Source organism: Wenzhouxiangella sp. 15190 (assembly GCF_003417465.1).
GTDB lineage: Bacteria > Pseudomonadota > Gammaproteobacteria > Xanthomonadales > Wenzhouxiangellaceae > Wenzhouxiangella.
The window spans coordinates 57,468-115,138 of the sequence record NZ_QVMV01000028.1 but is presented as its reverse complement, the minus strand read 5'-3'; the positions used below and the strand labels follow the sequence as shown (position 1 = coordinate 115,138).

General features: G+C 63.8%; 44 protein-coding genes and 1 pseudogene (2 of these 45 cut by a window edge). 29 read left to right on the top strand and 16 right to left on the bottom strand.

Annotation, left to right across the window (positions count from 1 at the left end):
* The 11 genes from fabD to DZK26_RS07530 all read left to right on the top strand — a co-directional run.
* Positions 1–503: the 3' portion of an ACP S-malonyltransferase gene (gene fabD, locus DZK26_RS07580; protein WP_116897576.1), read on the top strand. 442 nt of this gene lie to the left of the window's left edge; the window shows 503 of its 945 coding nt (coding positions 443–945); the start codon falls outside the window, past its left edge; it ends in the stop codon at positions 501–503.
* Positions 503–1,252 carry a 3-oxoacyl-ACP reductase FabG gene (gene fabG / locus DZK26_RS07575; protein ID WP_116897575.1) on the top strand — a complete coding sequence of 250 codons (750 nt, stop codon included), beginning with the start codon at positions 503–505 and terminating at the stop codon, positions 1,250–1,252. Before fabD ends, fabG begins: the two co-directional genes overlap by 1 nt.
* 163 nt (positions 1,253–1,415) lie before the next feature.
* Positions 1,416–1,655, top strand: a complete 240-nt coding sequence (acpP, locus tag DZK26_RS07570; RefSeq protein WP_116649382.1) for an acyl carrier protein — start codon at positions 1,416–1,418, stop codon at positions 1,653–1,655.
* A 56-nt stretch (positions 1,656–1,711) separates the two neighbouring features.
* Positions 1,712–2,959, top strand: a complete 1,248-nt coding sequence (fabF, locus tag DZK26_RS07565; RefSeq protein WP_116897574.1) for a beta-ketoacyl-ACP synthase II — start codon at positions 1,712–1,714, stop codon at positions 2,957–2,959.
* The gene (locus tag DZK26_RS07560; RefSeq protein WP_116897573.1) at positions 2,956–4,293 is read left to right on the top strand and encodes an aminodeoxychorismate synthase component I; all 1,338 of its coding nucleotides are present in this window, start codon (positions 2,956–2,958) and stop codon (positions 4,291–4,293) included. Before fabF ends, DZK26_RS07560 begins: the two co-directional genes overlap by 4 nt.
* Positions 4,286–5,104 (top strand): aminodeoxychorismate lyase, encoded by an 819-nt coding sequence (gene pabC, locus DZK26_RS07555; RefSeq protein WP_116897572.1) that lies wholly within the window; start codon positions 4,286–4,288, stop codon positions 5,102–5,104. Before DZK26_RS07560 ends, pabC begins: the two co-directional genes overlap by 8 nt.
* Positions 5,092–6,087, top strand: a complete 996-nt coding sequence (mltG, locus tag DZK26_RS07550; protein WP_116897571.1) for an endolytic transglycosylase MltG — start codon at positions 5,092–5,094, stop codon at positions 6,085–6,087. Before pabC ends, mltG begins: the two co-directional genes overlap by 13 nt.
* Positions 6,084–6,713, top strand: coding sequence for a dTMP kinase (gene tmk, locus DZK26_RS07545; protein ID WP_309545069.1), 630 nt, complete (start codon positions 6,084–6,086; stop codon positions 6,711–6,713). The genes mltG and tmk overlap by 4 nt, the downstream gene beginning before the upstream one ends.
* Positions 6,713–7,663 (top strand): DNA polymerase III subunit delta', encoded by a 951-nt coding sequence (holB, locus tag DZK26_RS07540; RefSeq protein WP_116897570.1) that lies wholly within the window; start codon positions 6,713–6,715, stop codon positions 7,661–7,663. Before tmk ends, holB begins: the two co-directional genes overlap by 1 nt.
* A gap of 4 nt (positions 7,664–7,667) precedes the next feature.
* Positions 7,668–8,006: a PilZ domain-containing protein gene (locus DZK26_RS07535; RefSeq protein ID WP_116897569.1), complete on the top strand. Its 339-nt coding sequence runs from the start codon at positions 7,668–7,670 to the stop codon at positions 8,004–8,006.
* A 140-nt stretch (positions 8,007–8,146) separates the two neighbouring features.
* On the top strand, positions 8,147–9,214 hold the full coding sequence (locus DZK26_RS07530) for a DNA polymerase IV (RefSeq protein ID WP_116897568.1): 1,068 nt from the start codon (positions 8,147–8,149) through the stop codon (positions 9,212–9,214).
* A 19-nt stretch (positions 9,215–9,233) separates the two neighbouring features.
* Here the strand turns inward: DZK26_RS07530 and DZK26_RS07525 are convergent, their stop codons facing one another.
* Positions 9,234–10,922, bottom strand: coding sequence for an AMP-binding protein (locus DZK26_RS07525; RefSeq protein WP_116897567.1), 1,689 nt, complete (start codon positions 10,920–10,922; stop codon positions 9,234–9,236).
* A 160-nt stretch (positions 10,923–11,082) separates the two neighbouring features.
* On the opposite strand from DZK26_RS07525, the gene DZK26_RS07520 reads away from it, so the two are divergent.
* The gene (locus DZK26_RS07520; protein ID WP_117238645.1) at positions 11,083–13,005 is read left to right on the top strand and encodes a CBS domain-containing protein; all 1,923 of its coding nucleotides are present in this window, start codon (positions 11,083–11,085) and stop codon (positions 13,003–13,005) included.
* Entirely contained in the window at positions 13,002–13,451 is a 450-nt protein-coding gene (locus tag DZK26_RS07515) for a nuclear transport factor 2 family protein (protein WP_116898749.1), read from the top strand. Before DZK26_RS07520 ends, DZK26_RS07515 begins: the two co-directional genes overlap by 4 nt.
* Positions 13,452–13,783: 332 nt before the next feature.
* Here the strand turns inward: DZK26_RS07515 and DZK26_RS07510 are convergent, their stop codons facing one another.
* The 5 genes from DZK26_RS07510 to DZK26_RS07495 all read right to left on the bottom strand — a co-directional run bounded on the left by DZK26_RS07510 (position 13,784) and on the right by DZK26_RS07495 (position 17,903).
* Positions 13,784–14,641, bottom strand: a complete 858-nt coding sequence (locus DZK26_RS07510; protein ID WP_116898750.1) for a cytochrome c oxidase subunit 3 — start codon at positions 14,639–14,641, stop codon at positions 13,784–13,786.
* 72 nt (positions 14,642–14,713) lie between these two features.
* A complete protein-coding gene (locus DZK26_RS14575) occupies positions 14,714–14,848 on the bottom strand; it encodes a hypothetical protein (RefSeq protein WP_258870883.1) in 135 nt (44 codons plus the stop codon).
* A 16-nt stretch (positions 14,849–14,864) separates the two neighbouring features.
* Positions 14,865–16,478 carry a cytochrome c oxidase subunit I gene (ctaD, locus tag DZK26_RS07505; protein WP_116898751.1) on the bottom strand — a complete coding sequence of 538 codons (1,614 nt, stop codon included), beginning with the start codon at positions 16,476–16,478 and terminating at the stop codon, positions 14,865–14,867.
* Positions 16,479–16,507: 29 nt separating this feature from the next.
* On the bottom strand, positions 16,508–17,389 hold the full coding sequence (gene coxB / locus DZK26_RS07500; protein ID WP_116898752.1) for a cytochrome c oxidase subunit II: 882 nt from the start codon (positions 17,387–17,389) through the stop codon (positions 16,508–16,510).
* Positions 17,390–17,396: 7 nt separating this feature from the next.
* A complete protein-coding gene (locus DZK26_RS07495; RefSeq protein ID WP_116898753.1) occupies positions 17,397–17,903 on the bottom strand; it encodes a DUF2244 domain-containing protein in 507 nt (168 codons plus the stop codon).
* Between the two features lie 168 nt (positions 17,904–18,071).
* Between DZK26_RS07495 and putA the strand changes: the two genes are divergently transcribed.
* The 6 genes from putA (at position 18,072) to DZK26_RS07465 (ending at position 26,645) form a co-directional block, all read left to right on the top strand.
* Positions 18,072–21,227 carry a bifunctional proline dehydrogenase/L-glutamate gamma-semialdehyde dehydrogenase PutA gene (gene putA / locus DZK26_RS07490; protein ID WP_116898754.1) on the top strand — a complete coding sequence of 1,052 codons (3,156 nt, stop codon included), beginning with the start codon at positions 18,072–18,074 and terminating at the stop codon, positions 21,225–21,227.
* 251 nt (positions 21,228–21,478) lie between these two features.
* The gene (locus DZK26_RS07485) at positions 21,479–23,023 is read left to right on the top strand and encodes an ExeA family protein (RefSeq protein WP_116898755.1); all 1,545 of its coding nucleotides are present in this window, start codon (positions 21,479–21,481) and stop codon (positions 23,021–23,023) included.
* Between the two features lie 2 nt (positions 23,024–23,025).
* Positions 23,026–23,940 carry a general secretion pathway protein GspB gene (locus DZK26_RS07480; protein WP_116898756.1) on the top strand — a complete coding sequence of 305 codons (915 nt, stop codon included), beginning with the start codon at positions 23,026–23,028 and terminating at the stop codon, positions 23,938–23,940.
* The gene (locus DZK26_RS07475) at positions 23,937–24,635 is read left to right on the top strand and encodes a rhomboid family intramembrane serine protease (RefSeq protein ID WP_116898757.1); all 699 of its coding nucleotides are present in this window, start codon (positions 23,937–23,939) and stop codon (positions 24,633–24,635) included. The genes DZK26_RS07480 and DZK26_RS07475 overlap by 4 nt, the downstream gene beginning before the upstream one ends.
* Positions 24,636–24,649: 14 nt before the next feature.
* Complete coding sequence (locus tag DZK26_RS07470) at positions 24,650–24,973, top strand: DUF1820 family protein (protein WP_116898758.1); 324 nt, start codon at positions 24,650–24,652, stop codon at positions 24,971–24,973.
* Positions 24,974–25,070: 97 nt separating this feature from the next.
* Complete coding sequence (locus DZK26_RS07465; RefSeq protein WP_116898759.1) at positions 25,071–26,645, top strand: AbgT family transporter; 1,575 nt, start codon at positions 25,071–25,073, stop codon at positions 26,643–26,645.
* A 147-nt stretch (positions 26,646–26,792) separates the two neighbouring features.
* Here the strand turns inward: DZK26_RS07465 and DZK26_RS07460 are convergent, their stop codons facing one another.
* The gene (locus DZK26_RS07460; RefSeq protein WP_116898760.1) at positions 26,793–27,950 is read right to left on the bottom strand and encodes a murein hydrolase activator EnvC; all 1,158 of its coding nucleotides are present in this window, start codon (positions 27,948–27,950) and stop codon (positions 26,793–26,795) included.
* A gap of 5 nt (positions 27,951–27,955) precedes the next feature.
* Positions 27,956–29,485 (bottom strand): 2,3-bisphosphoglycerate-independent phosphoglycerate mutase, encoded by a 1,530-nt coding sequence (gpmI, locus tag DZK26_RS07455; RefSeq protein ID WP_116898761.1) that lies wholly within the window; start codon positions 29,483–29,485, stop codon positions 27,956–27,958.
* Between the two features lie 122 nt (positions 29,486–29,607).
* Between gpmI and DZK26_RS07450 the strand changes: the two genes are divergently transcribed.
* The 7 genes from DZK26_RS07450 to DZK26_RS07420 all read left to right on the top strand — a co-directional run bounded on the left by DZK26_RS07450 (position 29,608) and on the right by DZK26_RS07420 (position 44,639).
* Positions 29,608–30,120, top strand: coding sequence for a rhodanese-like domain-containing protein (locus DZK26_RS07450; RefSeq protein ID WP_116898762.1), 513 nt, complete (start codon positions 29,608–29,610; stop codon positions 30,118–30,120).
* 62 nt (positions 30,121–30,182) lie between these two features.
* On the top strand, positions 30,183–30,692 hold the full coding sequence (gene secB / locus DZK26_RS07445) for a protein-export chaperone SecB (protein ID WP_116898763.1): 510 nt from the start codon (positions 30,183–30,185) through the stop codon (positions 30,690–30,692).
* 13 nt (positions 30,693–30,705) lie between these two features.
* The gene (locus tag DZK26_RS07440) at positions 30,706–31,707 is read left to right on the top strand and encodes an NAD(P)H-dependent glycerol-3-phosphate dehydrogenase (protein WP_116898764.1); all 1,002 of its coding nucleotides are present in this window, start codon (positions 30,706–30,708) and stop codon (positions 31,705–31,707) included.
* 289 nt (positions 31,708–31,996) lie between these two features.
* The gene (locus tag DZK26_RS07435; RefSeq protein ID WP_116898765.1) at positions 31,997–34,141 is read left to right on the top strand and encodes an adenosylcobalamin-dependent ribonucleoside-diphosphate reductase; all 2,145 of its coding nucleotides are present in this window, start codon (positions 31,997–31,999) and stop codon (positions 34,139–34,141) included.
* Between the two features lie 190 nt (positions 34,142–34,331).
* Positions 34,332–35,102 (top strand): NrdJb, encoded by a 771-nt coding sequence (locus DZK26_RS07430; RefSeq protein ID WP_116898766.1) that lies wholly within the window; start codon positions 34,332–34,334, stop codon positions 35,100–35,102.
* 125 nt (positions 35,103–35,227) lie between these two features.
* Positions 35,228–36,163 (top strand): universal stress protein, encoded by a 936-nt coding sequence (locus tag DZK26_RS07425; protein WP_116898767.1) that lies wholly within the window; start codon positions 35,228–35,230, stop codon positions 36,161–36,163.
* Between the two features lie 10 nt (positions 36,164–36,173).
* The gene (locus DZK26_RS07420; RefSeq protein WP_116898768.1) at positions 36,174–44,639 is read left to right on the top strand and encodes a GH36-type glycosyl hydrolase domain-containing protein; all 8,466 of its coding nucleotides are present in this window, start codon (positions 36,174–36,176) and stop codon (positions 44,637–44,639) included.
* 7 nt (positions 44,640–44,646) lie between these two features.
* Here the strand turns inward: DZK26_RS07420 and DZK26_RS07415 are convergent, their stop codons facing one another.
* The 4 genes from DZK26_RS07415 to DZK26_RS07400 form a co-directional block, all read right to left on the bottom strand.
* Positions 44,647–45,084, bottom strand: a complete 438-nt coding sequence (locus tag DZK26_RS07415; protein ID WP_116898769.1) for a universal stress protein — start codon at positions 45,082–45,084, stop codon at positions 44,647–44,649.
* A gap of 284 nt (positions 45,085–45,368) precedes the next feature.
* On the bottom strand, positions 45,369–45,770 hold the full coding sequence (locus DZK26_RS07410) for a PIN domain nuclease (protein ID WP_116898770.1): 402 nt from the start codon (positions 45,768–45,770) through the stop codon (positions 45,369–45,371).
* On the bottom strand, positions 45,767–45,961 hold the full coding sequence (locus DZK26_RS07405) for a type II toxin-antitoxin system VapB family antitoxin (RefSeq protein WP_116898771.1): 195 nt from the start codon (positions 45,959–45,961) through the stop codon (positions 45,767–45,769). The genes DZK26_RS07410 and DZK26_RS07405 overlap by 4 nt, the downstream gene beginning before the upstream one ends.
* 121 nt (positions 45,962–46,082) lie before the next feature.
* On the bottom strand, positions 46,083–47,801 hold the full coding sequence (locus DZK26_RS07400) for an adenosylcobalamin-dependent ribonucleoside-diphosphate reductase (protein ID WP_116898772.1): 1,719 nt from the start codon (positions 47,799–47,801) through the stop codon (positions 46,083–46,085).
* A gap of 172 nt (positions 47,802–47,973) precedes the next feature.
* On the opposite strand from DZK26_RS07400, the pseudogene DZK26_RS14570 reads away from it, so the two are divergent.
* Both DZK26_RS14570 and DZK26_RS07395 read left to right on the top strand, forming a co-directional pair.
* Positions 47,974–48,222, top strand: a pseudogene (locus DZK26_RS14570) (c-type cytochrome); the annotation flags it as partial.
* A gap of 15 nt (positions 48,223–48,237) precedes the next feature.
* The gene (locus tag DZK26_RS07395; RefSeq protein WP_258870888.1) at positions 48,238–49,617 is read left to right on the top strand and encodes a c-type cytochrome; all 1,380 of its coding nucleotides are present in this window, start codon (positions 48,238–48,240) and stop codon (positions 49,615–49,617) included.
* Positions 49,618–49,704: 87 nt separating this feature from the next.
* On the opposite strand, the gene DZK26_RS14320 is transcribed toward DZK26_RS07395, so the two are convergent.
* Entirely contained in the window at positions 49,705–49,869 is a 165-nt protein-coding gene (locus DZK26_RS14320) for a hypothetical protein (protein WP_181918443.1), read from the bottom strand.
* Between the two features lie 429 nt (positions 49,870–50,298).
* Here DZK26_RS14320 and DZK26_RS07385 point away from each other — a divergent pair, with 429 nt between their 5' ends.
* Positions 50,299–52,959, top strand: coding sequence for a bifunctional diguanylate cyclase/phosphodiesterase (locus tag DZK26_RS07385; RefSeq protein WP_181918444.1), 2,661 nt, complete (start codon positions 50,299–50,301; stop codon positions 52,957–52,959).
* A 54-nt stretch (positions 52,960–53,013) separates the two neighbouring features.
* Here the strand turns inward: DZK26_RS07385 and DZK26_RS07380 are convergent, their stop codons facing one another.
* The 3 genes in view from DZK26_RS07380 to DZK26_RS07370 are tightly spaced (at most 4 nt apart) and all read right to left on the bottom strand, a layout consistent with a single transcriptional unit that may run on beyond the window.
* On the bottom strand, positions 53,014–54,069 hold the full coding sequence (locus DZK26_RS07380; protein ID WP_116898774.1) for a 2-oxoacid:ferredoxin oxidoreductase subunit beta: 1,056 nt from the start codon (positions 54,067–54,069) through the stop codon (positions 53,014–53,016).
* Entirely contained in the window at positions 54,066–55,886 is a 1,821-nt protein-coding gene (locus DZK26_RS07375; protein ID WP_116898775.1) for a 2-oxoacid:acceptor oxidoreductase subunit alpha, read from the bottom strand. Before DZK26_RS07375 ends, DZK26_RS07380 begins: the two co-directional genes overlap by 4 nt.
* 4 nt (positions 55,887–55,890) lie before the next feature.
* Positions 55,891–57,671: the 3' portion of an FAD-dependent oxidoreductase gene (locus DZK26_RS07370; RefSeq protein WP_116898825.1), read on the bottom strand. Its footprint extends 28 nt past the window's final position; only the last 1,781 of its 1,809 coding nucleotides appear in the window; its start codon lies off the right edge, out of view; its stop codon occupies positions 55,891–55,893.

Sequence of the window (57,671 nt, the reverse complement as noted above, 5' to 3'; positions counted from 1 at the left end):
GTGAAGTGGCCGAAGACCAGGTGGTGGTGCCGGCGAATCACAATTCGCCCGGCCAGATCGTGATTGCGGGACATGCCGCCGCCGTGGAGCGCGCGCTTCACAAATGCAGCGAGGCGGGCGCGCGGCGGGCCGTCAAACTGCCGGTCAGTGTGCCTTCGCACAGCCCGTTGATGCAGCCGGCGGCCGAGGCCATGCGCAGGATTCTGGCCGACACGGAAATTGGCGCGCCGGCCATCCCGGTCATTCACAATTGCGATGTCGCCGTGCATGGAGATGCCGAGGGCATACGAAACGCGCTCGTACAGCAGCTGACCAGTCCCGTACGCTGGACCGAATCGGTGCGGGCGATCCGTGACGCAGGTATCATGGACCTGGCCGAATGCGGGCCGGGAAAAGTGCTCTGCGGTCTGGGGCGTCGCATCGAGCGTCAGGCTCGCTGGGTTTCGCTGGAGAACCCCGATACCCTCGAGGAAACGATCAGTAATTACAAGGAGTCGCAGTGATGACGCCCGAGACGGCAAATCGTATCGACGGCCGCGTGGTCCTGGTTACCGGCGCCAGTCGCGGCATTGGTCAGGCGACGGCCGACTGGCTCAAGAACATGGGCGGTGACGTGTTCGGTACCGCCACCTCGCCGAACGGGGCCGAGCGAATTTCCGAGCGGCTGGGCGAGGGGCGCGGCCTGGTGCTCGACGTCACCGATTCCGATGCCATCAACGAGACGGTCGCGACCATCAAGGAACGCGCGGGCGCCGTGACGGTGCTGGTCAATAATGCGGCCATCACGCGCGATCAACTGCTGATGCGACTCAAGGACGACGATTGGGATGCGGTGCTCGATACCAACCTCAGGGGCGCGATGCGCATGACGCGCGCCTGTCTGAGGGGCATGCTCAAGGAAAAGTCCGGCCGCATCATTGGTATCTCGTCGGTGGTCGGCTACAGCGGCAACCCGGGTCAGAGCAATTATGCGGCCGCCAAGGCGGGCCTGGCCGGATTCTCGCGCTCGGTTGCCCATGAACTGGGGAGCCGCGGCATCACGGCCAACGTCGTCGCACCCGGCTTTATCGAAACCGACATGACGGCCGAACTCGACGAGAAGCAGCGTGAGCGTCTGACCGACTCGATTCCGCTCAATCGCCTGGGCGCGGTTGAGGACGTTGCGGCGGCCGTCGGCTTCCTCGCCAGCGACGCCGGCGGCTACCTGACGGGCCAGACCCTGCATGTCAACGGCGGCATGTATATGACATAAAGCTTTAACTTAATTTTTCAATTTATTGATTTATTTGTTTTAAACCTTCGTCAGGGCCGGAGCACACTGGGTGTCGTTCCGGCACCTGAAAACTGGCAGTGAGCGAATTTGTTCACTACAATGTGCCCGCTTTGGGCAACCCTTATCAACGAGGAAATCACCAATGAGCAGCATTGAAGAACGCGTCAAGAAAATCGTGATCGAACAGCTCGGCGTCAAGGAAGAAGAAGTCACTCCCAGCGCCTCTTTTGTCGATGACCTGGGTGCCGACTCACTGGATACGGTGGAACTGGTCATGGCTCTGGAAGAAGAATTCGAGTGCGAAATCCCCGATGAAGAGGCCGAGAAGATCACCAGCGTTCAGCAGGCGATCGACTACATCAAGGCCAACGTCGACAAGTGATTGTCGAACGTGGGTCTGCTCGGACAATCACTCGTCATTGAACAACGGAGCCGCACATGAAAGGTGACCGCCGCATCGTGATTACGGGCATGGGCTGTGTTTCGCCCGTGGGTAACGACGTGGTCAGTGCCTGGGATGCCATCTGCAACGGACGCAGTGGTATCGGGCTGCTGGAGGCCTTCGATCCGGAGCGCTTCTCGGCCAAGATTGCCGGTGAAGTTCGCGATTTCGATGTCGGGGATTACCTGTCGCCGAAGGAAGCACGCAAGTGCGATACCTTCATCCACTACGGCATGGCCGCAGCGATACAGGCCATTGCCGATGCCGGACTGAGTGACAGCGAGGATGATGCCGAACGAATCGGGCTGGCCATCGGCTCGGGGATCGGAGGCATCTCGACCATCGAGCAGACCTACAACACCTACCTCGACAGCGGACCCCGCCGCATTTCGCCGTTTTTCATTCCGGGCGTGATCATCAACATGATCGCCGGCAACCTGTCGATCAAGTACGGTTACCAGGGTCCGAATATTTCCATCGTGACCGCCTGTACCACCGCCACCCACAACATCGGCGACGCCGCGCGCATCATTGCCTACGGCGATGCCGACGTGATGGTCGCCGGCGGCGGCGAGTTCGGAACGACACCGACGGCCTATGGCGGCTTCACCTCGGCCAAGGCGCTGTCGACGCGCAACGACGAACCGGAGAAGGCCAGTCGGCCCTGGGATGTCGATCGTGACGGGTTCGTACTCAGCAACGGGGCGGGCATCGTCGTGCTGGAAGAACTCGAGCACGCGAAGAAGCGCGGTGCGACCATCTATGCCGAAGTGGCCGGCTACGGTATGAGCGGCGACGCTTATCACATCACTTCACCAGCGGAAGGTGGCGAGGGCGCGGCCCGCTGCATGAGCCACGCCATGCGCGACGCGGGGGTCGATCCCTCGGAGGTGGATTACATCAACGCCCACGGCACTTCCACCCAGCTTGGTGACCGGGCCGAGTGCGCAGCCGTGCGGACCTGCCTGGGTGACGATGCCGGCAGCGTGATGATGAGTTCGACCAAGTCGATGACCGGCCACCTGCTGGGTGCGGCCGGCGGCGTGGAAGCTATTTTCACCACGCTGGCATTGCGCGACGGTGTGATCCCGCCGACCATCAATCTCGACGAGGTCGATCCGCATTGCCGCGATATGGATCTCGTGCCCCACGAGGCGCGTGAAAAGTCGATCCGCATTGCCATGAGCAATTCCTTCGGTTTCGGCGGCACCAACGGCACGCTGCTGCTGAAACGATTTGAATGACCTGTGCGGCGCGTGAGCTGACGGCGCCCGCGTCGTTGCTCGCCCTTCACCGACAGTTTCCCGATCGGTGGCCTTTCCTGCTTGCCAGTTCGGCTTCGGCCGGCAAGCTCGGACGCTGGTCTATGTTGTTGCGCGCTGCCGACGAAGCGCCCCTGGTGCTCGAGCAGGCCGACGTTGGCGCCGGCCCCGGATTTCTGGCTGAGCTGGCCAACCGCCAGTCCCGGGCCGCAACGGATTCGATCGATCCCCGGTTTCCGTTTTGCGGTGGCTGGTTCGTCTACCTGGGGTATGAGCTGGCCGCGGAAATCGAACCCGGACTCCGTCTTCCGCCCTCCCGTGACGGTTTGCCTGTGGCCCTGGCCCGGCGCTGTCGCTCGGCCCTGTTGTACGACCACATGGAAGAGCGCTACTGGCTGGTGGCCGAGGATCGGGTGGAACTGGAACGGGCGGGGGACGAAGTCGGGCAGTTACGAGACGGCGACGATCTGCAGCTTGCCACGCCGCCTGAATTGGCCTTGAGTGCCGACCCGGGCGAGCGTTTCAAGTCCGGGGTCGAGCGCATTCGCGAGTACATCCGCGCCGGTGATGTCTTCCAGGTGAATCTCTCGCGTGGATGGGAAGCAACGGGCGAGGATACGATCGATCCGGCTTCGCTCTACCGGGCCCTTGCGGGATCCAATCCGGCGCCTTTCGCCGCGTTGGCCCGGCTGCCCGGCGGCACCGTGGTTTCTTCCTCGCCCGAGCGCCTGGTCAGCATCGATGGCGAACGCGTCCAGACCCGCCCCATCGCGGGAACGCGACCACGCGGAAATTCCGACGAAGCTGATACCAGGCTGACCAGCGAATTGGTGTCCCATCCCAAGGAGCGTGCCGAACACATCATGCTGATCGACCTGGAGCGCAACGACCTCGGCCGCGTGTGTCGCGTGGGCAGCGTCGAGGTCGACGAGCTGATGGTGATCGAGTCCTACGCCCACGTACACCATATCGTCTCCAACGTGCGCGGGCTGTTGCACGAGGGGGCCACGGCCGCGGACGTCATCCGGGCGGTCTTCCCGGGCGGCACCATTACCGGCTGCCCCAAGGTGCGCTGCATGGAGATCATCGCCGAACTCGAACGCCACGGGCGCGGCTGTTATACGGGCGCGTTGGGCTACCTCGGGCGGGATGGTCGCATGGACCTCAATATCCTGATCCGTTCCATGGTGGTCGGCGGCAAACGTATTACCTTCCGCACCGGCGCGGGTATCGTGGCCGATTCCGATCCGGCGGCCGAACTGGCCGAAACCGAGGACAAGGCCCGCGGGCTGCTGGCCGCCATCGGTCATGACTGAGGCGCTGGTCAACGGTGAACCCTGCGATGTCGTGCCGCTGGACGACCGCGGGCTGCTCTATGGCGACCACCTCTTCGAGACGGTTGGCTTCGTGTCCGGCCGGGCACCGCTCTGGCACCTGCACATGGCGCGCCTGGTGCGCGATGCCCGGCGCTTGTTGATACCGGAACCCGATCCCGAGTTGCTTGCCTCCGAGTGCGCCCGGCTGGTTGAAGGTCAACGCCGTGCGGTCGTTCGCATCACCCTCACGCGTGGCAGCGGCGGCCGCGCTTATGAACCGCTGGCGCAACCCTCGCCGCGCCGTATCCTGGTGCGCCGATCATGGCCAACGACTATCGCTCAGGATCGGGCCCGGGGCATCGCCGTGCACACCAGCCCCGTCAGTCTTTCGGCAGGGCGGGAGCTGGGCGGCATCAAGCACGGCAACCGCCTGGAGCAGGTTCTGGCCGCCGAACACGCCCGCCGGGCGGGCGTGGACGAGGCGGTACTGTTCGATGTCGACGGCCGCCTGGTCGAGGCGATTGCCGGCAACCTGATACTCTTCATCGATGGCGAGGCGGTCACGCCCCGGCTTGCGGGTGCGGGCGTGGCGGGCGTCGGTCTCGAGTGGTTGCAGGGGCGTGTCGGCCGTGATCTGGCCATCCGCGAACTGAATGCCGAGAGCCTGCAACGGTCAGGGAGTGTCATGGTGATAAACTCGGTCGCCGGTATCCGGCCCGTGCGGACACTCGATGATCGTAGCCTGGCGATCAGCGAAACGTGCCGCCGCTGGCAGCGACTCTGGGACGAACTGTTCGAATGCGAAGACTGATCATCGGGATCCTGCTGATCGCCGTGCTCGTCGCCGGCGTGGCGGCCTGGCTGCTGCAGGACTGGCAGCAGTTTCGCCAGCGCCCGCTGACCCAAGACGGTCCGGTCAACCTGTGGCTCGACAGCGGCACCAGCTTCCGGGGCATGGTGCGACAGCTGGAGCTGCTGGGGGTGAGCCGCTTCGACTGGCGTTGGCGCCTGCTGGGACGCGTGGAATCGCCCGTGCTCAAGGCCGGTGAATACCGCATCGATCCGGGAATGAGCGTTTCGCAATTGCTCGAAAGGATCGTCACGGGTCAAGTGCGCAAGCACCGGTTCACCATCGTCGAGGGTTGGACGGTCAGCGAATTGCGCTCCGAACTGACCGCCGACTCCAGATTGCGCAAGGTTGCGGCCGATCTCACGGAGGCGGAGCTCATGCAGCATCTTGACTGCGGTGGTTGCGAGGCCGAAGGACGATTTCTTCCGGAGACGTATTTCTTCGTCCGGGGATCGAGCGACCTGCAACTGCTCGAACGGGCGTACGCCGACATGTCGCGTGCGCTGGAGGCGGCCTGGAGCAAGCGGGACGATGACCTGCCCCTGGATGATCCTTATGAACTACTCGTTCTCGCCTCGCTGATCGAGCGCGAAACCGGCCGGCCCGACGAGCGTTCGCGTATCGCCGGGGTTTTCGTGCGACGACTCCGGAAAGGCATGCGGTTGCAGACCGATCCCACCGTCGTCTACGGGCTGGGCGAGGATTTCGCGGGTCGACTGCGCCGGGTCCACCTGACCACCGACCATCCATGGAATACCTATACCCGGCACGGCCTGCCGCCCACGCCGATCGCGCTACCCGGACGCGCCTCGCTGGAAGCGGCCGCCCGACCGGCCGAGGGTACGGCCCTGTATTTCGTCGCCCGCGGAGACGGTAGCCACCATTTCTCCAACACCCTGGCGGAGCACAATGCCGCCGTCGACCGCTATATCCGGGGGCGATGATGCGTCGTGGCCGCTTCATCACACTCGAGGGCGGTGAGGGGGCCGGGAAGTCGACGGCCATGCAGACCGTCCGTTCCTGGCTGGCCGCACGCGGCCGCGAGGTCATCATCACGCGCGAGCCCGGCGGCACGGACGCCGCCGAGCGCATTCGAGGGCTGTTGCTCGACCCGGAAAGCGGGCCGCTGACACCCATGACCGAGTTGCTTTTGATGTTCGCCGCCCGTCAGGAGAATCTCGCCGGCGTCATTCGGCCCGCGCTGAAGCAGGGCAGGGATGTCGTCTGCGATCGATTCACCGATGCCAGTCGAGCGTATCAGGGCGCCGGTCGGCAGCTGGGTTCGGATGCGGTCGAAACCCTGGCCGACCTGGTTCATCCGGATCTGCGGCCCGACTTGACGCTTTTGCTGGATGTGCCGGTGGCCGTGGGTATGGAACGCATTCGCGGTCGCGACGGCGGGCCCGATCGCATGGAGCAGAGCCGTCCTGAATTTCTCGAGCGGGTGCGCCAGGCCTATCTCGCCCAGGCGGGGCTGGAGCCGGACAGGTTCGTCGTCATCGATGCCACCCGTTCGCTCGATGACGTCACTGCGGCCATCGAGGAAGCCCTGAAAGAGAGAGTGAACTGATGTTGCCCTGGCTGGAGACAACCTGTCGTGCGCTGTGGGAGCGGGTCGAAAGCGGACGCCTGGGACACGCGCCCCTGATCCATGGTCCGCGCGGTATCGGCAAGCGCGTCCTCGGAGACTGGCTGGCGCAGCTGCTGCTGTGTACCCGGCCGGGCGAGTCCGGCGCTTGCGGTAGCTGCCAGAGCTGCCGTCTGTTCGAAGGCGGCACGCATCCCGACTGGTTCAAGGTCGAGATTCCCGAAGACAAGCAAGGCATTGGCGTCGACCAGGTCCGCGACCTGATCGAACGCCTGCAGTTGACCGCTTCCCTGGGCGGAAACCGGGTCGGGTTGATGCCGCAGGCCGACGCCATGAACCGTAATGCCGCCAACGCCCTCCTCAAGACGCTGGAGGAACCGCCGTCGGGCGCCTGGTTGATCCTGCTCAGTGAGCAACCGGCACGGTTGTCGGCCACGATCCGTTCACGCTGCCAGCAGTTGGCGCTGAGGGCCCCCGCGCGCGAGGTGGCCGAGCCCTGGCTGGCCGAATCGTTTCCGGAAGCGAGCGAGGCGGACCGGGAAGCCGTACTCGAACTCGGGGGCGGGGCGCCGCTGGCGGCGCTTGAAATGCTCGAGTCAGGCGGGCTGGAAACGGGCCTGTCGCTGCTCGACGACCTCCTCGAGGGGCGTCCCCATGCCGAGGTGCTGGAACGCTGGCAGGTCGATCCTGCGGCGAGCTGGACCTGGATTGCGCGATGGCTGGCGGTCATCATGGCGCGCGCCAGCGGAGCCGGTGGCTGGCAGCCGCCCGACAGACACCTGCCCGAGCGAATCGATCGCCGTGAACTGGCCCGACTCTGGCAGATGGCCCTGGACGGTCATCGGGAAGCGGAAAGAGGCGTGGTCCGCCAGGACCTGCTTCTGGGTCGTTGGCTGCTAGAATGGGAAGCGGCTCAACCGGCGCGGAAGTGATTTCATGGCCCAGAAAGGCATTCTTTCATACAACATCGAAAACAAGCAGGAGCTCTACGGCGCCTACATGCCGTTTCTCATCAACGGCGGCCTGTTCGTGCCCACGCGCAAGCAGTTCCAGCTCGGTGACGAGGTATTGATCCTGCTCGGCTTGATGGGTGAAGAACGCATCGCAATTCCCGGCAAGGTGGCCTGGCTGACGCCTTCCGGCGGACGACAGACGGCCAACAGCGGCGTGGGTGTGCAGTTTTCCGACAGCACCGAGGGTCAGCAGGCGCAGAGCACCATCGTGTCGCTGCTGGCGGGCATGCTCGACAGCGACAAGCCGACCCGAACGATTTAATTTTCAATTGGTTCAATACATCAATTTACAAACAAGGACCAATGAGTCAATGACCCAATGATCAGAACGCAACTTTGGCATTTTTTGGCATTTGAAGTGCCGCGATTCGTTTCGGCCATTGAAGATTCGGTCATTGAGAATTGACTAACCGCTCCATCATCCATGTCGACATGGATGCCTTCTATGCCAGTGTTGAACAGCGCGATCATCCGGAATTGCGTGGTCGTCCGGTCATGGTCGGCGGGGGGAGCAGCCGAGGTGTTGTCGCGGCCGCCAGCTACGAGGCCCGGCAATACGGCGTGCGTTCGGCCATGCCCGGAGCGAGAGCCCGGCGCTTGTGCCCCTCGGGCGTCTTCGTTTCGGCGCGTTTCGAGCGTTACCGCGAAGTTTCCCGCGAAGTGTTCGATCTGCTCGGAGCCTTCAGCGAGCGAATCGAAGGCCTCAGTCTCGATGAAGCCTTTATCGACGTCAGTGAACGAGTGAATGTCCACGGCGAGCCGCTGCCCGAAATCGGCAGCCGGCTCAAGCGACGCATCGCCGAGCAGACGGGTCTGACTGCCTCGGTCGGCATGGCGCACAACAAGTTGCTGGCCAAGATTGCTTCCGACTACGACAAGCCCGACGGCCTGGTCCATATCCCGCCCGACCAGGTGCAGCGCTTTCTCGATCCGTTGCCGATCCGTCGCCTATGGGGCATTGGTCCGAGAACCGCCGCGCAGCTGCACGATATCGGTGTGTTCACCGTCGGCCAGCTGCGGCGAACGAGCCTGGATGTGCTTTCCCGACTGTTCGGTGACCATGCGGTGGAGCTGATCGAGCGTGCAACCGGCATCGACGAGCGGGAAGTCAGCTCCCAACGCGTGCGCCGTTCGATCAGCCAGGAAACCACTTTCCGGGAAGATCGGCACGATATCGAAGGCCTGGCGAGCGTCATGGCCGACCAGGCCGACAAGGTGGCCCGGCGTCTGGCCGATCGTGGACTCTACGCGCGCACGGTCACGATCAAGCTGCGATCGAGCGGTTTCTCCACCATCACGCGCAGCCAGTCCATGGGCGGGCATACGCGCAGCGCCGAGCGAATCCTGTCGGGCGCACGCGAGTTGCTGGAAAGCTGGGCCGGCTGGCGCAGGCAGTTTGCCGTGCGCCTGATCGGTGTCGGCGTGTCGGGACTGTCGGAGCGGCCGGATGAATCCGACCTGCTCGAATAGCGGCGCGCTTGTCGTTGGTTCAGTCTTCGGAACTGCGGGCCTCGCCGTAGAGATCGCGTAGTTCGCGCCGCAGGATCTTGCCGACGTTGGTCTTGGGTAGTTCGTCGACGAACTCGACGTACTTGGGAACCTTGTAGCCGGTCAATTCCTTGCGACAGTATTCGCGCAGTTCCTTGACGGTCAGCGAATCGTCCTTGCGCACCACGACGGCCTTGACGACTTCGCCGGATTTCTCGTCCGGTGCACCGATGACGCCGACTTCGAGCACCTTCGGATGGCCGGCGATGATGTCCTCGACCTCGTTGGGATAGACGTTGAAGCCCGAGACGAGCACCATGTCCTTCTTGCGGTCGACGATATAGAAATAGCCGTTTTCGTCCATCTTGGCCATGTCGCCGGTGCGCAGCCAGCCGTCGTCGCCGAGCACCTTGGCGGTCTCCTCCGGGCGGTTCCAGTAGCCCTTCATGACCTGCGGACCCCGCACGCACAACTCTCCGGTCTCGCCCTGTGGCAGGGGATTGCCGTCGGCATCGATCACCCGACACTCGGTTGACGATATGGGCAGCCCGATGGCGCCGTTGTACTCCTCGAGATCCATTGGATTGATGCAGGCCGCCGGCGAGGTTTCCGTCAGTCCGTAGGCCTCGACGAGCGTGACCCCGGTGACCTTCTGCCAGCGCTCTGCGACCGCCCGCTGTACGGCCATGCCGCCACCGAGCGTCATGCGCAGGCTGGAGAAGTCCAGATCCTCGAAGCCGGGCGTGTTGAGCAGGCCATTGAACAGGGTGTTCACCCCGGTGATGGCGGTGAATTTCACCTTGCCCAGTTCCTTGACGAATCCGGCCATATCCCGCGGGTTCGTGATCAGCAGGTTGCGGCCGCCGAGCTTGATGAAGACCAGGCAGTTCGCCGTCAGCGCGAAGATATGATAGAGGGGCAGGGCGGTGACGATGGTTTCCTCGCCGATAGTGAGCCGACCACCCAGCCAGGCCGAGGCCTGCTGCATGTTGGCCACCATGTTGCCGTGCGTGAGCACCGCGCCTTTCGACACGCCGGTGGTTCCGCCGGTGTACTGCAGGAAGGCGATGTCTTCGTGGCCGACCTTGACCGGCTGGAAGCGCTCATCCGCGCCTTCCCTGAGCACCGCGTTGAATGGCCGTGCGTTGGGGAGACTGTAGGCCGGCACCATTTTCTTGACGTAGCGAACGGCGAAGTTCGTCAGGGCGCCCTTGAGACCGCCGAGCATGTCGCCCATGCGCGTGAGGATGACATGTTCGATCTGGACATCGTCGATGACCGCCTCGAGGACGCTGGCGAAGTTGTCCATGATTACGATCGCCGTGGCACCCGAATCGTTGAGCTGATGCTTGAGTTCCCTCGCCGTGTAGAGCGGGTTGGTATTGACCACCACCAGTCCCGCGCGCAGTGCTCCGAAGACCGCAATCGGGTACTGCAGCACGTTGGGCATCATGATGGCGATACGATCACCCTTCTCCAGGCCCATGGCCTGCAGGCGGGCGGCGAACGCCGCGCTGTAGCGATCGACCTGTCCGAAGGTGAGTTCGACACCGAAATTAACGTAAGCGACCTTGTCCCGGAATTCGTTGCAGCTGGTGTCGATCACGTCGACGACCGAATCGAATTCCTGCATGTCGATCTCGGCCGGCACCCCTTCCGGATAGTGTTCGAGCCAGGGCTTGTCGCTCATCGGGCCTCCATCCTGTACGGTTCTGTTTCAGTGTCGGCAAAGCTTGGCACAGGAGGTCGTCCGAAACAAGCATCCGGACGCGGGGAGACGCCAGGCATTTGCCCCTTTCACGGGGGACGTTTATGATCGCCGGAAAGCCAGCCACGGGGCGCTTCCTGCAATGGGTGAACAAGACGTCGAACAGACGACGGACGAGCACACGCGCCGCGCCTTCATGAAGGCGCTACTCGATGAAGTGCGCGCCCTCGAGGACATGCTCGAGGGGGGGATGATCGAGTCGGGAATTCGACGAATCGGAGCGGAACAGGAAATGTTCCTGGTCGACCAGTCTTCCCGCCCGGCGCTGACGTCCATGCAGATTCTCGAAAAGATCGAAGATCCGCGCTTCACGCACGAATTGGGCCTGTTCAACCTCGAGGCCAATCTCTCGCCGCTGGAGCTTGGCGGGGACTGCCTTCGGCAGCTCGAGCGAGAGGCCGACGAGGTACTCGGGATCGCTCGAGAGAAAGCCGACAAGGTCGGCAGCCGGATCGCACTGGTGGGCATTTTGCCCACGCTTACGCGGGAGCACATCTCGCTCGAATCGATGGTGCCCACCGCGCGCTATTTTGCGCTCAACGAGGCGCTGCTCAGGCTCAGGGGCAGCAATTTCAACTTTACCATCAAGGGTATCGACCAGCTCAGCATCAACCACGACAACCTGATGCTGGAAGCCTGCAATACCAGTTTCCAGATTCATTTCCAGGTCGGTGCCGATGAATTCGCCCACCTCTACAACATTGCCCAGGCCGTCACCGGCCCCTTGCTGGCCAGTTGTGTTAATTCGCCCATCCTGCTGGGAAAGCGTCTCTGGCACGAGACGCGCATCGCCGTGTTCGAACATTCCATCGACGCTCGCTCCGAAGCCCACGCGGCTCGCGGGCACAAGCCACGGGTGCACTTTGGCGACCACTGGATCGACAATTCGGTCATCGAGATCTTCAAGGAAGACATTGCCCGATTCCGGGTCGTCCTGACCACCGAATTCGAGGAAGACCCCATCGGCATGGTCGCGCGTGGCGAGGTGCCCAGGCTGCGCGCGCTGTGCCTGCACAACGGTACCGTCTATCGCTGGAATCGCGCCTGTTACGGCATATCCGACAACGGCAAACCGCACCTGAGGATCGAAAATCGCGTGATCCCGTCGGGCCCCACGGTGCTGGATGAAGTGGCCAATGCCGCCTTTTTCTTCGGCATGATGTCGCGCCTTTCGCACACTGTCGACGACATTCGGGAGCACCTGAGTTTCAGCGACGTCAAGAGCAACTTTCTCGCCGCCGCACGTGAGGGCCTGCGCGCCCAGCAGGTCTGGTTCGATAATCACCAGGTCACGGCCCAGGAGCTGATCATCGACGAACTGCTGCCGATGGCGCGCGAGGGCCTGTCGGAGGCCGGCATCGATGAACGGGATATCGATCGTTACCTGGGCGTGATCCGGGCCCGCGTCGACAATCGGCGCACCGGTGCACGTTGGCAGCTCGAATCGCTGGAGAATATGCGCGAGGAAGGCAATGAACACGAGCGCCTGCGCGCGCTGGTTTCATCGATGGTCGAGCAGTCCGAAACCGGCAGACCTGTCTCCGAATGGGAGTTGGCCAAAATCTGTACCCAGCAGGACTGGCGCGACAGCTATCGCAGCGTCGGCCAGTTCATGGCCACCGATCTGTTTACCGTCAGGCCTGACGACATCGTCGACTTTGCCGCGAGTCTCATGGAGTGGCGCCATGTGCGGCATGTGCCGGTGGAGGATGATTCCGGCCAGCTCCTCGGCCTGGTCTCGCATCGCCAGCTTCTGCGGCTGATTGCCCGCGGCAATCGCAATGACAATACGGTCACCGTGCGCGACATCATGCGTCCGGACCCGATCACGGTCTCTCCCGAAACCACGACGGTCGAAGCCATTCGGCTCATGCGCGACAATCGCCTCAGCAGCCTGCCGGTGGTCGAAGACGGAAAGCTGGTCGGCCTGGTTACCGAATACGACCTGATCGTCGTGGCTTCGCGCCTGCTCGAGACCTACCTGAGCGAGGATCAGCTCAAGTGAGCCTGCTGCGCAGCGCCGGGCTGTGCGGTGTCTGTCTCTTGCTGCTGGCCGCCTGCAACGAGCCCCTGCCGGACGAGGAGCGGATCCGTAACCGGATCGAGACCATGCAGGCCGACCTGGCCGAGGGCAACGCCCGATCCTTCTTCTCGCCCGTTGCCGAGGACTTCAGCGCGGCCACGCGCAATCTCGACCGCCGCGCCGCCCGATTGCTGCTCAGGCGGGAAATGCTGGCGCACGAGTCTCTCAAGGCGCGCCTGTTCGACATCGAAATCGAGCTTCAGGGCGAGGGCAGGGCGACGGCCACCATGCATGCGGTTCTGACCGGCGGCAGCGGCCTGATCCCCGACACCGGCAGCTGGTACCGGGTCACGACGGGATGGCGGCTGGACGACGGCGACTGGATGTTGATCTCGGCGCGCTGGGAGACCGTTGCCGGTAGAGGGTGAAGGGAGAGGATTCAAAAAAGAAAAATAATTTGTCCACAGATGAACACAGATGAACACAGATTGAAAAGATAATAAACGTGAAGAATGATTGGCCTTACGGAGCTTGATGAGGCGCGATCAGGTACAGGTACCCTTACTTCAATGTCGGGATAAGCCGGCCTGCTAGATAATCGGCAAAAGCCATACCGACCTTCTCCAGAACAACTCTCTTGTTTTCTTTTATCTGTGTTTATCTGTGTTCATCTGTGGACATATCATTCTTTTACAGATTTTAGATACGAAAGTGCCAGCACAAAGGCCGGCACTCTCTTTTCTGTCTTGTCGCTGATTCGTCAGATGACGTAGACGAAGACGAACAGGCCCAGCCAGACGACGTCGACAAAGTGCCAATACCAGGCCACGGCCTCGAAGCCGAAGTGGTTTTTCTTCGAGAAGTGGCCGGCCATGCAGCGCAGAGTGATGACGATCAGCATGATGGTGCCCAGGGTCACGTGCAGGCCGTGGAAACCGGTGAGCATGAAGAACGTCGAGCCGTAGATGCCGGAACCAAGGGTCAGGCCGAGATCCTGGTAGGCATGGACGTACTCCGAGGCCTGGAAGTAGAGGAAGATCGAGCCCAGGGCCACGGTGGCGGCCATCCAGCCGACGAGGGCGCCACGCTTGGCCTTCTTGAGCGCCCAGTGCGCGAGCGTGATGGTCAGGCCCGAAGTCAGCAGGATGAGGGTGTTGAGCAACGGCAGTTCGAAGGCGGGAATGATCTGGAAATCGCCGCCAAGCTGCGCCGGGCCGGCCGTTGGCCAGGCCGCATCGAACTCCGGAAAGAGCAGTTCGTTGGTCATTGCGCCGGCACCTTCGCCGCCGAGCCACGGCACGGCGAACATGCGGGCATAGAACAATGCGCCGAAGAAGGCGGCGAAGAACATCACTTCCGAGAAGATGAACCAGATCATGCCCTGACGGAATGAGCCGTCCACCGCCCGGTTATAGAGCCCCTGTTCGGATTCGCCAATGACCTGGGCGAACCAGCCGAAGATCATGACCAGCACGATCACCGAGCCGGCCAGCGTGAACCAGGGGCCGATTGCTGCCTGGTTGAGCCAGCTCCCCGCGCCGAGCATCATCACGAACAGGCCGATCGAGCCGACGATGGGCCACTTGGCCGTGTGGGGTACGTAGTAGTGTTCTGCCATGTTGGTTCCCTGATTCAGTTTCTTGTTCGGCTGGCGCGGTTGCCAGCCCGGTCATTACCTGTGGTTTTTCGATTATCCCGCTTTGAGCACACCACTGAGAATGAAGCCGAGGTAGATCATGAACACGACCGCGGCCAGCAAGAGCGCCGTGCGAACGGCACGGCGTCGTCTCGCTCGGGTTCCCTCCGGATCATGCTGGTCGCTCAAAGCTGTCCTCCGCCTCTCAGGCCAGGGTGTCGGAGTGGACGGTTACGCTGTCGTCGACCTTCGGCGGCGTGTCGAAGGTATGCAGCGGCGCCGGGGAGGGCACGGTCCATTCCAGGCCGCGCGCGCCGTCCCAGACCTGGTCGGTAGCACGTTCGCCGCCACGGGCCGCCTGCCATATGATGTAGATGAATAACAGCTGGGCGAGGCCGAAAGCGAACCCGCCGATCGAGGAGATCATGTTGAATTCGGCAAACTGCACCGCGTAGTCGGGAATGCGTCGCGGCATGCCCGCCAGGCCCAGGTAATGCTGCGGGAAGAACAGGACGTTGACCGAAATGGCCGACCACCAGAAGTGAATCTTGCCCAGCTTCTCGTTGTACATGTAGCCGGTCCACTTGGGCAGCCAGTAATAGACCCCGGCCATGATCGCGAAGACCGAGCCGGTCACCAGCACGTAGTGGAAATGGGCCACCACGAAGTAGGTGTCGTGATACTGGAAGTCAGCCGGCACGATGGCCAGCATCAGGCCCGAGAAGCCGCCGATGGTGAACAGCACAATGAAGCCCAAAGCGAAGAGCATGGGTGTCTCGAAGCTCATCGAGCCGCGCCACATGGTCGAGATCCAGTTGAAGACCTTCACGCCGGTGGGCACGGCGATCACCATCGTCGCGTACATGAAGAACAGGTTGCCGCCCAGCGGCATGCCCACGGTGAACATGTGGTGGGCCCAGACAATGAACGACAGGAATGCGATCGACGCCGTCGCGTAAACCATCGAGGTGTAGCCGAACAGCGGCTTGCGCGAGAAGGTCGGCAGAATTTCCGAGATGATGCCGAAGGCCGGCAGGATCATGATGTAGACCTCGGGATGACCGAAGAACCAGAAGATGTGCTGGTACATCACCGGGTCACCACCGCCTGCGGCATTGAAGAAGCTGGTGCCGAAGAAGCGGTCGGTCAAAAGCATCGTCACCGCACCGGCGAGGACCGGCATCACGGCGATGAGCAAAAAGCCGGTAATCAGCCAGGTCCACACGAACAGCGGCATGCGCAGCAGGGTCATGCCCGGGGCGCGCATGTTGAGAATGGTGACGATGATGTTGATGGCGCCCATGATCGACGAGATGCCCATCAAGTGAATGGCGAAGATCACGAACGCGATGTTGGTCCCACCCTGCAGCGACAGCGGCGGATAGAGCGTCCAGCCCGATGCCGGTCCGCCCGAGGGCAGGAACAGGGTCATCAGGAGCAGGAAGAACGCGAAAGGCAGGATCCAGAACGACCAGTTGTTCATCCTCGGCAGCGCCATGTCCGGTGCGCCGATCATCAGCGGCACCATCCAGTTGGCCAGGCCCACGAAGGCCGGCATCACGGCACCGAAGATCATCACCAGCGCGTGCATGGTGGTCATCTGGTTGAAGAACTCGGGATTGACCAGCTGCAGCCCGGGGATGAACAACTCCGCCCGGATCACCATGGCCATGGCGCCGCCGAGCATGAAGGCAATCAGCGAGAAGATCAGGTACAGCGTCCCGATTTCCTTGTGATTGGTGGTGAACACCCAGCGCTTCAGGCCGGTGGGGTGCTCGGCGTGGTGCTCGTCGTGGCTCAGTGTGGTTTCGTAACTCATTTAGTGGTTTCCTCGTTCCTGTTCGCGCTTCAGCCCTGATCAGCGTTATGCGCCGGTTCGTCGGCGGCCGTGATCTGCTGCACTTCCGAGGGTTCGTCGCCCGCTTCAGCCGCCTGTTCGGCCTTGCGATCCGCGACCCACTGCCGGTATTCGGACGGCGACACGGCTTCGACCACGATCGGCATGAAGCCGTGGTCCTTGCCGCAGAGTTCCGCGCACTGGCCGCGATAAATGCCTTCTTCCTCGATCAGGGTCCAGGCCTCGTTGACCATGCCCGGAATGGCATCGCGCTTCCAGCCCAGTTCGGGCACCCACCAGGAATGAATCACGTCGCCGGAGGTCAGCAGGAAACGAATCTTGGTGTCGGTCGGAACGATCAGTCGCTTGTCGACCTCAAGCAGGTAGTTCTCGACGGTGTGAACGTCAACACCGGAGTTGATCTGGCGCGCGGCATTGCTGTCGCGGTCGAGGGTCGAGTAGAAACCGATTTCGTCTTCCAGGTATTCGTACTGCCACAGCCACTGGTAGCCGGTTACCTTGATGTTGATGTCGGCACCGCCGGTCTCTTCCATGTCGATAAGCACCCCGGTGGCGGGAATGGCCATGATGACGAGGATCAGCACCGGGATGGCCGTCCATGTAATCTCGGCGGCGGTCGAGTGGGTGAACTTGGCCGGTTCCTGGCCCTTCGACTTGCGGTGCACGATGATCGACGTGAACATGGCCGTGAAGACCAGAACGCCGATGACGGTGACCACGGCCAGAATGACGTTGTGCAGCTGATAGACGTCCTTGCTGAAGGGCGTGACGCCGCCGGGCATGTTGTCGCCCACGGCGTAGATGCCCCAGGTGACCACGATGATGACCGCCATCACGGCCAGGGCCACAATCAGTTCGTTCGTTCTCTTCATCCTCGACTCACCTGTAATTGCTTGCAACACCCCGGGCATCGAATCGCCTGAGGCTCTCCTTGAGGGCGTCGGCCAGCGCCAGTTTCTCGGCGGTTGGCAGGAAGTCGCCGATGATCTGGCGTCGTCCCTGACAGGTCACCACGACCCGGCGTTCACCCATCCGCTGCTCCTCGACTTCAACTCGTACCCAGGCGGAAGGCCACTCGGAGTGTGTCTTTCTCCCGGCGTCGAAATGATCGATTCTGAGCGTGTCGCGGTCGATTTCCATCCGCTCCCGTGCCCAGTTGCCGCGCCAGGCCAGCCGCATGCACCAGCCGACGATGAGCAGGTGCACGATGGCGGCCAGCATGATCGGCCATAAACCCAGCAGGAGCGGGCCGAGCGCTACCAGCAGCGTGACCGCGCTCAAACCCAGAAACACGGCGGCCAGCCGATCCAGCGACATGGACAGGTTGGAACGCGCCTCGATCACGCTGGTCCGGCGCGAATTCTGACAGTCCCGGGTGTCGATCACGGGCTGATAACCGTGTTTCTTGATTTACGACATATATTCTAGCCCATGCGGCATCGATGTGGCAGGGGGAATTGCATTTGCCGGTTTGTGAAGGCGGCTGGCACCAGCCGCCAGCCGCCTTCGGTTACACTTGGACATCGCCCGGAAAACCTGTATGCAGAGGCCCCGATGAGTCAAGCTTCCCACCCCTTTGTCACGACCGAACCGTTTGCCTTGGACGAGCGCCGCAAGGCACTCGATGATGCCTGGCAGAAAGACGAGGCCGAGCACGTTCGCTTCCTCCTGGAGGAGTTGTCGTTGAACAATGATCAACGGCAGAGCATCAGGGACAACGCGCTCGAGCTGGTCAAGCGCGTGCGCGAGCGTAGCCGTGACGCCGGCGTCATGGAAGCGTTCATGCACGAATACGATCTCTCCTCGGAGGAGGGCGTGATCCTGATGTGCCTGGCGGAAGCGCTGCTGCGAATCCCCGACAACGACACGGCCGAAAAGCTGATCTCCGACAAGCTCTCCGACGCCGACTGGGAGTCTCACCTGGGCAAGAGTTCCTCGGTGTTCGTCAACGCCGGGACCTGGGGCCTGATGCTCACGGGGCGCCTGGTCAGCGTCAAGAATTCCGAAAAGCGCAGTATCGGGACGGTGCTGTCGAAAATCGCCAACAAGTCCGGGGAGCCGGTGGTGCGAACCGCCATTCGCCAGGCCATGCGCATCATGGGCCACCAGTACGTGATGGGACGCACCATCAAGGAAGCGATGGAGCGATCCAAGAAGAAGGCCAACAAGCGCTTCCGCTACTCATTCGATATGCTCGGCGAGGCGGCGCTCACGGCGGCTGATGCCCGCCGCTACTACGATTCCTATGCCGCGGCCATCGATGCCATCGGCCAGGCCAAGGAAGGCGACAACATCTTTGCGCTTCCCAGTATCTCGGTGAAGCTGTCGGCGCTGCACCCGCGCTACGAGCACGCCAAGCACCACCGCCTGATGGATGAGCTGGTGCCGAGGCTGCTCAAGCTTGCACGCCAGGCACGCAAGGCCGGTATTGCACTGACTGTCGATGCCGAGGAAGCCGATCGCCTGGATGCCTCCTTCGACGTAATCGCCGCCGTGCTCGCCGATCCTGAACTCGAGGACTGGGACGGCTTCGGCCTGGCCCTGCAGGCCTACCAGAAGCGGGCCTGGACGGCCATTGACTGGCTTGCCGAGCAAGCGCGCGAGACCGGCCACCGCATTCCCGTCCGCCTGACCAAGGGCGCCTACTGGGACACCGAGATCAAACTGGCGCAGATCGAGGGCGTCGAGGACTACCCGGTGTTCACGCGCAAGGCCAATACGGATGTGTCCTTCATCGCCTGTGCCGACAAGCTCTTGTCGATGCCGGACTGCTTCTATCCGCAGTTCGCCACGCACAACGCCCATACCATCGCCACCATTGCGGAACTGGCCGGCCCCGATACCGAATACGAATACCAGCGCCTGCACGGCATGGGCCAGGACCTGTACGAAGAGGTGCTCGACAGCGACAGCTACAACGGGCAGTGCCGCGTCTATGCCCCGGTGGGCAATCACAAGGACCTGCTGCCGTATCTGGTTCGCCGGCTGCTGGAGAACGGCGCCAACACCTCTTTCGTCAATCGCATCGTCGACGAAAAGTTGCCGGTCGAGAAGGTGGTCGAGGATCCCATCGCCGAGGTGCAATCGCACTCGAGCATGTCGCATCCGCGCATTCCGCTGCCGGGTGACCTGTATGGCCGCGAACGACGCAACAGCCGCGGTATCAACATGGCCCGGGATTCCGAACTGGCCGCGCTCAAGCAGGGCATGGAAAAGGCCGAAGAAAATACGTGGTCAGCCGAGCCCACCGGAAAAGCCGCCCGGGGCGGGGAAGAAAGTACCCTGAGGTCTCCGGTCGATACCGATCTGTCGGTCGGCAAGGTGACCTGGACGGCACCGGATTCCGTCGAGAAGGCGGTGGCCGCGGCGGTTGCCGCGCAGCAGGCCTGGGACGGACGCGGTGCGGCCGAGCGGGCCGATATTCTCAACCGTATCGGCGATCTCTACGAGGAACACTGCGCCGAGCTGATGGCCATCTGCGCGCGCGAGGGCGGCAAATCCCTCTTCGACGGCATTGCAGAGGTTCGCGAAGCGGTCGACTTCTGCCGCTACTACGCCATGCAAGCCAGAAACGAACTGGCCGAGCCGGTCGAACTTCCCGGGCCGACGGGTGAATCCAACACGCTGCGCATGCACGGCAAGGGCGTGTTCGTGTGCATCAGTCCCTGGAACTTCCCGCTGGCGATCTTCACCGGCCAGATCGTGGCCGCGCTGGTGGCGGGCAATGCCGTGGTCGCCAAGCCGGCCGAACAGACACCCCTGGTCGCCGCGCGAGCCGTGGCCCTGATGCACGAAGCCGGTGTACCGGACGACGTCATTCAGTGCCTGCCCGGCGACGGCAAGGTGGGCGCGGCCCTGACCGGCGATCCGCGCATCGCCGGGGTGGCATTCACCGGCTCGACGGAAACGGCGCGCATCATCAATCGCACGCTGGCCGAACGCGAGGGCCCGATCGCCACCCTGATCGCCGAGACCGGCGGCCAGAATGCCATGGTCGTGGATTCCTCCGCGCTGCCTGAGCAGGTCGTGGCCGACGTCATCCATTCCGCGTTCCTCAGCGCCGGCCAGCGCTGCTCCGCCCTGCGGGTTCTCTACGTCCAGTCCGACGTGGCCGACCGGATGCTCGAGATGCTCTCCGGCGCCATGCAGGAAATCGCCGTCGGCGATCCCGGCCTGCTCGAGACGGATATCGGCCCGATCATCGATGAAGCGCAACTCGAGATGCTCAATGAGCACGCCGAGCGCATGGACCGCGAAGCCAAGCTGATCGCGAAGACACCGCTGCGCGACGATCTGCCGCCGGGTCACTGGTTTGCGCCGCGCGCGTACGAAATCGACGGCATCGACCGGCTCGAGCGGGAAATCTTCGGACCCGTACTGCACGTGGTGCGCTACAAGGCCAGCGAGCTCGACGAGGTCATCGACAAGATCAACGGCACCGGCTACGGCCTGACCCTGGGCGTACACAGCCGCATTGACCGGGTTTACCGCTACATCGCCCATCGCGCCCATGTCGGCAATGCCTACGTCAACCGCAACATGACCGGCGCGGTCGTCGGCGTCCAGCCTTTCGGCGGCGAAGGCCTGTCCGGCACCGGCCCGAAGGCCGGCGGACCCCACTACCTGTACCGCTTCGTCACCGAACGCACGCTGACCAACAACACCGCGGCCATTGGCGGCAACGCATCGCTGATGGCCTTGTCGGAATGACTGGAAAGAAGAAAATAGAGAATAGAAAATAGTGAATAGAGATAGACAGTAGTGAAGTTGAATTTCGATGATTCCCAAGTGGCTGCACTTCCGAACCGCTATCCGAGGACGGTTGGTCTGCCAGCGCAAGGTTTTGTCTATTTTCTATTTTCTATTCACTATTTTCTAGCAGTCACTATTTGCTATTTTCTAAGACTAGCTAATAGCAACACTCTCAGAATCGAGCGCGTGATCCTCCGGATGCCCCACTGATGTACGAACATTATTACGGCCTCTCCGAACGCCCGTTTTCGATCACGCCCAATCCGCGCTTTGTCTATCTGAGCCAGCGCCATCGGGATGCGCTCGCGCATCTGCTCTACGGGGTCGGGCAGGGCGGCAGCGGCGGGTTTGTACAGCTGACCGGCGAGGTCGGAACCGGCAAGACCACGCTTTGCCGGGTGGTGCTCGAGCAGGTGCCCGAGAATACGCGCATCGCCCTGATCCTCAATCCCATGCTGTCTCCGGCCGAGCTGTTGCGCGCCGTCTGCCACGAGCTGGAGATTTCCATCGAGGGTACCGACGGCAGCCTCCAGCAGCTTCAGGAGCGGCTCAACAGCTATCTTCTGGAGCGCCACGCCGAGGGCGAGCGCGTCGTCCTGATCATCGACGAAGCCCAGAACATGAGCCGCGAAGGGCTCGAACAGATTCGCCTGCTGACCAATCTCGAGACGGCGACCGACAAGCTGCTGCAGATCATCCTCATCGGTCAGCCGGAGCTGCGCGACGTGCTCGCCAGGCCGGAGTTGCGTCAGCTCGCCCAGCGCATCACGGCGCGCTACCATCTCGACCCGCTCAACGAGGAAGAAACCGAGGCCTATATCCGGCACCGCCTGCAGATCGCGGGTGCCGAGCGCTGCCCCTTCACCGCCGACGGCCTGCGCGCCGTTTACCTGGCTTCCGAAGGGGTGCCGCGCCTGGTCAACATCATTGCCGATCGCGCCCTGATGGCCGGCTACGCCCGGGAAGAGGACCGAATCGGTGCCGGCCTGGTGTGGGCGGCGGCCCGTGAAGTGGCCGGTGAGGAACAGGAGCAGGACGGCGGCTGGCTGCGGGGCGCCATCGCCGCGGTCGCCCTGCTGGCCGTGCTTGCCGGCGGCGGCGCGCTGTCCTGGCTGATGCTTCAACCGCAGGAAACGTCGCCGGAGGTCGGGAATCCGGCCTGGGAAGTGATGCTCGAAGATGCTGCCGCTGGTAGTGCCTGGACGGAAATGGCGGCGCTCTGGCCTGGCATCAAAGCGGAAGAAGTCGCCGAAGCCTGCTCGGGCGAGGACGTCGAGGGGCTGGCCTGTCTCCAGTTGCGCGGTAACTGGTCGTTCGTCGAGGATATCGACCTGCCGTTGATCCTTCGCCTGGTCGAGCCGCCCGCTACCCACGTGTTTCTGGCCGGAATCAATCGCAACGACGTCATTCTGCGTCACGGCGGCCAGGACTGGCGTGTGCCGCGTTCGCGGCTGGATAGACGCTGGCGAGGCGATGTGCTGGTGGCCTGGCCCGATACGGGGGTGGTGCTCAAGCAGGGCGATTCGGGTGCGTTGGTGCAGCGCATGAAGCGTCTGGCCGCACAGTCGGAGCCGGAGCCTTGGACCGGCGATGTCGACGCCAACTATGATGAGGCGTTCAGTGATTGGGTCGCGGCCTTCCAGCGACGTCATGGCCTCAACGAGGACGGCGTCATCGGCCCGGCGACCCGCCTGTTCCTGCGGGCGCCGCACGAGAGCGTACCGATGCTGCTGACCGATAACGACGGAGCCTGATCGTGTCTTTCATACTCGATGCCCTGCGCAAGTCCGATGCACGCCGTCAGCAATCCGGCGCGCCGGGGCTGAATTCACCCGAGCCACCGAGACCGCCTCGCCGCCGCCGTCGCTTGCTGCCCGGCCTGGCCATTGCACTGGTCCTGGTCGCGGTATCGGCCACGGCCGTCTACCTCTTCCGGCCGGGCTGGTGGTCGCCGGGTGCCGGGGAAGACCGCCAGGTCCGGGCACCCGCGAGCGAGCCGGCCTCGCCGCAAGACGCGCCCGGTACAGGCCAGTCTGAGCAACTGGCCCGGACGGGACAGGCGGACGAGGCGCCGGATGCGGGCACGACAGACGATGCCAGCGATGCCGCCGAGCCCGAGCAGTCGCAAGCACAAAGCGATCGGTCGCGGGAGCGTCGTCGCCGCCGGCGAGTCCCGCCGGATGAGCAGGAAGCGGTGGTGCAGGACGAGCCGCCGCAACGCGAGTCGGCGCCGGTATCCGCCGAGGAAGCCACGGAAGAACTCGAGCGACGGATGGCCGAAGCGGCCAGCAGGCGTCGCGAGGAATCCGCGCAGCGTGAAGACGAGCGCGAGGAAACCCGGCAGCCCGAGCGGGAAGCGTCATCGCCCGCCGGGGAGCAAGCGCCTGAACCCGGGGGGCAGGAACCCGAAGCCGGGAGCGAAGCGCTCAACGACGAGGTGGCCGAGTACGTTCGGGCCTGGGAGTTGCCCCTGTCCGTGCGTCGCAGCCTGCCGGACCTGACCCTGACGATCCACGTGTATTCGCCCGACGAAGCGGAGCGGTTCGTGCTCATCAACGGCGAGCGCCATGTCGCCGGTGACGAGATCGACGGCGCGCGGATCGTCGATATCCGGCGCGAGGGTGCAATCGTCGATTTCCGATCGCATCGTTTCCTGCTCGAGCCGCGATGATCCAGGCTCGAGGGTTTCGCCGGCGCCGCCTGGCCTGGCCCTGGGTGCTGACCGGCATCAGCCTGATCATGCTCGCCATGCGAATCATTATCGAATCGTCGCCGGGCGCGGACAACGGCGCATGGATGAGTGTCTGGGGCTTCGTGCCGGCCGATGTGATGGCTGCGCTCGAGCAACTGCCTGCCAGCTGGAGCAGTCCGGAACTGCTGGCCATCGTTACCGCGCTTTTCCTCCACGGCGACTGGCTTCACCTGGCCGGCAATCTGGCCTATCTGTGGGTATTCGGCATCACGGTCGAACGCGCCATCGGTCACTGGGGGCTGGCCGCAAGCTTCCTGCTGCTCGGTGCCCTGGCCAACCTTTTCCTGGCCTTGCAGATGAGCGACACCCACACCCCGGTCATCGGCGCCAGCGGCGGCGTGTCGGCCATTATCGGCATCTATCTCGGGCTATTCCCGGTCAGCCGAATGGGGTTGTGGCTGCCGCTGGGGCTGTACCTTCAGTTCGCGCGTGTACCCGCCGTCCTGGTCATCGGCTCGTGGTTTACACTGCAACTGATCTACACGGTTATCGGCACCCAGGACGGTGAAGTGGCCTGGTGGGCGCACGTCGCCGGCTTCCTCGCCGGCGTGATGGTGGCTGTCGCACTTCGCCCGTTTCCCGCCCTGGTTGATCTCACGCTTCAGGACGATTAGGACGCATTCGAGTTATGCCCAAGCTCTACAAGGTCAGCTTTCTCAACCAGGGGCAGGTTTACGAACTCTACTGCCGCAAGGTCGCCGGCAGTGATCTTTCCTACGGATTCGTCGAAATTTCGGAGCTGGTCTTTGAAACCGACGACAGCGTGGTCATCGACCCGACCGAGGAACGCCTGCGTGAGGAATTCGCGGACGTCGAGGTCCTGCATCTGCCAATGCATTCGGTCATCCGCGTCGAGGAGGTGAAAAAGCGCGGCACCGCGGCCATTCGCGACAGCAAGAGCGGCGAAAAGGTGACCCCGCTGCCTGTCCACGGGCCGCATCGCAAGCGCTAGCATCAGTGGCCGGGGCCGGGTAGTTGTGGTAGTGTTTTCCGCGCTTTCGGCTTAGAAAAATTCAAACAAAACGACGAATCGACGGGGACCTCTTGTTATGAATAGCAACCAGCAACAACCCGCCGGACAGTCCGGCGCAGAGCGCGGCTGGCTCAACCGTTCGCTGAACTTCATCGAGGTCGTCGGGAACAAGCTGCCCGATCCGGCCATGCTCTTCCTGCTGCTGATGGTGGTGGTCTGGATCCTGTCCTGGTTGCTGTCGGGGATCCAGTTCGGCGCCCAGCACCCTTCGAGCGGCGAGGCGATCACCATCAACAACCTACTCACCGGTGAGCAACTGGTGAGTTTTCTGACGACCATGGTCGATACCTTCACCGGCTTCGCGCCGCTGGGCGTGGTGCTGGTCGCCATGCTCGGCGTGGGCGTGGCCGAATCCAGCGGCTATATCAACGCGCTGCTCAAGAAGCTGCTCGCGGTCACGCCCAAGATGCTGCTCACGCCGATGCTGATCCTGATCGCCATCGTCAGCCACACGGCCGTCGATGCCGGCTATGTCGTCGTGATTCCGCTCGGGGGCATCATCTTCTACGCGGCCGGGCGCCATCCCCTGGCCGGTATCGCGGCGGCCTTTGCCGGCGTCTCCGGCGGCTTCTCGGCCAACTTCGTGCCGTCCGCGCTCGACCCGCTGCTGATGGGCTTCACCCAGCCTGCTGCACAGATCGCCGATGCCAGCATCAACCTGCATCCGCTGATCAACTGGTATTTCACCTCGGCTTCCTGCCTGGTCATCGTATTGCTCGGCTGGTGGCTGACCGACCGGGTCATCGAGCCGCGTCTGGCCGATACGCCGCTCGACGGCGACGACGACGACATGCCCGAGATGCACCCCATCGAGGAGAAGGAAACCCGCGCGATGTGGGCGGCGACCACCGTCATGGGCATCGGCTTTGTGCTGCTGATCCTGTCACTGATCCCGGATGCTTCGCCCTTCCGCGATCCGGATTCGGGCATGCTCACGGATTTCTCGGCGCCGATCATGCAGTCCATCGTGCCGCTGATCTTTTTGTTCTTCGTGGTGCCGGGCGTGATCTACGGCTTCATGACCGGCACGTTCAAGAAGAGCAAGGACGTGGTCGACGCCATGTCCAACACCATGGGCTCGATGGCCTACTACATCGTCATGGCCTTCTTCTGCGCGCTGTTCGTGGCCGAGTTCGGTCGCTCCGGCCTGGGCGTTCTGCTGGCCGTCGAGGGCGGCAACTTCCTGCGTGAACTGGCCCTGCCGGGCGGGGCGACCCTGTTCGGCATCATCCTGCTGGTGGGCTTCGTCAACCTGTTCGTCGGCTCGGCTTCGGCCAAATGGGCGCTGCTGGCGCCGATCTTCGTGCCCATGCTGATGCAGGTCGGATTCTCGCCGGAGCTGACCCAGGCCGCCTACCGCGTGGGTGATTCATCGACCAATATCGTCACGCCGCTGATGCCTTACTTCCCGCTGGTCGTCGTCTATTGCCAGCGCTACGTCAAGGGCACCGGCATCGGTACGCTGGTGTCGATGATGCTGCCTTACTCGGTGGTCTTCCTGCTGGTCTGGTCGATCTTTTTGATCGGCTACTGGATGCTCGGCATCCCCCTTGGCCCAGGCACGAGCTACGTTTATCCGCCCGCCGGCTAATTGATCTAGGAGCCGCTGAAAACGTAGCGAGCGGGTGGCTGACGGTGGCCGCCGGAGCGCAGGAACCGCAGTGTATGTGCAAATACATGAGGATTTCGAGCACCGCCGGACGCCGTCAGGCACACGCGCAGTAGTTTTCAGCGGCTCCTAGCGATTGATCCAGCCGGCCGGGTCCACCGGCCGGCCGGCCTTCCGTAGCTCGAAGTAAACCGCCGGCTCGTCGACGCCTCCCGATCGCCCGGCCAGGGCGATCACGTCCCCGGGGGCCACCCAGTCGCCGACGTCGAGCATCAGGGCCTCGTTGTGGGCATACAGGCTCATGAACTCGTCGCCGTGGTCGATGATCATGAGCAGGCCGTAGCCCCTGAGCCACTCGGCGTAGGCGACGCGGCCGTGGGCGATGCTTTTTACCTCATCGCCGGTTTCGGCCTCGATCAGCCAGCCGGACCATTGAAGTTCCTCGCTGCGCTGGTCGCCGAAGGCCTCGAGCACCCGGCCGGCTACAGGCATGTCGAGTTCGCCCCGCAGTTCCGGGAAGGGTGGAATGTCCACTTCCGGGGGCACGTCGGCGAGTACGTCGGATAACCGTTCGAGCAGGCGGGAGAGCTCGGCCGCGTCGCGTTCGAGATCGGCAAGCTGATCGCGGTGGCGCGCCAGGCGCTGGTCGATTGCACCCAGCGCTTCCTCACGTTCCTCCATGGCCGATTCAAGGCGCCGGGTGCTCTGCTTTCGCTCGGACAGCAGCTGCGCAAGCCGATCGGCCTCGGCTGACAGGTCGCTGCGGATCTGTTCGAGTTCCGTAACCGACTCCCGCAATTCCTCGATTGCCGCCAGTCGGTTCCTCGACAGGTAGCCGTGATAGGCCAGTCGTCTCGACAGTCGTCGGGGATCGTCCTGGTTGAGCAGCATCTTCAGCCGCGACTGGCTACCCTGGCGGTAGGCGGTGACCAGCTGCATGGCCAGCTCGGAAGCGCGTTCCCCGACACGCCCCTCCAGCTTCGCCTGGCGCGACTCGAGTTCGGAAATCTCCGAGCGCACCTCTGCCAGCGCCTGGTCGGTTTCCGCCTGTGTGCGCCTGGCCCGGCCCACGTCGCGCTCGGTCTCGGCCAGTTGCTGCAGCAGGCGGTCGCGGTCGCCCAGGTTTTCGTCGATCCGCGACTCGATGGCTTCGATCTCGCTGCGAACCTGCTCCAGTTCGGCTTCGACGGCCTCGGGATCCCGCTGGCCTTGCACGAGATCGACTGGTAAAGCGATCAGGACCGCCGCCGCCAGCGGCGCAAGGCGTCGTGAGCGAGCGGCGCCCACGCGCCTCAAGTCGAGCGGATCAGGGTACGACCGGTCATCACTTCGGGACGCTGCAGCTCGAGCAGCGCCAGCATCGTCGGGGCGATATCGCGCAGGCTGCCGCCGTCGGCGAGCTGAACCGAACGCGGGCCGAAGTACACCAGCGGCACCGGGTTGGTGGTATGCGACGTGTGGGGCTGGCCCGTTTCGGGATCGCTCATCTGTTCGACATTGCCGTGATCGGCCGTGATCAGGGCTTCGCCGCCGACATCCTCGAGTACCGGCAGCACTTCGCCCAGTACGCGATCGACGGCTTCCACCGCAGCCACGGCCGCCTCGAACTTGCCGCTGTGGCCGACCATGTCCGGGTTGGCGACATTGCAGACGATGACATCGTAGTCGCCGCTGTTGATCGCCTCGACGAGTTCCTCGGTCAGCCTGGGCGCGCTCATTTCCGGCTGCAGGTCGTAAGTGGCGACGCCGGGGGATGGAATCAACTTGCGGTCTTCACCTTCGAAGACCTGCTCCTCGCCGCCGTTGAAGAAGTAGGTGACGTGTGCGTATTTCTCGGTTTCGGCGATGCGCAGCTGGCGCAGGCCGGCGGCGGCCAGTTCGGCGCCGAACAGGTGATCGAAGCGTTGCGGCTCGAAGGCGACGTCGACGGGCAGGCCGTCGAGATAGTGCGTCATGGTCACCATCGCCGACAGGGTGGGGCGCCGGCATTCGAAACCGTCGAAGCCCGGCTCCACGAAGGCGCGGGTCAGTTGCCGGGCGCGGTCGGCGCGGAAATTGATGAACAGGACAGCATCACCGTCTTCCACCCGCCGTCCGCCGTCGATCACCGTGGGCTTGACGAATTCGTCGTCCTCGTCGCGGGCGTAGGCGGCCTCCAGCGCCTCGGTTGCCGTGCCGGCCCGGTACTCGGCGGTTGCCTCGACGATCGCATTCCAGGCCCGTTCGGTACGATCCCAGCGCTGATCGCGGTCCATGGCGTAGTAGCGCCCGCTAATACTGGCGATGTGCGCGCGTGCATCGTTGGCCACGGCCGCCTCCAGGCGTGCGATCGAGTCGGCGGCACTGCGCGGGGCGACATCCCGCCCGTCGAGAAAGGCATGGACGGCAACATGCTCTGCGCCGTGGGCCAGGGCCATTTCCAGGGTGGCCAGCAGGTGATCCTCGTGGCTGTGCACGCCGCCGGGCGAGAGCAGGCCCATGATGTGAACGCACCCGCCGGCCTGCTTTGCTTTTTCCACGCCCCCGAGCAGGGCGGGATTGCGCATGAAACTGCCGTCCTCGACGGCCTTGTGGATGCGCGTGAGCTCCTGGTAGACGATCCGACCGGCGCCGAGATTCATGTGGCCGACTTCCGAGTTGCCCATCTGCCCGTCGGGCAGGCCGACCGACTCACCCGATGTTTCCAGCAGCGTCCGCGGCCGACCGGCCCACAGGTCGTCCCAGTTGGGTGTCCGGCCGGTCGTGATGGCGTTGTCGTCGGCGGCCTCCCGATGTCCCCAGCCATCGAGAATGAGCAGCAGCAGCGGTCGTGGTCTTGACATCGTTCCTTGGCCCTGGCGTTATTCAGTTCGAAATGATTATCCCACAGCCGGCGCGCACAGTGCTGGCAAGAAAGCGCCAGATCAAGGATAATGGGCGGCTTTGACCCGAGCCGATTCACTCCATGGAACAAGTCCTCGAGTTCATAGGCAACCACCCGTTGCTGACCGGTGCGCTGGGCGTGGCTATTGCCGTGCTCATCGGCTACGAAGTCAGCCGCCTGTTCCGCCAGTGGAAGGAACTGGGCACCCTCGAGGCCGTCCAGTTGCTCAATCGCGAGGATCCGGTGGTGCTCGACGTGTCCAACAGCACCGACTATGCCAAGGGGCATATCCAGGGCGCGATGCACATGCCGCCCTCGCGCATCGAGGCCGGCAATCAGCAGCTGCTCAAGTTCAAGGACCGACCGGTGCTGGTCTATTGCCGCAACAACCAGGTGGCGCCGCAGATGGCCGGTCGCCTGGTCAAACTCGGATTCACCAACGTCAACGTACTCGGCGGCGGATTGACGCAGTGGATCAGCGACCATCAGCCCGTCACGCGCCACAAGGGCGCCGGAAAGCCCGAAGAAGGCAAGGGCAAACGCCGCAAGAAGTCGAAGGACGGCAAGAAATCCGAAGCGAAGGAAACTGAGTAGTAGCAAGACTGCCCAGTTAGTTTTTCAAACAAATCAGATAACTGCAAAGGAAAGTTAATCTCATGGCAGAAGAAAACGATCAGGCCGCGGCCGGCAACGGCAACGAACAGGAAGCCCAGATGGCCGTTCAGCACGTCTACCTCAAGGATGCGTCCTTCGAGGTGCCCAACGTGCTGGAACTGGACCAGGGTGGCAGCGAGCCCGAGGTGAACATGAACCTGTCCCAGCGCAGCGAGAACCTGGGCGAGGGCCGCAACCACATTACGCTGTCGGTCACCGTCACCTCCAAGCAGGGCGACAAGACCGCCTTCCTGTGCGAAGTCCAGTACGCCGGCTTTTTCCAGCTCTCGGGCTTCAGTGAGCAGCAGGTTCCCTACGTGCTCAACGTGCTTTGCCCGAACGTGCTTTTCCCCTACTGCCGCTCGCAGATCGGCGCGATGGTCAGTGCCGGCGGTTTCTTCATGCCGCCGCTGCAGCCGGTCAACTTCGAAGCCGTTTTCCGCCAGCGACTGGAAGAAGCCCGGCAGCAGCAGGACCAGGGCGAGCAGCAGCCGGCCGGCGACGACGAGTAAGCCGGCGCGGGACGTGGCCACACGAATCGCGGTTCTCGGCGCCGGCTCCTGGGGCACGGCGCTTGCCATGCAGCTTGCCCGCATGGGCCATGACGTGCGTCTCTGGGCGCGCGATGCCGAGCGGGCGGCGGCCATGGAGCGCGATCGCGTCAATCAGCGCTATCTGCCCGACAGCCGGTTTCCCGAGTCGCTGCATGCAAGCGCCGATTTCGAGGCCGCCTGCAGCGACGCCGAACGTCTCCTGGTGGCCACGCCCAGCCACGCATTCGGCGAAACCCTGGACCGCGTGGCCTCTTACGTCACGGCGGATACGGGCCTGGCCTGGGCCAGCAAGGGCTTCGAGCCGGGCAACGGTCGGCTGCTCCACGAAGTGGCGCGCGAGCGTTTCGGCGAGAACATTCCGCTGGCGTTGATCACCGGACCCTCGTTCGCACGCGAGGTGGCCGAGGCCTTGCCCACGGCAGTGACCGTGGCCGCCACGGATCCGGACTTCGGGCAGGCCTGGGCGGAACTGCTGCACGGCAACAACTTCCGGGCTTACTACACGGCCGACCTGGTCGGAGCCGAACTCGGGGGTGCGATCAAGAACGTCCTGGCCATCGCTTGCGGCATGGCCGACGGGCTCGGCCTGGGCGACAACGCGCGCGCCGCGCTGATCACCCGGGGTCTGGCCGAGATGCGTCGCCTCGGCCGTGCGCTCGGTGCCGACGATCACACCCTGATGGGGCTGGCCGGCATTGGCGACCTGGTGCTCACCTGCACGGGCGATCAGTCCCGCAACCGGCGCCTGGGCATGGCGCTGGGACGGGGGCGTCCGGTCGACGAGGCCGTGGCCGAAATCGGGCAGGTGGTCGAGGGCATCAAGACCGCCGAGGAAGTCATGCGTTTGTGTGAGCGCGCCGGCGTCGAGATGCCGATCGCCGAGCAGGTACACGGCATCCTGTTCCGTGGCTGGAGCGCACAGAAGGGCGTCCAGGTCCTGATGGAACGCGATCTCAAACCCGAAACCGAGTAGCACTGCTCGAATCTCGCCCGGGGCCCGTTCAGGGCCGAAACGATCTCGCTCTCATCCAGTCAGAACCTGTGAAATCCCGTGATAGGCGGGCGTTGAAGGCATCTCGTTCGATAGCCAAAAAGTAAGCTGCAACCAAGGCTTGAATCGCCCCCGGCTTGGGCGTAAGGTATGTCGGGCTGGCACAATATCTTGTGCTCCAGCGTTGGGTTTGGCACAACGGGTTGTGAACAAGTTGGTGAACAGCCTGTGCATAACCGGAACTAGCACACAATAATCAAGAGGTTGCGGCATGAGCGTTTCGGCAGAAGCTTTGACCGCTGCGCTTCCGGAAATCGATTTCCAGGAAGCGTCGCTGGACATCTGGGACAAAAAGTACCGTCTCAAGTCGAAAACGGGGGAAATCATCGACCAGGACATCGACGACACCTACAAGCGTGTCGCGCGTGCGCTGGCCGATGTGGAAGAGGGCGACGACAAGCGCTCTCACTGGTATCGCGAATTTCTGTGGGCGCTGCGGCGCGGGGCCATTCCCGCCGGGCGCATCACGTCCAACGCGGGCGCGCTGGCGCACAAGCCGGCGACCTCGACCATCAACTGCACCGTCTCGGGCACCATCCGCGACTCGATGAACGAGATCCTGGGCAAGGTGCACGAGGCCGGGCTGACGCTGAAGGCCGGCTGCGGCATCGGCTACGAGTTCTCCACGCTCAGACCGAAGGGCGCCTATGTTTCGGGGGCGGGCGCCTACACCTCCGGCCCGATGTCGTTCATGGACATCTACGACAAGATGTGCTTCACCGTCTCGTCGGCCGGCGGTCGCCGTGGCGCGCAGATGGCCACTTTCGACGTGTCCCATCCGGATGTGATGGACTTCATCCGCGCCAAGCGCGAAAACGGCGTGCTGCGCCAGTTCAACTGTTCGCTGCTGATCACCGACGACTTCGTTCAGGCCGTGATCGACGACACCGACTGGCCGCTGGTCTTCCCGGTGCTCGACAGCGAGGCCGAGGAAACCGACCTCAATGACCCCGAGCAGGTGATCTGGCGCGAATGGCCGACCACCGAAGGATACGTCAGCAACGAGGAAGGCCTGGTGGCCTGCAAGATCTACCGCAAGGTGCCGGCCAAGCGCCTGTGGAACATGATCATGACCTCCACCTACGACTACGCCGAACCGGGCTTCGTGCTGGTCGACCGCATCAACGAGGACAATAACAACTGGTGGTGCGAAACCATCCGTGCGACCAACCCCTGTGGCGAACAGCCGCTTCCGCCCTACGGCGCCTGCCTGCTCGGCTCGGTCAACCTGACGCGTTTTGTCGAGGAGCCGTTCACCGAGAATGCGCGCTTCAACTGGGACGAGTACCGCCGCACGGTACAGATCTTTACGCGCATGCTCGACAACGTGGTCGAGATCAACGGCCTGCCGCTGGAAAAACAGCGCAGGGAAATCATGTACAAGCGCCGTCACGGCATGGGCTTTTTGGGCCTGGGTTCGGCATTGACCATGCTGCGCACGCAGTACGGCCGGCCCGAGTCGCTGGAGTTCACCGAGCGCGTCTCGCGCGAGATGGCCGTCGCCGGCTGGGAAGCCGCCGCCGAACTGGCCGAGGAAAAGGGTCCGGCCCCGATCATGGACGACGAGTTCGAGGTGACCCCGGAGATGCTGCGCAAGCGTCCCGAGATGAAGCGCGACGGCTACAAGCCGGGCGACAAGGTACCCGGTAGAGTCCTGCACGCACGCTACAGCCGTTACATGCAGAAGGTGGCCGAAGTCTCGCCCGAGCTGGTCGACAAGCTGGCCGAAACGGGCGCACGCTTCACCCACCACACCTCGATCGCGCCCACGGGCACCATCTCGCTGTCGCTGGCCAACAACGCCTCCAACGGCATCGAGCCGAGCTTCGCCCATCACTACAACCGCAACGTGATCCGCGAGGGCCGCAAGAGCAAGGAGAAGGTCAGTGTCTACTCCTACGAGTTGCTGGCCTATCGCACCCTGGTCAATTCGGCGGCCATGCCGTATTCGGAAAACGAAGAGGAACAGTTGCCGGACTACTTCGTCACGGCCGAGTCGATCACGCCGAAGGAGCATGTCGGCATTCAGGCGGCGGCGCAGAAGTGGATCGACTCGTCGATTTCAAAGACGGCCAATGTGCCGACCGACTATCCCTACGAGGACTTCAAGGACATCTATCTGTTCGCGTGGGAGCAGGGCCTGAAGGGCTGCACGACCTTCCGCTTCAACCCGCAGGCTTTCCAGGGCGTGCTGGTTACCGACAAGGACCTGGAGTCGACCACCTACGTGTTCGAACTCGAGGACGGCTCGAAGGTCGAGGCCAAGGGTCACGAGGAAGTCGAATACGACGGCGAAGTGCACACGGCAGCCAATCTCTTCGATGCCCTTAAAGAAGGCTACTACGGCAAATTTTGATGTGGCTTCGTCACGACACCGCATGCTGCGTTTCGCGGTCACCGGGCCTCCTCACGTACTCGAAAGTACGCTCCGGGGTCCCGGTAACCGCAAAGCCTTGCCTGCGGCGCCGTAACTGTGCCACATCTCTTCGATTCGAGTTGAATGCGAATTCAAACAGCTGATCAAGAATCATTGCAGGAACATTGAAATGACCATCAGGATCGACAAGAAGATCGTGGACTACGAAGTCCAGGACAAGCAGAAGGAAGAACAGAAGGCTGGCGGCAGGAAAGAGGGCGGTCGCGAAAAGGCCGAGATCATCCGGATGCACGAGAAACTCGAGCGTCCGGAAGGCATGGAATGCCTGGAAGGTGCGACCTACAAGATTCGCACGCCGCTCGATGACCACGCCCTGTATGTAACCATCAACGACATCATCCTCAACCAGGGCACCGAGCACGAGCAGCGCCGGCCCTTCGAGATCTTCATCAACTCGAAGAACATGGACCACTTCCAGTGGATCGTGGCACTGACGCGCGTGATGTCCGCGGTGTTCCGCAAGGGCGGCGACGTGGTCTTCCTCGCCGAGGAACTGCAGGCCGTGTTCGACCCCAAGGGCGGCTACTTCAAGCCCGGCGGTCATTTCGTACCCTCGATCGTGGCCGACATCGGCGCGGTGGTCGAGAACCACCTCAAGCGCATCGGCATGATCGAGCCCGAGGAGCTTTCCGAACAACAGCAACTCATCCTCGAGCAGAAACGCGCAGAAGCCGAGGCCCGCGAACAGAAGCAGGCCGACGCGAACGCCGCACCCCCGGCATCAGGAAGCAGCGCGACGACGAAGGCAAACGCAGGGCAGGGCGTTGAAAGCTCCTACCCGGCTTCGGCAGCCCTTTGCTACAAGTGCCACACCAAGGCCATGGTGCTGCTCGACGGTTGCCAGACCTGCCTGGCCTGCGGTTATTCCAAGTGCGGGTAGTGTTCCCTGATCCAGCCTGATCAGAACGGCGTGGTGGTTATCCACGCCGTTGACCTGTATCAACGCATGTGAATCATTCGGTAGTAGGATGAGAATTCATGCTTTGAGGTAGCTGTGGTTAGGTCATGCCCTTCTCCCGAATTCTGGTTCCACTCGACGGTTCGGACTTTGCCGAGGAGGCGTTGGTGCATGCAGGACGGATGGCCCGGGCGTTTTCCGGTCGGGTGTTCCTGCTGCGAGTGTTGTCCGAGCCGAGGGACGCCCAGGGAGAACACAGCGCGGGCTGTGTGGACTGGCGATTGCGCAAGGCCGAGGCGCAGCGTTACCTGCAGAAACTGGTCGGGGACGAGCGCCTGGCCGGCGCGCCCACGGAGACTGAGGTGCTCGACGGCCGCCCGGCCGAAGCGGTGGCCCAGTTCATCGAGCATCACGACATTCGCCTGGTGGTCCTGTCGGCCTGGGGCGCCGGAGGTGCTTCCGGGCTGCCCTACGGCGGGACCGTGCACAAGGTGCTGGCCAACACCCGAATTCCCTACCTGATCGTTCGCGGGCAGGCCGACGAGGCCAGTCCCGGCGAGCCCTACCGCCACATCATGGTATCGCTGGACGGCTCGCAGCCGGCCGAGGTGGCCCTGCATGTGGCCAGCGCGCTCGACGCCGGCGGTGGCGCGACGATCGAGCTGCTGCACCTGGTCAGCGAACCCCTCATGCCGCGCCGCCGGCCGCTGACGGCGCGGGAAGCGTCGCTCAAGTCCGAACTGCTCGAATGCAACCGGCGCGTGGCCGCCGGTTATCTCGAGGAACTGCGCGATCGCCTGGGATCGCACCACGAAATCCGGACCCGCCTCGAGGCCTCCGCGCGGCCTGTAGAAACCATTGCCGAGGTCTGTCAGCGGGAACGACCGGACCTGCTGGTACTGGCCGTGCACCATGGTGAAGGCAGCAGCGGCTGGAGCAGCGAGGCCGTTCGCCAGGTGTTGCTGACGCGCATCACCACCCCGGTGCTTGCGCTTCAGGACGGCATGCGGGTAGGGCAGGAACTGCTGCAGGGCAGCCACTGAGCGGCCGGACGTGTCGAGCGACCAGCCGACCGGCAGCCCGGAGCCCGACCATCAGTCGCTGGAACGCGCCCTTCATGCCCTGGCGCGCAGCCCGCGCGAGCGAAGCTCGGACGGCCGGCGCTTCCGGCGGGAGCTGGATCGACAGCGCAAGCGGCTGACCCGGCTGTACGAGGATCTCGACGCACTCCTGTCCGGTCGCCGTTACGCCTCGCGCGGCGAGGAATGGCTACTCGACAATCAGCACGTGATCGAGGAGGCGCTTGCCGGCGTCCGTCGCGACTTGCCGAAGGCCTACGTGCGCAGCCTGCCCGGAGTCGATATCCAGGGCGTGCGGCACGAGCCCGCGGTCCAGGCCCTGGCCGCCATCCTGGTGGAGCAGGGCGGCCAGCCGCTCGATCCGGACTGGATGGAGCGCGCCATCGGGATTTACCAGTCAGAACGCCCCCTGAGCATCGGTGAACTCTGGGCCCTGCCGGCTTTCGTGATCCTGGCCGAGACCATACATCTGGTTGACGGCGGTGAGGCCCTGGTCGAGCAGGTGCGGGCCGGGCACGAAGAGGAGGGCCGGCTGGTCGAGCGCATCGCCGGCGGCGTGATCAGCCTGCGAACGCTTTCCGGACAGGAGTGGCGAGAGAGCTTCGAGCGCTTGAGCGCCGTCGAGCGCCTGCTGCGCGACGACCCCGCCGGTGCCTACGCCGAAATGGACTTCGAGTCCCGGGATCGCTATCGACGAGTGGTCGAGGAACTGGCCCGCGGCAGCAGCCATGCCGAAACGGATATCGCCCGGCGTTGCGTCTCGCTGGCGCGGGCTTCGCCGGTCGATTCGCGCCACGCTCACGTCGGCTACTGGCTGGTCGGCGGCGGACGGCCGCAGACCGAGCGCGAGATCGGCTATCACCCGCGCCCGGGCAAGCGCCTGCTTGATTTCGCCTTGCACCGGCCGGGTCTGGTCTACTTCCTGCTGGTTTTCGCGCTGGCCGGCGTCACCGTGGCACTGCCGGCCGCCTATCTCGCTCACCACCAGGCTTCCGCGGCGCTGTCAGCCGTGCTCCTGGCGCTTCTGCTGGTTCCCGCCCTGGGCCTGGCCGTCACCCTGGCCAACGGCCTGCTGACCCGCCTGATTCCGCCGCGCACCCTGGCGCGTCTGGATTTCGAATCAGGCATTCCGCCGCCGTATCGCAGCACGGTGGCCGTGCCGGTGATCTTCTCCGGCCCCGATGATGTCGATCACGCCTTCGAGCGCCTGGAAATCAACTTCCTGGCCAACGACGATCCGCAGCTGGTCTGGGTCGTGCTGGGTGACCTGCACGATGCCGATGAGCCGACACTCGGCTCCGACCGGTCCATCCTGCGGCGGGGACGCCAGCAGATCGAGCGCCTGAGGCGTCAATATCCCGAGGCCGATTTCCTCTTCCTGTGCCGCCAGCGCGAATTCAACGAGCGCGAAGGCTGCTGGATGGGGCGTGAACGCAAGCGTGGCAAGCTGATGGCCTTCAACCGGCTGCTTGCCGGACACCAGGACTCGGGTTTCACCGACAGCTTCGGCGAGCGCGGGCGCCTCGGCGGCGTTCGCTACGTGATTACGCTCGATGCCGATACCCGCTTGCCCCCGGGGGTGGCGAGGCAGCTGGTGGGCACGCTGGCTCATCCGCTCAGCCGTGCGGTATACAGCGCCGATGGCCGCTCGCTCAAGGCCGGCTACGGCATCATCCAGCCGCGTGTCGAGATCGATCCGGACACCACGAGAAACAACGCCTTCACGCGGGCCTTCTCCGGCGATACGACCGTCGATCTCTACACACACGCCAGCTCGGACGTGTACCAGGACCTTTTCGGCGAGGGGATCTTCGCCGGCAAGGGCATCTACGACTGGCGTGCCATCGAGACCACCCTGGAAGGGTGCATTCCCGACAACAGCCTGCTCAGCCACGACCTGCTCGAAGGCATCTTCGCGCGCGCCGGCCTGGCCACCGACATCGTGCTGATGGAGCAATTTCCGCCCAGCGTCATCGCCTGGACGCGCCGCCAGCACCGCTGGGTCCGCGGTGACTGGCAGCTGCTGCCCTGGCTGGGGCGCCGCGTGCGAGGCACCGACGGTGAGCACTACCGCAACCGTCTGTCGCTCGTCCACCGCTGGATGATCGTCGACAACCTGCGCCGCAGCCTGCAGCCGCCGGTCACGCTGCTGCTCATCCTGATCGCCTTCAGCGGCATCCTGCCCGGCAGCGACCTGCTGTGGTCGTTGCTCTTTCTATTGCTGCCGGCCGCCGGGTTGCTGAGCGAACTGCTGGGCTCGGCCAGTCACCTGCTGGTGGCACCGCGTGCGACCGCCCTGAGACTACGGGCGACGCTTCACGGTCTGCGATTGCAGGCCCAGCACTGGCTGCTGAGCCTGGTGCTGCTGCCGTACCAGAGCCTGATGATCGGCGATGCGGTTATCCGCACGCTGGCGCGGGTGTTCATCACCCATCGCCACCTGCTGGAGTGGACGACGGCCGCGCACGTCCATCGCAGCCTCGGTCGGGCCCGACGCAGTCTTTGGCGGGAGTTGTGGCCCTGCCCGCTGCTGGGCGCGGCGGTGCTTGCAGGAGTGGGCCTGTCGCAGCCCGTGCTGCTGCTGGTGGCTGCGCCAGTGGCGTTGGCCTGGCTGTTCGCACCGGCCATCGTCAAGCGCGTCGAGCGTCCGCGCCGGCGCGAGATCGAGCGCCCGGACCCCGAGGCCGAGCAACTGCTGCGCCGGGTCGCCCGACGGACCTGGCTGTTCTTCGATCACTTCGTCGGCCCCGATACCCACTGGTTGCCGCCCGACAACTACCAGGACGACCCGAAAGTCGTGCTGGCCGCGCGTACCTCGCCGACCAACATCGGCATGGCGCTCAACGCGGCCCTGGCCGCCCACGATTTCGGCTGGATCGATCCGCACACGCTCACCGCCTGGCTGCGCAACAGCATGGAAGGCATGGCGCAGCTCGAGCGCTACCGGGGGCACTGGTACAACTGGTACGAGATTCACGATCTCGAGCGACTGTCTCCGGCCTACGTCTCCACGGTCGACAGCGGCAATCTGGCCGTCGCCCTGGTCACGCTGGCGCGCTCGCTCGAGGAAATGGCGAATCAGCCGCTGGCGCTCACCAGACTGGCGCGCGGCCTGGCCGACACGCTCGAGCTGATCGAGTACACCGCGCGCCCGCTGGCCGAACAGGCGCCGGGACATCAAGCCCTGACGAAGTGGCTCGACCGCGTCCACGCACAATATCGCCAGGCGCTGGCGGCCGGCCCCGCCGAGTGCCGCCAACTGCTGGATATCTGGCACGAGCATCAACTCGACGAACTGGCCGAGGCCACCATCGAACTGGCCGAGGACCAGCGCCTGGATGTCAGTGCCGATGTCATCGCCGAGCTCAGAACCTGGCTGACGCAGCTGATCGGGCAGGTGCGCCAGGCCCGGCGTGCCATTGAATCCCTGCAGCCCTGGCTGCCCGATCTGCCCATGCTGAGGCGCTGTGCCGAGGAAAGTGGTAGTCGGCCCCTGGCGAAGCTTGCCGACTTGCTCGAGAACGGGTGGTCTCCGGCTGCGCACGGGGCCCAGAGTCGGCGCGCCATGCGCCTGATGAACGCCGCGCACGACGAAGGGGCAGGGCTGCCCGCGGCCCTGGCCGAGCGCATCGAGCGTAGCCTGGAACAGGCGCGGGAAGCCAACGAGCAACTCGCCGAGGACTGCGCGGACCTTGCCCGCCAGGCCGAGGGCTGGGTCGAAGAGATGGACTTCGGCTTTCTCTACAACAGCGAGCGGCACCAGTTCCACATCGGTTTCGACGCCGACAACGCGGTGCTCGACTCGAACTTCTACGACTTGCTGGCCTCCGAAGCCCGCCTGACCAGCCTGCTGGCCATTTCGCGCGGCCAGGTGCCGATGCGCCACTGGCTGCACCTGGGGCGACCGTTCCGGCGCTACGGCGGACGGCGCCTGCTGATGTCCTGGGGCGCGACCCTGTTCGAGTACCTCATGCCGCGGCTGTATAGCCCCACGTCGGCAACCGGCCTGCTCGAGACGGCCAGCACCAACGCGATCGACCTGCACCGGGACTTCGCCGAGGCGCATGGCAGCATCCCCTGGGGCGTTTCGGAATCGGCCTACTACCAGCTCAACGAAGAGCACCACTACGCTTACCGCAGCTTCGGCGTGCCCGGGCTGGGCTTTCGCCGCGACCTGGGCGAGCGCCTGGTGGTGGCGCCGTACGCCAGCATCATGGCCCTGCCTTATCGCCCGGCCGCCGCGATCGGCAACCTGAAGAAATTCTCGAAGATACACGCCATCGGTCTGTTCGGCTGCTACGAGGCGGTCGACTATGGCCGCCGGGCCAGCGACAAGCCACGCCGCGCCCGGGTGGTGAGAGCCTGGATGAGCCATCACCAGGGCATGATCCTGGCCGCCATCGACAACTACCTCAACGACGACATCATGGTCCGAAGGTTCATGGCCGACCGGCACGTTGCCGGCGTGTCGATGCTGCTGCACGAGCGCCTGCCGCGGACCAGCCCCGAGCTGGCCATTCGCATGCGTCTGCAGCCCGAACGTACCCTGGCCGTTGCCGCCAGCCCGGTCGAATGGACGGTCAACCCGCTCGACACCGCTGCGGCTCGCTATTGCCTGTTGTCGAACGGCAACTTCAGCACCATTGTCGACGCCTGCGGCGGCGGGGGAAGATGGTGGCAGGGCATCGCCGTCGATCGCTGGCAGCCCGATATCACGACCCGGCGGCACGGGGCCCGGGTCTACGTTGCCGAGCCGGAGCAGGACCGGTTGTTCGCCCTCGCCGCCAATCCCGCCTCGCGGGACGAGGCCGACGAGACCCAGGTCGTGCAGGCGCCCCACCGGGTCGAGTTCCGGCGCCGGCGCCATTCGCTGCTGTGCCGGCTGGATGTTGCCATCGCCGGCCAGCACGACGTCGAGGCGCGCCGGTTGGTCATCAACAACGAGTCGGGAACGCCGCGCCGCCTGGTCATCGCCAGCTTTGCCGAACTGGCCATGGCGCCGGCGCGCGATTTCGAGCGGCATCCGGCCTTTGCGCGCCTGTTCGTCGAGAGCGAATGCCTGCCGGCCGACCGGACCCTGGTCTTCCGCCGCCGCCCGCGCAGCGACGAGGAAATGTCGCTCTATGTCGGCCATGCGCTCATCCCGCCGGCGGGCGTGGCCGCCCGGTTCGGCTGGGAGACCGACCGCGCGCGGTTTATCGGGCGCGCTGGCAGCCTGCAGCGGCCGGCCGGTCTGTCGAACGGGCTCGAGAGTTTGAGCGGCAGTGCCGGCGCGGTGATCAATCCGTCCAGCACCACGGCCGTCGAAGTCACCATCGAAGCCTACGGGCGCGTCGAGATCGGTCTGCTGACCGCCACGGCCCGTTCGCGCGAGGAACTGCTCGGTGCAATGAGCCACTATCGTTCCCCGAGCCGCATCAACTGGCTTTTCGAACAGGCCCGCATGCAGTCCGCGCTCGAACTGCACCACCTGCAGATGCCGCCCGGCGAGGTGCAGTTCGCCATGCGGTTGATGTCGGCCATGCTTGAGCCACAGCCGGAGTGGCGGTGGAAGGGCGAGCGGCCTGACGAGGCGGTGCAGTCGCTGCTCTGGTCGCGCGGCGTTTCGGGGGACTGGCCCATCATTGCTGGCCTGGTGAACAACCGCGGCGACCTCGAACAGATCGAGCGCCTGGTTCGGGCACATACCCTGATTTCCGGGCGGCAGTTGCGTTCGGACCTGCTTCTGATCGACGAGATGGCCGGCGGCTATGAGCAGACCGGCCGGGACCGGCTGCAGGAACTGGTCGAGTCCGTGCGTTCGCGAACCCAGCGGGTGCTGCTCGGCCAGGTCACGGTCATCCCCGGTCGTGAACTCTCCGCCGACCAACGCCGTGCGCTGCTGGCTGCAGCCAGCGTGGTCCTGGATCTCGACCGGCCCGACCTGCACAGCCAGCTGCTGGTGCCGAAACCGGCCCGGCTGCCGCCGCTGGTGTCGTCCCGAGACGCCCACGACGTCGACCAGGTACTCCAGTCCCTGACGCGACCCGATGACCTGGTTCAGGGCAACGGCATTGGCGGTTTCAGCGCCGACGGTCGCGAATACGTCATTCATCTCGAGCCGGGACAACACACGCCGGCCCCCTGGTCCAACGTGCTGTCCAATCCCGGTTTCGGCACGCTTGTGACCGAATCGGGCAGCAGCTTTACCTGGGCGGGCAACAGCAGCGAGTATCGCCTGACCGCCTGGCCGGACGATCCGGTCACCGATCCCTCCGGCGAGGTCATCTACCTGCGCGACGAAGAAACCGGACGGGTCTGGACGCCCACGCCGGGGCCCCGGCCGGGCTCGGGGGCCTGCCAGGTTCGTCACGGGATCGGCTACAGCCGTTTTCTGCGCCATGACAACGGTCTCGAGCAGGAACTGGATATCGACGTCGACAAGTCCGATCCGGTCAAGATTTGCCGTCTGGCGCTGACCAATCGCTGCGACTGGACACGCCGGATCACGGCTACCTGTTACCTCGAATGGGTTCTGGGCAATCGTCGCGGCGATACCGCGCTGCACCTGGACTGCGACCTGGACCTCGAGCGCCACGCGTTGCTGGCGAACAACCCCTACGACCGCTTCGCCGGCAATGGCCACGCCTTCGTTGCCTGCGATCTTCCCGTGCACGGCTTCACCACCGACCGCAGGGAATTCCTGGGGCAGGGCGGTTCCCTCGATCAGCCCGCGGCCCTGTGGCGAATCGGCCTGAGTGGTTCACTCGCGCCGGGCAGCGACCCCTGCGCGGCGCTGCAGGTTCATCTGGATCTGCCGCCCGGCGAAGAGCGCATCGTCCACTTCGTGATCGGCCACGGCGCGACACGCGAAGCCGCCCTGGCACTGGCCGAGCAATACATCGCTGAGGGGCAGGGTGACCGGAGCCGGAAGCGAAGCCGGCAGCACTGGCAGCGGCTTTTGTCGGGGGTGGAGATGGAAACGCCAGACGAGACCTTCAATCTGCTCTACAACCATTGGTTGCCGTACCAGGCCATGACCTCCAGGCTGTGGGGCCGAACCGGCTACTACCAGTCCAGCGGCGGTTTCGGATTTCGCGATCAGCTACAGGACGTCATGGCGATGACCTGGCTGGCGCCCGAAACCACCCGGGAGCACATCCTGTTCGCGGCCTCGAGGCAGTTCCGGGAAGGCGATGTCCTGCATTGGTGGCACGAGTCGCCGCTCAGGGGGGTCAGAACGCGCTGCTCCGACGACCTGCTGTGGCTGCCCTTCGTGACGGCGCACTACATCGAGGCCACCGGCGATCGCGGCATCCTGGACGAGCCGGTGGCCTGGCTTGACGGCGCGCCGCTGGCGGCAGGCGAGGCCGAGCGCTATGCCGAGTTCGGACAGAGCGAACGCCGGGCCAGTCTTTTCGAACATTGCTGCCGGGCCATCGACCGCGCCAGCATCGTCGGCCCTCACGGGCTGCCCGTGATCGGCAGCGGCGACTGGAACGACGGATTCAATCGGGTCAGCACCACGGGCCGCGGCGAAAGCGTTTGGCTCGCCTGGTTTCTGGTTCGGGTGCTCGGGGAATTCGCGCCAATCTGCGAGTCCCGCGGAGAGACCGAAATCGCCACCCAATTCCACCAGCTGGCCGAGTCGCTCCTCGGACGGGTGGAGAAGCATGCCTGGGACGGTCGCTGGTACCTGCGCGCCTGGTTCGACGACGGAACACCGCTTGGCTCGCAAGACAGTGAGGAGTGCCGCATCGATTTGATCGCACAGGCTTGGTCAGTGCTGGGGCCCGACAGATTGCCTGAGCGCGCCGCGATGGCCATGACCTCTGCGCTGGAGGAGCTCGTCGATGACGACGCCCGACTGATCCAGCTCTTGCGGCCGCCGTTCAACCGCATCCAGCAGGATCCAGGCTACATCCGCGGCTATCCGCCGGGCATTCGCGAGAACGGCGCGCAGTATACCCACGCGGCAACCTGGGCACTGTGGGCGGCGGCCCATCTGGGGTGGGCCGACCAGGTGGAACGCCTGCTGGGTATTCTCGATCCGGTCAAGCGAAGCGCGAGCGAGCGTGACGCCAGGCACTACCGGCTGGAGCCGTACGTGCTGGCCGGGGATATCTACAGCCAGGGCGACAATCTAGGCCGGGGCGGCTGGAGCTGGTACACCGGTGCGGCGGCCTGGGCATGGCGCGGGGCCGTGGAGGCCGTTTTCGGGCTCCGCCGGCAGGGTGATTGGCTGCTGATCCAGCCCTGCTTGCCGCCGGCCTGGAAGCGCTGCCGCGTCACGCTCAGGGCCGGTACTTCTCCCTACGTCATCGAATACAGGCAGGTCACCGGCGCCAACGAGTACGCGTTGCGCATCGAGATGGATGGAAAATCGATCAAGGGCAACGCCATCGATTTCAAGGACAACGGCGACACACACCAAGTGACCGTGGAAGTGCGCCGCCCATGAAGATCGACTAGACGACCGTAACCAGCCCCGGAGCATGCGAAGCCACCTTGCTGCTGACGCTGCCCATCAGAAGTGACTTGATCTTCGACAGCCCACGGCGACCCATGACCAGGTGAGTGCCCGGATTGTCTTCCATGAAGGCGATGATTTCCTCGGCCGGGTCGCCGGCCAGTACGTACCTGTGGGCAAAGGACTTGCCCAAACGGGACTCGGCCTCGCCGAAAATCTGTTGCGACTCGCTTTCCTTCATCCGTTCCAGATTCTGTTTCGAAGTCTGCTCGTCCAGGCCGGACGGGGTGGCCGATACGCCACGATGATGCGGGAAGACATACAACGCCGAGAGCTCGCGTCGCATGGCCTTGGCCAGATCGCGCGCTGCATCGAGTGCTTCGAATGACGGCGCGGATCCATCGAGAGCGACCACGAGATTCCTGTCCTGGCTCATGACGATTTCCTTGTAGCGGTGAATTCACACCAAGCGTCACACGGAAGGCCCCGCGGCATGTTGACCTGAATCAGTCCGTGAGCCCACCGAAGGCGCAGGGAACTGTACAGAGCGATAAAAAGGATTAAAAAAGGTCCGTAACTATTGGAAAATAAGCATATAAGAAAGAGCATCCAAGTAGAGTGCTTTCAGTCCGGCTCGATGGGCTCCTTAGCCGTAACTTTACATAATATACATTATGCGAACTACTGTACGGGCGCAGAGAGCCAGTAAAGAGCACCCCGCTACACATCCAGTTGGGCCTGGCGCAGCCCCAGATGCTCCACAAAAGGCACGAAATCCCGGTCCGTGAACAGCAGCGGCATCCGATGCTCGATGCAGAACGTCGCGATGATCACATCCGCGGTCTTGCGGATGGTGACGCCCCGCTTGCGCAGCGCACGGAAATTCTCCGCGCACTTTTCGACCATCGCCGTACCAAACAACTCGTAGTGGTCCAGGGTCTCCAGGCTACGGCGAGTAAGCTCGTATTCCCGGTCATTGCGAATCCCCTGGAGAATCGCCAGAAAGATCAGATCCCCCATGGCCACGATACCGTCCACGATGCCGGCATCGAGCGCGTCGGTGTGCGGATCCTCCGTGCCGTTGAGGTAGTCGATCCACACGCTGGTATCGACCAGTATCATTTGCTGCCCCGCATTTCCTCGAGGTCGCCTTCCCAGCGGACGCGTCCGCGCAATTTCCGGATTTCCTGCTGCTCGCTCCGCCGCACCAGCAGCCTGAGCGCCTCCTCGACGGCTTCCTTCTTGGTCTTGCAGCCGGTTGCCTTCATGGCCTCGGCCATCAGCTGGTCATCGATGACGATGTTGGTTCTCATAATGACTCCGTGTGTATACAACTTGCATATGTACACATTCTACGTGCTCGCGACGGTCGCCACAATCATGCCGACCATTCACCCGGCGCTATCATGTCTTCGAGCGCCGGCGCTTGGAGATCTATAATTCGCAAGCACCTAACGCAGCGCAGTCCGATTGCTGCACGACGCTGCCGCGGACATGGCCGGTGCGATACACCGTCACGCCCTTGAGGCCCATGCCGTGGGCTTTGAGGAATAGATCGGATACGCCCTCCCCTTCGACCGAGTCGCCCAGCGGAATCGTCTTGGAGATCCCGTTGTCGACCAATGGCTGCAGCGCGGCGAGCATGGCCAGATGGTCCTCGGGACGGATGTCACCGGCGACGACCAGCGCGCCAGGCGTACCCTCGAGGCCCGAAAGACGCCAGCGCCTGCAGGCAGCGTCCTCCAGTTCGAACCGCGCGTCTTGCTCTCCGGTTCGAACGGTGCGTGAAAACGTCGGCGCATAGACAGGTTCGATGCCGCTGGAGATGTTACCTGCAAGCAGGCTGATGGTGCCGGTCGGCGCGATGGAGAGCGAGTGACTGTTTCGTATGCCGAAACGCCGGATGTCTTGCTGCAGTTCCCGGTCAAGCCGTCGAATGAAGGGGCGTTCGAGATAGGCGTCCACGTCGAGCGCAGGGAAGGCACCCTTCTCGCTCGCCAGTTCGACCGAGGCGCGGTAAGCTCGATCGCGCATGCATTCGAGTACTTCCCTTGCCGCGTCCCGGGCCGGCGTTTGGTCGTAGCGCAGGCCGAGCATGATCAGGGCATCGGCCAGGCCGGTAACGCCCAGCCCGACTCGCCGGGTAGACCGGGCTTCCCGCGCCTGAGCCGCCAGCGGGAATCGGGAGACGTCGATCACGTTGTCGAGCAGGCGAACGGCCAGTGCCGCCGTTTCGCCGATGCCGTCGAAGTCGAGGGCCGCCTGCGCCGTGAACGCCCGCTTGACGAAGTGCGTCAGGTTGATCGAGCCCAGGTTGCACGCTCCCCAGGCCGGCAGCGGCACCTCGCCGCAGGGGTTGGTCGCACTGATCCATTCACGATAGGCCAGGTTGTTCTCCCGGTTGATGGTGTCGACGAACAGAACGCCAGGTTCGCTCGCTTCGGCGGCGGTCGCGGCGAGCTTCGCCCAGAGCGCCCGCGCCGACACCCGGGCGTGTTCGCGCCCATCGCCGCCGGCGGGAAAACGCAGGGACCAGGGCAGATCATGCTGTACGGCATGAATGAACGCGTCGGTGACCTGGACCGACAGGTTGCAGTGCGACAGCACGTCCGGCCGGTTCTTGGCCTTGATGAAGGCCTCGATGTCGGGGTGGTCACAGCGCAGTGTCGCCATCATGGCGCCGCGGCGGTTACCGCCCGACTGCATCGCTTCGGACATCGCATCCCACACGCGAATGAACGACACCGGTCCGGATGCGACCGTGCCGCTATCCTTCGCGACCCAACCCGCTGGTCGCAAGGAAGAGAAATCCAGGCCGATCCCGCCGCCGTGCTGCAGCGTCATGGCGCTCTCGCCCAGGCTGCGGAAGATGGCTTGCAGCGAGTCCTCCAATTGGCCCATCACGAAGCAGTTGAACAGGGTGACGCGACGGTCGACGCCGGCGCCGGCGAGGATTCGGCCGGCCGGCATGAATCGCAAGTCCTCCATGAGCTGGCGAAAGCGGCGCGCCCAGCCCGGCCGATCGGATGGCTCGACCGATGCTGCCGCGCGAGCCACCCGATCGAGCGTTGCGCCCACATCGTCTTCGCCCGCGGCCTGGTATCGGGTGGCCCATATATGCGCTGCGATTTCGGTGTCCAGAGTCGGCGACATACGCTCCTGCCCCGGGGATGTCCCGACCATCATGCGCCGCGACGACGCCTCGGGCAAACGGTCGGAACGCGCTATCTGCCTTTCCCTTGACCTGCATCAAGCCGGAATGCCGAACCCCGGGTCCAGAATGCAAACATGAACATGCCCTTTGCCGGCGGCAGGACGATCAGAGATGTTGAAACCGGTTCCTTTCGTACTCTTTGCGGGGCTGATTGCGCTTGCTGGCCCGGGGCCTGGCCAACCGGCCGGTGACCCCGCGCGTGGTGAGCAGGCCGCTGCGGCGTGCGCCGCGTGCCATCAGGCCGATGGCAGCGGCAAGCATATCGAAGGCGGAGAATCCTGGCCGCGCCTGGCCGGACTGGATGCCGGCTACATTGCCAGGCAGCTGCATGATTTCAAATCCGGTGCAAGAAGCAATGCGTCGATGGCGCCTTTCGTGAGCGGATTGGATGATCAACAGATTGCGGATCTGGCTGCCTTCTACAGCCAGATGACGCCGACGCCCGGCCAGGGTGGTGGGGATGCGGATGAAGCGCTGCTGGAACGCGGCGAGATGATCGCATTGCGTGGTGACTGGTCGGTTTACCTCGTCTCCTGCAACAGTTGTCACGGGCCGGAAAACCGGGGAGCCGGTACGACCTTTCCCGGTATCGCCGGACAGCATGCCGGCTATATCGAAAGCCAGTTGCGGGCCTGGCAGGACGGTACGCGGGACAATGATCCCCAGGACCTGATGGGAACCATGGCGCGCAGGATGCGCGAAGAGGATATTCGTGCGGTTGCCGCATGGCTGTCGAGGCAGGATCCCGGAACCAGCCAGGAAGAGTCCGCCCCGGTTTCAGCGGCTGCCGGTTCCACCGGTGCGCTTGCCGAGCAAGACACCGAGCAATATGTCGCCACACTGACCGAGTTGGGTTTTCCGGCACCCGAAGACAATGAACTGGTGCACATCCCGCCCACTATCGATGAATTGGCCGATACCGACCTGCATCCAGAACTCAAGCGGGTGATTCGACGGGGGCATGATCTGTTCACCAACACCCAGCAACTACGCGGCGAGAATGTATTCAACGCCATGAACTGCTCGAGCTGTCATCTGGGCGATGGCCGTCTGCCCTTCAGCGGGCCGACCTGGCCGGCTGCCGTCGTTCTGCCGGATTTCCGCGGCAAGAACGATCATGTCAACAACCTGGAGGAACGCATTGCCGGTTGCTTCACCTACTCGATGAACGGCAAGCCGCCCGCCTACGGCAGTGACGACATGCTCGCCCTGGTCGCCTATCACCGCTGGATGGCGACCGGTGTGCCCATGTATCCGGCCCACCCCATCTACGGCCGTGGCTACCCTGCCCCGGAACGTCCCGAGGAAGTCAGTTACGAGCGGGGCAAGGAGACTTTCGAGGCAAATTGCGCAGTCTGCCACGGTGAAGATGGCAATGGACTGCAGCTGGATGGGCGCACCGTCTTCCCCGCGCCCTGGGGCGATCTGTCCAATAATTGGGGTGCGGGTATCGTTCGACTGTTCACTGCAGCGGGTTTTATCAAGTCGAACATGCCACTGGGGCAACCCAACTCGCTGAGCGATCAGGAAGCCTGGAATGTCGCCTATTACCTGAACAGTCAGGAGCGGCCGCAGGATCCCCGCTACACGGGTGACGTCGCCGAGACTCGCGAACTGTACGGCCCGACCTTCCATCAGCACTCACGCTATGGGCAGACGCGGGAAACCGATGGACACGTGCTCGGTGACCATGCCAATACCGGCGAAAAGGACTTTCTCAAGCCCGATATGATCCGTCCCCGGGACTTTGAATGAAGGCTTGAGGCGGGCACGGTAGAACGACCCGTGTCAGCGCAGCCGCTCCTTCGGTGATGCCGCTGCCTCGCTCTGGACCTTTTGGAACTACTTGAACGGCGATTCGTTGAGAACAAGCCAGTAGAGTTGCAATTGGCGTACGGCCTCGCTGAATTTCTCGAAATCCACCGGCTTGCGGATGAAACTGTTGGCGCCTCGCTCGTAGCTTCCAAACATGTCTTCCTGCTCAGCGGATGAGGTCAGGATGACCACCGGAAGGTACTGCGTGGCGGGATTGGCGCGTAACTACTCGAGTGCTTCTAGGCCGTGCAAGCCCGGGAGGACGAGCCAAGATGTCCAAAGGTAGCATTGGCCATGCGGCATGAATTCCATATCCCGTCCTCCGCCTGTCGGCGAGTTTTAGAACCAGCTTACTGACTGCCTTTTTGGCGTTCAAGGAACCAGCGACTGGAAGATTCATTCAATTACATGCTCTGGTACAGTGGTGCCATCTCGAGTGTCGGCGCGATTGGAAGGCCATGCGCGCAATCGGGCAGCCAGCGTTGGAAAGTTCCACGGCTTCCGTCAGGACAGTTGAAAATGCCTCATGGTGAATCGCGAATACGAAGGGGGCGACGGAAGCTGTCGGGACGGCTCGCAGGTTCATCCCGATCCGGCCTCCGAATCGCGTTCGTCTACCTGGTGGTAGGGCTCCTGTGGATCCTGGGATCGGATGCCTTCCTGCTGTTTACCGGCGCCCTGGCCCAGAGCGCGTTCGTGGAAGAAGTGACCAAGGGTAGCCTGTTCGTCGGGCTCTCGGCGCTGGCGGTGTACCTATTGGTGCAATACCTGCCCATCCGGCGGCATTGGCTGCCCGTGCTGGTCGCCCTGGCGTATCTCGTGCTGGGTCTGGCCTGGATCGTCGGCTCGGACCTCTACCTGTTCAACATGGACCAGTTGACCCGCGAGGGGATGTGGGCACAGATGCTCAAGGGCTCCGCCTTTGTCGCAGTCTCGGCGTTCCTCATCTTCGTGGTTACCAAGCTCATCGAGGACCAGCCCGTTACCGCTTCGACTGCCCGGAGCGAGATACAGGTTCATCCTTTTCGCGTCGCCGCGCTGTTCGGCGTCGTATTACTGTGCCTGTCCCTGATCCTGGACTTCTACGAGGTGGTAGTGAGCCAAGAGATCCTGCCCGCCGAGTTTGGCAAGCACCTGGTGGAAAGCCTGCTCCTGACGCTTTTTGCGAGCATCACCCTGTTCCTGCTGTTGCGATTCTATATTTCCAGGGCAGAGACAGCCCATCAGCGGATCGCGGCCAGCGAGGCACGTTTCCGGGCGCTTTTCGAGAATAGTCCGGACATGGTGTTCCTGACGCGGCCCGATGGTGCCATCGAGGCGGCCAATCCGGCTGCCGAAACCGCACTCGAGCTGTCGGAAGCCGAGATCATCGAGCGGGGACGTGATGGTGTCGTGGACAGTTCCGACCCGGCTCTGGAAGCATCCCTCTCCGAGCGCGAGCGAACCGGCCGTGCTCGAGCAACGATACGATTCAGGCGCGCCGACGGCACTTCGATTCCGGTGGACATGACCAGCGCGCGCTTCCAGAGTCCGGGAGGAGAAGCGCAGGCCTTTGTCGTGGCACGCGACATCAGCGACCGCCTGGAAAGCGAGCGCCAGCTCGAACTCGTGGCCGCCGCTTTCCGTGGCGCCGACGAGGCAATGATGATTTGCGACGCGGATTTCGTGATCCTGGACGTCAATCAAGCCTACACGCGTCTAATCGGCTGCGAACGGGATGACGCCATTGGCAGCCGGCCCCCGTTCCTGGAAGTCGAGCAGCAGGAAGATCACATCCGCCAGGGGATCCAGGCCAAGGGCCATTGGCGCGGTGAGCTGCTACAGCAGTCCATGGCGGGCCGCGTGTTCGTGTCGCGGGCCGCCGTCAGTGAAGTACAGGATCCTCACGGGGGCGATCCCTACCTGGTGGTGAATTTCGAAGACATATCCCAGCTGCGCGACTACGAGCGCAAGGTCGATTACCTCTCCTACCACGATCCCCTTACCGGTTTGCCCAATCGGGAGGCCCTGAGAGACTGGTTTCAGAGTGGGAAGGTTTCCGACGAATCCGGAACGAGTTCGAACCGGGCCCTTGCCCTCATGAATCTTGACCGCCTAAAGACCGTGAACAATGCCTTCGGCCATGTGGTGGGTGACCAGTTGATCGAGGAGCTGGCTCGGCGTCTGAGAAAAGTCTGTGAAGGCGACGATTACGTGGCCCGGTTGATCGGCGACGACTTCGTGATGGTAGTTGGAGATGTTTCCGATACCGATCAGGCTGTCGAGATCATCCATGAGCGAATGGCGCGTCTGACCGCCCCCATTCGGATCGAGCAGCTCCCCATTCATCCCACCGTCTGTGCCGGTATCACCCTGTCGCCGGAGCACGGCACCAACCTGGACGAACTTCTCCGCAAGGCCGACGTGGCCATGCGCGAGGCCAAGCACAGGGGTCGCGGCGAGATTGTAGTGTTCACTCCGGAAATGACCGAACAGCTGGAGTATCAACTCCTCATCGAGCGCCAGCTCCGCAGCGGGCTCGACAACCGGGAGTTCCTGCTCCATTTCCAGCCCTCCGTGTGGCTGTCGAACAGCCGGGTCATCGGACTGGAGGCCCTGGTGCGCTGGAACAATCCCGAACTCGGCCTGGTGCCCCCGAACAACTTCATTGGGGTAGCCGAGGATAACGGCATGATCATCGAGCTGGGCGCCTGGGTTTTCGAGGAGACCTGCCGGCAGATTGCCGAGTGGCGTACCGATGGTGTTCCCTTCGGCTGGGTCGCTGTCAATTTCTCATCCATCCAGTTCCAGGATCCGGGGTTGTTGGAAGCGATACGGACATCCATGCAACGCCACCGCGTGGAGGGGCGAGAGATCCGGGTGGAGATCACCGAGAGCGTGCTGGTCATGGATCCGGACTGGACCGTGCAACTGCTGCAGAGTCTGCGGGATATGGGCATCATGATCGCGGTGGACGATTTCGGGACGGGCTATTCATCTCTGGCCTACCTCAAGCAATTCCCGGTGGACTTCGTCAAACTGGACAAGTCCTTCATCAGCGGCCTGCCCCGAGACGAGTCCGACGCCAGCATCGTCAGTTCGGTCATCGACCTGGCGCAGCGCCTCGGCATGGGCGTCGTGGCCGAGGGAATCGAGCGCACGGATCAACTGGAATTCCTGAAGAACGCGGGTTGCCCGGAAGCGCAAGGTTACTACTTCAGCCCGCCCATGGATTTGGAAGACATACCCTGGCTGTTGAAAAACCACCCGGAACTTCCGGTCAGGCGACCGGACAACCAGTAGTGCCGCTGCCGCTTGCGCCCGGTTCGCATGCCCACCGGCCGCGGCTGCGATGCTTCAGCGCAGGCGATCCTGCAGTGATGTGAGCGCGTCGGAACCCGGGCATAGCTGCTCGTATTCCATGTCGCGCAGGGGTTGTTTCGCAGTCTTGGCGATGGTGTGGAAGTCGGGCTGGTCGGCGTCGCGATACAGGAGGCCGGTGACCACCTCCCCTCGCTCGCGGTGGTGTTCGAGGTACTGCAGTGCACCGGCGCGACTGCTCCAGTCATAGTCGGGCTCGAGCTTCTTGAACCGGATGGTCGAACCGTCATGCACGGTGACGTTGACGGCATCGCCCCAGTCGTACTCGGTCTCGATGGCCTCGGCCGGTTCCACCAGGTCGGCTTCGGTCACGGCTTCGTGGTGGGCGCGCGTGAAGGCATAGCTCTTGGTGGAGCCCTCGTGATCGTTGAAGGTCACGCAGGGGCTAATCACGTCGATGACGGCGCAGCCGGGATGGGACAGGCCGGCCTTGATCAGGGGGACCAGCTGCTTCTTGTCGCCGGAGAAGCTTCTGGCCGCGAAGCTGCCGCCGAGCGTGATGGCCGTGGCGACCGGGTCGATCGCCTGCTGCCGGCTCTCGACCCCGCGTTTGCTCTTGCTGCCGCAGTCGGCCGAGGCCGAGAACTGGCCCTTGGTGAGGCCGTAGACGCCGTTGTTCTCGATGAGATAGAGAACGTTGATATTGCGACGAACGGCATGGGCGAACTGCCCCATTCCGATCGACAGCGAATCGCCGTCGCCGGATATGCCGACCGCGATGAGATCCCTGTGGGCGGCCAGCGCTCCGGTGGCGATCGAGGGCATGCGCCCGTGCACGGAGTTGAATCCGTGCGCGCCGCCGAGAAAATAGGCCGGCGTTTTCGATGAACAGCCGATACCCGAAAGCTTGATGACCTGCTCGGGCCGGATGGCCATCTCCCAGAAGGCCTGCACCAGCGCGGCGGTGACCGAATCGTGGCCGCAGCCGGCGCACAGCGTCGACATGACGCCTTCGTAGTCGCGGATGGTCAGGCCGAGCGGATTGCGCTGCTGGCCGGCCCAGTCGACTTTGGGTTTGGTGATCCAGGTCATGCCGCCGCCTCTCTGCGTACGTGTTCGCGAATGCGTTCGGTCACGGCGTCCGATGGAATGGGCATTCCGTTGTAGTGGAGTATGGAGACCAGCTTGCGGCGTTCGACTTCCGTCTCGAGCAGCAACAGCGAGCGCATCTGGGCATCACGGTTCTGCTCGACCACGAATACCGTTTCGTGGTCGTCGAGAAAGCGCTGCACTTCCTCGCCGAACGGAAAGGCGCGCAGCCTGAGATAGTCGGCATGAATGCCGTCCGCGGCGAGCCGGTCGAGCGCCTCGCCGACTGCACCGTGTGACGAGCCGAATGCGACGATGCCGATGCCGGTCGGACGGTCGGCCTCGGTCAGCTTTGCGGCCGGCACCAGTTCGCGCGCCGTCTGCCACTTGCATAGCAGGCGATCGACCACGTCCTGGTACTCCTCGGCGTCTTCGGTATAACCGCCGTACCGGTTGTGGCCGGAGCCGCGCACGAAATAGGCACCCTTGGGATCGGAACCGGGCAGCGTGCGATAGGCGATGCCGTCGCCGTCGATATCGGCAAAGCGATGAAAGACGTCCAGCTTCTCGAGCGCCTCGGCGTCGAGCACCTTGCCCCGATCGGGCCGATAGCCGTCGTCCCAGGTCAGTTCGGGCACCATCCAGTCGTTCATGCCGATATCGAGATCGGAAAGCACGAACACCGGGGTCTGCAGGCGCTCGGCCAGATCGAAGGCGGTGACGGACAGTTCGAAGCATTCGGCCGGGTCGGACGGGATCAGCAGCGGGTGGCGGGTATCGCCGTGCGAGGCATAGGCGGCCGCGATCAGGTCGCACTGCTGGGTGCGGGTGGGCATGCCGGTGGACGGGCCGACCCGCTGGATATCGAAGAACACCGCCGGAATCTCGGTGTAGTAGGCAAATCCCAGGAACTCGCCCATCAGGGAGATGCCGGGCCCCGACGTCGGGGTGAAGGCGCGTGCCCCGGCCCAGTTCGCGCCGATGACCATGCCGGCAGCGGCCAGTTCGTCTTCGGCCTGCACGATGCAGTAGCGGTTCTCGCCCGTTTCGGGATCGCGGCGAAACTTGCCGCAGAATCGCTCGAAGGCGTCCATCAGTGAAGTCGACGGGGTGATCGGGTACCAGGCACCGACGGTGGCGCCGGCGTAGACGCAGCCCAGCGCGGCCGCCTGGTTGCCGTCGATGAGCACATGGCCCCTGCTGGCGTCCATGCGCTCGGCACGCACCGGCAAGGGGCAGTCGAAGTGCTTGCGGGCATGATCGAAGCCCAGTTCGATGGCTTCCATGTTGGAGTCGATCAAGCCGGGCTTGGCACTGAAGGTGTCCTCGACCAGGCCCCGGACGATGCCCAGGTCGATATCCATCAATCCGCAGAGCGCCCCGACATAGGCGATGTTCTTCATCAGGATGCGTACCCGCGGCTTGTCGAATCGCTCGTTGACCATCTCGGCCAGCGGTATGCCGATGATCTCGATGTCGTCGCGTTCGAGCTGGGCATCCCTGGGCCAGGTGGCATCGTAGATCAGGTAGCCGCCGGGACTGACTTCGGCCAGGTCCTGCGCATAGGTCTGGGCATTCATCGCCACCATCACGTCCACCCGGCCGGTCCGGGCGTTGTAGCCGTCGCGGCTGGCGCGAATTTCGTACCACGTCGGCAGGCCCTGGATGTTGGAAGGGAACAGGTTCTTTCCGGTGACCGGAATGCCCATCCTGAACAGGGCCTTCATCAACAGCGTATTGGCGCTGGCCGATCCGGTACCGTTGACGGTCGCGATCTTGATTACGAAGTCGTTGACACGGTTCGTTTCCGGGGAGGTCATGGAGTCAGGTTCCGGTCCGGCGCTTCTGGCATGGCGTGACATCGTGATCGGCGGCATACGGGATGTCGAGCAGGGACTTCTGCATGTCCCAGGCGGCGGTCGGGCAGCGCTCCGCGCACAGGCCGCAATGCACGCAGACGTTTTCGTCCTTGACCATGATGCGGCCGGTCTGCCTGAGCTCGCCGGAGGCGAACAGCGGCTGTTCGGTGTTGTCGGCCGGCGCGGTCAGGTTCTGTCGGAGTTCATCCTCCGCGGCGTTGTCGGTAATCGTCAGGCAGCGTGTCGGGCAGATGTCGACGCAGGCGTCGCACTCGATGCACAGCTCGTCGGTAAAGACGGTCTGGATATCGCAGTTGAGGCAGCGCTCGACCTCGCAGGCGGTCTGCTCGGCGGTGAATCCGAGTTCGACCTCGGTATCGAGTTCGCGGAATCGCTCGGTCAGCGGAACGTGCTCCATCTGCCGGCGCGCGGCCGGTTCGAAATAGTTGGAGTAGCTCCATTCGTGAATGCCCATCTTGCGCGAACCCAGGTTGACGGTGCGCGGTAGTCGGTCGGTCACCGGTTTGTCGTGAACATGGTTGTGAATGGATATGGCGGCCTGGTGGCCGTGCTCGACGGCCCAGATGATGTTCTCGGGGCCGAAGGCGGCATCGCCGCCGAAGAAGACGCCGGGCAAGGTGGACTGGTAGGTCGTGCGGTCAACCACCGGCTCGTCCCATTCGTTGAACTCGATGCCGATGTCGCGTTCGATCCAGGGGAACGCAGTCTCCTGCCCGATGGCCAGGATGACGTCGTCGGCCGGCAGGAACGTCTCCTCGATCACTCGGCTGTCGGTGATCCGGCCGTCTTCGATGTCGTATTCCATGATGTCGAACATCATGCCCTTGAGCCGGCCGTCCTCGACCACGAAGGACTTCGGCGAGTGGTTGATGACGATTTCCACCTGCTCTTCCTCGGCGTCTTCGAGCTCCCAGTCGGAGGCCTTGAAGAACGTGCGCGGCTTGCGCGCCATCACCTTCACGTCTTCGGCGCCGAGCCTCAGGCTCGTTCGGCAACAGTCCATGGCGGTATTGCCCACGCCGATGATCAGGACCCGCTTGCCGATGCGTTTCGTGTGCCCGAAGGCCACCGATTCCAGCCAGTCGATGCCGATGTGAATACTGGCGTCGCCCTCGCTGCGTCCGGGCAGGTCCAGCTCCTTGCCCTTGGGGGCGCCGGAACCGACGAACACGGCATCGTAGCCTTCGTCCAGAAGCGCGCGCATGCTCTCGACCGGGCTGTTGAGCCGCAGGTCCACGCCCATGTCGGTGATGTAGTCGATCTCCTCGTCGAGGACTTCGGCCGGTAATCGGAAGGCCGGGATGTTCGAGCGCATCAGGCCGCCGGGCACGTCCAGTGCCTCGAACACCGTGCACTCGTAGCCCAGCGGCATCAGGTCGTTGCATACCGTCAGACTGGCGCAGCCGGCGCCGACCAGCGCGATGCGTTTGCCGTTCTTGCGCTCGGGAACGAGCGGCAGTCGGGCTTCGATGTCCGACTTGTGATCGGCTGCGACCCGCTTGAGCCGACAGATGGCCACCGGCTTTTCATCGACCCGGGTGCGGCGGCAGGCAGGCTCGCAGGGACGATCGCAGACCCGGCCGAGAATGCCGGGAAAGACATTGGACTCCCGATTCACCATGTAGGCGTCGGTAAATCGCCCCTGGGCGATCAGGCGGATGTATTCGGGGACATCGGTATGTGCGGGGCAGGCCCACTGGCAGTCGACAACCCGATGGAAGTACT

Bases quoted from the DNA above. Each gene is read 5' to 3' on its own strand.
- DZK26_RS07400 (WP_116898772.1), bottom strand. From the start codon at position 47,801: ATGTCGCCGACTCTGGACACCGAAATCGCAGCGCATATATGGGCCACC.
- holB (WP_116897570.1), top strand. From the start codon at position 6,713: ATGTTGCCCTGGCTGGAGACAACCTGTCGTGCGCTGTGGGAGCGGGTC.
- DZK26_RS07470 (WP_116898758.1), top strand. From the start codon at position 24,650: ATGCCCAAGCTCTACAAGGTCAGCTTTCTCAACCAGGGGCAGGTTTAC.
- fabG (WP_116897575.1), top strand. From the start codon at position 503: ATGACGCCCGAGACGGCAAATCGTATCGACGGCCGCGTGGTCCTGGTT.
- DZK26_RS07425 (WP_116898767.1), top strand. From the start codon at position 35,228: ATGCCCTTCTCCCGAATTCTGGTTCCACTCGACGGTTCGGACTTTGCC.
- DZK26_RS07520 (WP_117238645.1), top strand. From the start codon at position 11,083: ATGGGTGAACAAGACGTCGAACAGACGACGGACGAGCACACGCGCCGC.
- DZK26_RS07510 (WP_116898750.1), bottom strand. From the start codon at position 14,641: ATGGCAGAACACTACTACGTACCCCACACGGCCAAGTGGCCCATCGTC.
- DZK26_RS07485 (WP_116898755.1), top strand. From the start codon at position 21,479: ATGTACGAACATTATTACGGCCTCTCCGAACGCCCGTTTTCGATCACG.
- fabF (WP_116897574.1), top strand. From the start codon at position 1,712: ATGAAAGGTGACCGCCGCATCGTGATTACGGGCATGGGCTGTGTTTCG.
- DZK26_RS07375 (WP_116898775.1), bottom strand. From the start codon at position 55,886: ATGACCTCCCCGGAAACGAACCGTGTCAACGACTTCGTAATCAAGATC.
- DZK26_RS07430 (WP_116898766.1), top strand. From the start codon at position 34,332: ATGACCATCAGGATCGACAAGAAGATCGTGGACTACGAAGTCCAGGAC.
- DZK26_RS07525 (WP_116897567.1), bottom strand. From the start codon at position 10,922: ATGAGCGACAAGCCCTGGCTCGAACACTATCCGGAAGGGGTGCCGGCC.
- DZK26_RS07415 (WP_116898769.1), bottom strand. From the start codon at position 45,084: ATGAGCCAGGACAGGAATCTCGTGGTCGCTCTCGATGGATCCGCGCCG.
- coxB (WP_116898752.1), bottom strand. From the start codon at position 17,389: ATGAAGAGAACGAACGAACTGATTGTGGCCCTGGCCGTGATGGCGGTC.
- acpP (WP_116649382.1), top strand. From the start codon at position 1,416: ATGAGCAGCATTGAAGAACGCGTCAAGAAAATCGTGATCGAACAGCTC.
- DZK26_RS07410 (WP_116898770.1), bottom strand. From the start codon at position 45,770: ATGATACTGGTCGATACCAGCGTGTGGATCGACTACCTCAACGGCACG.
- gpmI (WP_116898761.1), bottom strand. From the start codon at position 29,485: ATGTCAAGACCACGACCGCTGCTGCTGCTCATTCTCGATGGCTGGGGA.
- DZK26_RS07380 (WP_116898774.1), bottom strand. From the start codon at position 54,069: ATGACCTGGATCACCAAACCCAAAGTCGACTGGGCCGGCCAGCAGCGC.
- tmk (WP_309545069.1), top strand. From the start codon at position 6,084: ATGATGCGTCGTGGCCGCTTCATCACACTCGAGGGCGGTGAGGGGGCC.
- mltG (WP_116897571.1), top strand. From the start codon at position 5,092: ATGCGAAGACTGATCATCGGGATCCTGCTGATCGCCGTGCTCGTCGCC.
- DZK26_RS07465 (WP_116898759.1), top strand. From the start codon at position 25,071: ATGAATAGCAACCAGCAACAACCCGCCGGACAGTCCGGCGCAGAGCGC.
- ctaD (WP_116898751.1), bottom strand. From the start codon at position 16,478: ATGAGTTACGAAACCACACTGAGCCACGACGAGCACCACGCCGAGCAC.
- DZK26_RS07405 (WP_116898771.1), bottom strand. From the start codon at position 45,961: ATGAGAACCAACATCGTCATCGATGACCAGCTGATGGCCGAGGCCATG.
- secB (WP_116898763.1), top strand. From the start codon at position 30,183: ATGGCAGAAGAAAACGATCAGGCCGCGGCCGGCAACGGCAACGAACAG.
- DZK26_RS07560 (WP_116897573.1), top strand. From the start codon at position 2,956: ATGACCTGTGCGGCGCGTGAGCTGACGGCGCCCGCGTCGTTGCTCGCC.
- pabC (WP_116897572.1), top strand. From the start codon at position 4,286: ATGACTGAGGCGCTGGTCAACGGTGAACCCTGCGATGTCGTGCCGCTG.
- putA (WP_116898754.1), top strand. From the start codon at position 18,072: ATGAGTCAAGCTTCCCACCCCTTTGTCACGACCGAACCGTTTGCCTTG.
- DZK26_RS07450 (WP_116898762.1), top strand. From the start codon at position 29,608: ATGGAACAAGTCCTCGAGTTCATAGGCAACCACCCGTTGCTGACCGGT.
- DZK26_RS07435 (WP_116898765.1), top strand. From the start codon at position 31,997: ATGAGCGTTTCGGCAGAAGCTTTGACCGCTGCGCTTCCGGAAATCGAT.
- DZK26_RS07535 (WP_116897569.1), top strand. From the start codon at position 7,668: ATGGCCCAGAAAGGCATTCTTTCATACAACATCGAAAACAAGCAGGAG.
- DZK26_RS07475 (WP_116898757.1), top strand. From the start codon at position 23,937: ATGATCCAGGCTCGAGGGTTTCGCCGGCGCCGCCTGGCCTGGCCCTGG.